The following is a 56,982-nucleotide window of genomic DNA, read 5'->3' as shown; positions in this document are numbered from 1 at the left end:
CCCGTCGGCGCAGCCTTCCGACTGGGAGCTTGAAGCCGGCGAAACGGCCCTGTACCAGGCTGAGGTCGCCGTGCAAGGCGCAGGCATACCCGTCGAGGTGGAAGCGGTCCTGCTCTCGGGCGACCCGGCACAGGTACTGATCAACGAGTCGGCGGATGCGGCGCTGGTGTGTGTCGGTACCGACCAGCGCCGATGGGCGGCCGACAAGGTGCTGGGCGCAACCGAGGCCGCCTTGGCGACGCACGCGCACTGCCCGGTGGCGATCATCCGAACCAATCCGGACGGAACGGCGGCGCATCCGGGCGTGATCGCTGTCGTACTCAACGACGAGCCCGACAACGACGAAGTTGTCCACCAGGCCATGGAGGAAGGACGGCGACGGCACGCCACTGTGCGGCAGATCGACCGGCGCCTGAACAGTTGGGTGCGGCGCTATCCGGACGTTCCCGTTCAGGTCGTCGCCGCCGGCACGGGCCTGAGGAACTCTGAGAGCCGCAGTAGCGCAATTGAACTCGCCGTCGTGGGTGGCGCCGATGCCGATCAGATCGCAGAGCTCGCCACACCCAATTCTCACCCGATACTGGGCTATCCGAGCTGCTCGGTGCTGATTGTCCGTGACTAGATCCGAAACCCTCGCCGTCAACGATTTACGTATGCTGCCCCCGATGATCCTCGGTGGGAGGCGGAGCTTCGCACGGCCACACGGAAGGACTCGCAATGGTTAAAGTCTTCTTGGTCGATGATCATGAAGTCGTCCGTCGCGGTCTCACCGATCTGCTCGCATCGGACCCCGAGCTGGATGTCGTCGGTGACGCGGGCTCGGTCTCCGAAGCGATGGTGCGAATACCCGTAACGAAGCCCGACGTCGCCGTGCTCGATGTGCGACTTCCGGACGGTAACGGGATCGAACTGTGCCGCGACCTGCTGTCGGAGCTCCCGGAGTTGCGGTGTCTGATGCTGACGTCATTCACGTCCGACGAGGCAATGCTCGAGGCGATCCTGGCGGGGGCCAGTGGCTATGTCGTCAAGGACATCAGGGGGATGGAACTCGCGCAGGCGATCAAGGACGTCGGTGCCGGCAAATCGCTGCTGGATAACCGCGCGGCTTCCGCGCTGATGGCCAAACTCCGCGGTGCCACCGGGCGCAAAGATCCACTGTCCGGATTGACCGAGCGCGAGCGAACATTGCTCGGGCTCCTGGGCGAGGGCTTGACCAACCGACAGATCGCCACGCGGATGTTTCTGGCCGAAAAGACGGTGAAGAACTATGTATCGCGGCTGCTGGCCAAACTCGGCATGGAACGGCGCACCCAGGCCGCGGTGTTCGCCTCGAGGTTGGACCAGCACCCTGCCCCGCCGATCACAGGCCGCTGACCTGCGAAGACGGCCGTATCGCCAGCATTGGACTCGAGCTGGAATGGGACTAAGCTGGCGTGAGCACCTTCGCGTTGACGCCTTCGAATATTCACCTTCGTGCGACGCGCAGTTGTTACGGGGGGCTGAAGGGTCGGAGGTAGCAACTCGGAGTGGCCAAAGATGACAGCGGATCGGCTTTCGCCGGACTAGGCCAGCGTGGGTTGGTCAGCCGGATGCACCAGCAACTCGATGAGTTGTTGGCGGCGCGTGATCAGATGGAGCGATTGCTGCATGTGATCGTCGAGATCGGCTCGGATCTCGATCTCGACGCGATGCTGCGCCGGATCGTTCGCGCGGCCAAAGACCTGACCCGCGCTCCCTACGGCGCGCTCGCGGTGCGTGACTCCGACGGTGGGTTGATCTCGTTCATCCATGACGGGATCGACTCCGATGCGACGCGCCTGATCGGACATCTGCCGGTGGGCAAGGGAGTTCTCTCCCTCTCGCTTCTCGACACGCCTGCTTTGCGCCTGGACGACCTCACCAGACATCCGGCTTCGGTCGGGTTCCCCGAGCATCATCCGCCGATGCGGGGCTTTATCGGGGTGCCCATCACCATCCACGGGACGGTTTTCGGCAATCTTTATCTCACCCACGACGAGCCGGGTCGGGTCTTCTCGGAATCCGATGAGGTCGCCGCTCGGGCGCTGGCGATGGCGGCGGCCGTCGCCATCGACAATGCGCAACTTTTCGAACGCGAACGCATGTCGGTGAAATGGATGGAAGCGAGCCGGGAGATCATGACCGCCCTGCTGTCCAATGCCAAATCGGGGTTGACTCCGTTGCAGTTGATCGCCGACCGCGCGTGCGCTCTCACCGAGGCCGAGCAGGCGATCGTGCTGGTCCCGGTCGACGACGATCTCCCCTTCGACGAGATCGACACGCTGGTGATCTCGGCGGCGGTGGGCCTCAACGCCGCCGAGGTTATCGGTCAACGGATTCCGGTGGACGCCTCCACCACCGGCGCCGTGTTCCGCTCCGGTGACCCGCTGATCACCGAGTCGTTGAGCTACCCCATCCACGCTTTCACCGACGTCGGGCAACGCAGCGCGATCTTGATGCCATTGGGGACCGACGACGAAGTCGCGGGAGTGATCGCGATAGCACGCAGCGCGGACCGGGCGCCCTTCGACGACAGTTACCTGGAACTGGTACGCGATTTCGCCACCCACGCGGCCCTGGCCCTGATGGTCGCCTCGGGCCGCGAGCACGCCCGCCAGCTGACCCTGGTGGGCGAGCGTGAGCGCATCGCCCACGACTTGCACGATCACGTCATCCAGAGGTTGTTCGCCGCAGGCATGGACCTGCAAGGCACCGTCGTCCGGGCGCGTTCACCGGAGATCGTGGAGCGACTCAACCGCACGCTGGACGATCTGCAAACCATTATCGAGGAGATCCGCACCACCATCTTCCAGCTGAAGTCGCCGGCGGAGCACGATAGTGGCTTCCGGAATCGCATTCAGCGAGTGGTCGCCGATCTCACCGAAAATCGTGACATCGTCACCACCGTGCGGATGCACGGACCGACGACCACCGTGGGCGGCGAGCTCGCCGAGCACGCCGAAGCGGTCACCGCGGAAGCGGTGAGCAACGCCGTCCGCCATTCCGGCGCCTCGCGGCTGACGGTCGAAGTCGACGTTGCCGACATGCTGACCCTCGACATCACCGACAACGGAAACGGCATCCCGGCGGACAACCATCGCCGCAGCGGCCTGACGAATATGCAGTACCGCGCCCAACAGGTCGGTGGCCGCTGTGAAATCTCCAACCAGGCCGTGGGCGGCACCCGCGTTCACTGGGCCGCCCCGCTCACCGATCACTGATCGGTCGCACCCGTCCGACACCCGTCGGGACCAATGGCACAGACGCGAGGTCCAACGGCCCTGCCCCGATTTCCGCCGTTCCCATAGCGTCATGTCCAGGCTGGCGAGGATGACCATATAGCTGGGCCTGCCGGCGTTCAAGGAGTGGCGATGGGCAGTCAAGCGGTGGGAGACACAGCGACGTGCCAATTGCCGGACGGGCGGCTGATCTCGTTGCGCCGTGTCGTTAGCGCTGATGCCGAATCCGTTGTCGCTCTTCATCAACAGCTCAGCGATCACGATCGGTACTTCCGTTTCTTCACACTGCGTCCGGCCCATCTTGACGAGCTCGTGAACAAGCTCATCGCGCCCGGAGAAGGGCGGTACGCGTTGGGCGCATTCGACGGCGACCGGCTCATCGGCGTAGCGGACTATACGGTCTGCGCCGACCCGACAGTCGCCGACATCGCCATCGTGGTCGCTCACGAGGACCACTCGCTTGGCGTGGGAACCGCCTTGCTCAGACGTCTGGCCCAGATCGCCAGAGCGCACGGGATTCGGCGGTTCGTCGCCGATGTCTTGGCGCAGAATTACCTGATGCTCGCTGTCCTGGCTGATTTCGGGTGGCCCCGCGAGCGAACGAAGTGCGGATCGGTCCTTCATCTGGACATCGCACTGCCCGATCGCAGCGACGTGTCATCACCGGCCGGTCAACAGATTTCGTAAAAGGAGTGTGGAAATGCCGGAGACGAAGAGTCGCGGAATACTGTTCTGTGTCGACGGATCGACGGCATCTGACGCCGCGGTGGCGTGGGCTGCCGGCGAGGCCACCATGCGTGGTTTGCCGATCACGCTGATGCACGCCGTCTCTCCGGTGGTCGTGGGTTGGCCGGTGGGCCAGTTGTACACGGACATGCCCGATTGGCAGCACGAAAGTGCGGAACACGTCATCGAGCAGGCCCGAAAGACGCTCAATGCCAATCTGGGTGGTGCGCCGCCACCCGAAATACACACCGAGATAGCCTATTCCAGCACGGTGCCGGCGCTGATCGATGCATCCAGGGACGCATGGATGATCGTTGCCGGTAGCCAGGGACTCGGGGCGTTGGGCCGTCTGCTGCTGGGCTCGGTGACTGCCGGGCTGCTTCATCATGCGCACTGCCCGGTGGCGGTCATCCACGCCGACGAAGACGCGACTCCGGCCGCCGATGCGCCGGTGCTCGTGGGTACCGACGGATCGCCCGCATCTGAGGCCGCACTCGCTTTGGCATTTGACGAGGCGGATCGCCGGGGCGTCGATTTGGTTGCGCTCCACGCCTGGAGTGACGTGGGCGTTTTTCCCATTTTGGGGATGGACTGGCGCGACTGCGAGGCCGAGGGGAAGGAGATTCTCGCCGAGCGCCTCGCCGGGTGGCACGAACAGTATCCGGATGTGTGTGTCAAGCGAGTGATCGTCTGCGACAAGCCTTCTCGGTGGCTGCTCGAGGAAGCCGAACATGCTCAGCTGGTCGTTGTCGGTAGCCGCGGGCGCGGCGGGTTTCCCGGTATGCTGCTGGGTTCGGTCGGCTCACACGTTGCGCAATCGGCTACGGTTCCGGTGATTGTGGCCCGCGGTGGGTGACGTCCGCCCGCTTGGTCAGCGCACCACCAGCACCGAACACCCGGTGTGCCCGAAACGGGGGTTCAGCGGACCGACGATGCGGGCGACCTTGTCGGAATACGAATCTCCCACCACGGCGAGTTCCACGGGTTCCTGTGTGCCGGCCAGATATTCAGCGGCTCCGTGCCTGGCCGCGGTAGGACGCACATGCACCTCGGGGTGCTGAGTCACCCAGCGGTGGAGTCGACGGTCCAACTTGCGGTACGGAATTTCCCCGAAGCCCCATCGCCACACGCCCATCGCCAGAATGGGCGCGTTGCGAAGCTGCGCTTCCCTGAACCCATGTTCGAGCACGCTGTCGTTGTGGGGCGAGTCATCGACGACCACGGCAATCGATCCGGAACGTGGCACGCCGGTTTCACGGTTGGCGCGGACGATCGCTACGGGGCAATGAGCACCGCGAGCGACAGTGTGGGCAGTCGATCCGATGATCTTATGGGCGATCTGCCCGATCCCCACCGACCCCACGCAAAGCATGGTCCCGTAGCGTGATTCGTCGATCAGCGCGCTTACCGCAGAGCCGTTCACCAGGTCGGTTTCGACTTTGACTTCCGCGGTCGCGGCATGCAACGCCGCGCAGGCCGTGCGCAAGGCGGCTTCGCCGCATTCCACATCGAGGAGGGGATCGTCGGAAGGTGCATCCGTTTTTGCTTCGGGCATCGCGTAGATCAGACGAAGCGGGATGTCGCGACTGGTCGCTTCGGCGACCGCCCATTTGGCCGCGTTGATCGCTGCGTGGGAGCCGTCGATACCCACGACTATCCGCCGTGGTGAGTGCGGATGGTTCATCGCATTTCTCCGATCGAGGCGCTGGACTGGCGGGATAACCCATGTCAATCACAGACGTTATTGGGCATTGCCGGCGAACGGCAGGGCCGTTCGGCCCCTCGGTTCGCGGCGATGGTCACCTGCGTTGGTATTCAGCCGACTTCGATGGTGTGACCGGGGCGGAGAGGTTGCACGCGACCGCGGCATTCCACCTCGATCGGTTGTGCCTTTCCGGCCTCCGCGGTCACCGTCGCGGTTCGTCCGGTGATCCGAAGATGAAGCCGTTGGCCGCGGTACACGACGGCGAACTCCATTGGGCCCAGGGTTTCCGGCCACAAAGGGCTGAGCATCAGCCGGTCGTCGCGCGTCTCCAGACCGGTGAAACACCGTTGCAACAGATCCACACTGCCGGCCATCGCCGCAAGGTGTATTCCCTCCGATGTGGTGCCACCCTGGATGTCGGCGATATCGGACTCGAGCACCCGGTCGAAGTACTCCATGGCCATGTGCCGGTTCGCCCGAGCGAGCACCCACGAATGCACGACGGCGCTCAACGTCGAACCGTGCGACGTCCGCGCAAGGTAGTAGTCGACCGTCTTCGGGATCCGCTCGGGCGAAAAGCTGTAGCCGAGGCGGCCCAACAGCCCCAGCAGTTCCTCGGACGACAACAGGTACAACAGCATCAGCGCGTCGGCCTGCTTGGATGCCTTGTAGTTGTTGACGCTGTCGTCCTCGGCTTCGAGGATGCGGTCGAGGCGCTGAATGTTCCCGTAGCGCCGCTGATAATGCTCCCAATCCAACTCCGCCAAATCCCCGTAGCCCTCGAACTGACTGATCACACCGTCGTGAAACGGGACGAACATCCGGCGTGTCACGTGCTCCCACCGATCGAGCTCCGGTGCCGTCAGATCGATCCTGCCGATGAGGTCGAGCCGATCCCGCAACGGCAGCATGTCCAGCGCGTCCATTGCTCGCAAAATCACCCAGACGGCCATCACGTTGGTGTACGCGTTGTTGTCTATTCCGTCGTACTCCATGCCCGGATAACCGGAATGAAACTCGTCGGGACCGATGATTCCCCGGATCGTGTAACGGTCGCGGCTGTCGTCGAACTTCGCCAACCCGACCCAGAAACGGGCGATCTCGACCAACATCTCGGCTCCGTAATCGACGAGATATTGGCGGTCACCGGTCACCTGGTAGTGCTGCCACGCGTTGTACGCAATCGCGAGACCCACGTGATGTGCCCGCGCACTGGGATCCGGATTCCACCTGCCTGACTGTGGATTGAGGTGCAGTTGCTGGCTCACCTCTCGCCCGTCACTGCCGGATTGCCAGGGATACATTGCCCCGCGATACCCCGCCCTGCGCGCCGCGCGACGGGCCTCGGGAAGCCGTCGATACCGATAAAGCAGCAGGGAGCGAGCCAAATTCGGCATGCGCACACTCAGCACCGGGCAGACGAACAGCGAGTCCCAGAAGACATGTCCGCGGTAGGCTTCGCCATGCAGGCCCCGGGCCGGGACGCCGACGTCGAGTTCGGCGGTGTGCGGAGAGATGGTCTGCAGCACGTGGACCAAATGCAGCCGGAGGATTCGCAACGCTTCGATGTTGTCGTCCAGATTGACGGCGCATTGCTCCCACAGCCGGGCCCACGCCCGGGCATGCTGATGATAAAGATCGGGGTAGCGGCCAGCTTCTTCGAGGTAATTCCGTGCCGCACTTTCCGTTTCCGATATGGCCGCGTCGCGCCCGGTAACGATTGTCGCGACCTTCTCCAGCGTGATCGACTCTCCCGCGGACACGGCGACCCGGATGTCATGACCGCCACGGTTACCTTCCCGCACGGCCTCGTACCGCGCTTCGGCGCGGACATCATCTCGCCAGACGGTACTGCGCGCGGCCACGGCGATCGCGATGCGGGACTGCGATGTCTGAGTTTGCAAAATCACTGAATCGGGCGATATTTCGTCGATCACGGGTGCGGTGAGGTGAGTATCCGACAGTGCGCGATAGCGTTCCACGAGGGTATTGCGCACGCTTCCATCCAACAACGACCTGAACTCGACAGTGCCTGACCAGTTTTCGGCGGAGATGGTCGTCCGCATCGCGAGCACGTGGGGCTGGTGCATCGACGCAAATCGTTGCTGGGTCAGCGTCGTGCTGTGGCCGGCACCGTCAACGAAGCGGAGCGTGCGTGTCAGCGTCGCATGGCGCAAATCGAATACCTGCCGATAGCACAGCAACTCGGCGTCATCAACGCGGAACCACGGCCCATCGTTGATTCGGAAGGTGAGCGAGAGCCAATTGGGTAGGTTGACCAGGCTCTCGTTCTCGATAACACGGCCCGCGACCCGATCGGCCAGTTGGTTGTACACGCCGGCCGCGTAAGTGCCCGGATAATGCACTTCGCCCGCGGATGCCTCCGGCGCGCAACCACGTGTGGCGACGTAGCCGTTGCCCACCGTGCAGAGCGCCTCTCGCAGCCGCTCATGGTCCGGCTGATAGTCGTCGTACACGAGTTCCCACGCATCGGCCGGTGTCGCTGCGATCTCTTCCAGATCGTCGGCAAGTCGTCGGATGAATCCGCAGACCGCGGAGGGGTTCTCCAGGCTGAACAGTGCGGCAGATGGGCGGTTACCGTCCTCGCCGTGACGCACGACTATCCCCACGCCACCGAACTGGACCGCGTCGAAGGCGTCTTCGTCGGTCAGGTCGTCACCGATGTGGATGGGCAACATCGCGGCCGAACCGCCGTCGCGGCCCTCGATGTGTTCGAGGAGCCAATTCAGTGTCGTCCCTTTGTCCCAAATGATGTTCGGGCGGAGTTCGATGACTTTGCGCCCGAGGGAAATTCGGAGACCTTCAGAATGGCCGTACTCGCGGACGGTTGCGATCACGCGGCCGAGGTCGCCCGCATCGGCATTGCGGTAATGGACAGCAACCGCAAACCGCTTGCTCTCTATCTCTATCCCCGAAACATCGTCAAGCATCTCCGCCAGGCGGGTCGCCGCAAGGGATAGGGCATCGAGAACCCCTGTGGCGGAGGTGTTCTCGTGGTGGGTGCCGTCGGGTTCCACCAGTTCAAGCCCGTGGCTGCCCGCGTACCATATCCCGGCGATGCTTACCCGCTCGCGGAGATCCGAGAGATCGCGGCCGCTGATCACCGTGACGGGACAACACGCGGCCAGCGCGCGTAACGCATCGGCAGCACCGTCGACCAGCGTCGCCGATTCGTGATGATCGACGATATCGGACAGCGTGCCGTCGAAGTCGAGAAACACCGTCGGTCGCCTCACGGCCACCAGCTCTTGCAGCTGACTGTAGACCTGGACGGCGTCGGCGATGTCCGACATCGCGGTGCCACCGCTTCGCACCGAGACCTCCGCGAGGTCGGCGATCACCGCGTCGGCACCGCACGCCAGTAGGTCGCCGGCATATCCGTTGCGCCGGAGGCCGATGACCAGGCCGAAGCCGCCCCTCATGGCGGCTTCCACACCGACTTGGTCAGCTTCGATTACCGCGCAACGCTCGGCGCGGACACCTAAGCGCGCCGCCACCTCCGCCAAGGACGCGGAATCGGGCGTTGCGCCGGTTTCTGCGTCCACAAGCACGTCGACGGATCCGTCTATTCCCGCGCTTCGCAAAGCCTGCTTACAGTTCTGGGTGCGCGAGTAGACGGCTGTGGTGACACCGACATCACGCAGCCGCCGCAGCAGCAGGGGGGTGGAATCGCAGGCCTTCAGAGTTCCCGGCGCCGTCTCGGTGACCACGCATGCGAGGTCGAAGATCACCGCGTCGTGGTAGCGCCTGTCGACGGTGGCGGGCCATTCAGTCACCCTTCCGACGATTCCACAGCACGAGCCCCAATCAAGCCCCAGCGCCCAATGAGGGTCTCTCGTCCATGCGGTTGGGGACGAAAGTCTCATGACCGGTCCCCGCTCGATCAATAGCGTTGGAGGCGACTGAGGGAGACAACATGACCGCACCGGGGAAGCACCATGGCATCGTCGTCGGAGTCGACGGATCGCCGGCGTCGAACTTTGCCGTGTGCTGGGCCGCGCGCGACGCGGCGCTGCGCAACGTTCCGCTGACCCTGGTCCACATGGTGAACGCCACGACGACGTGGCCACAGGTGGCGATGGCGGCCGAAGTGTTGGCATGGCGGGAGGATGACGGCCGCCGGGTCCTGCAGGAAGCGGTCAAGATCGCCGAAGACGCCACGAGGACAAGCCGGAAAATCGACATCACGCAAGAACTGTGGCATGCGCCCCCGGTGCCGACGCTGGGCAAGATGTCGGAAGAGGCTGACATGGTCGTCGTCGGATCCTATGGGCGCGGAGCCGTCGGCCGGGCGTTGCTCGGGTCGGTCAGTTCCGGCATCGTGCGACGCGCCAGCTGCCCTGTCGCCGTCATTCACGACGAAGACCCGTTGATGCCGCACCCCCAGCAGGCACCCGTCCTGGTCGGCATCGATGGCTCACCGGCCTCCGAACTCGCGACGGCCATCGCCTTCGATGAGGCGTCACGACGCGGCGTCGAGCTCAACGCAGTCCATGCATGGAGCGACGCCCAAGTTTTCGAGCTGCCCGGGATGGACTGGTCGGTGCTGAGGGCGGAAGCCGAACGCAGCCTGGCCGAACGCCTGGCGGGCTGGCAGGAGCGCTATCCGGACGTCACGGTGCACCGAATGGTCGTATGTGACCGACCGGCTCGGCAGTTGATCGAGCAGTCCGAAACCGCGCAGCTGACGGTCGTGGGTAGCCACGGCCGCGGTGGCCTGACCGGTGCGCTGTTGGGCTCGGTCAGCAACGCCGTCATTCATTCGGTCCGAATGCCGGTGATCGTGGCTCGGCCGTCCTGAGGCCAGGTTCTTTTCGCGGCACCCGATGTCGATTGAGAAAGGGTAGACATGTCAACCAAAACCCTTACCAGCCCGTATGTCTCGAATATCGCGACGTTACGCCTGGGGGACGCGGAGGAGGCCGGCGGCAAAGGTGCCAACATGGGCGAGTTGGTCGCCGCCGGCCTCCCGGTGCCGCCAGGATTCGTGTTGATGCGGAGCAGCTACCGGGCGTCGATGGAGGCGGGCGGCGTGGATACCGAGCTCGCCGCTCTCCATCGCGAAGCGTTGGCACAGGTGGACAGCACCGCCCGCTTGGCCGAGCTTTGCCAACGAATGCGGGCGCTGGTGGCAAAGGCGGGTCTGAGCAAGGACGTCCGTGAGCAGCTGCTCGAGGCCTACCGGGCTTTGGGACCGAATTGCACTGTGGCCGTGCGGTCTTCGGCAACGGGCGAGGACGGCCGCGACGCGTCGTTCGCCGGGATGAATCAGACGGTGACCAACGTGGCCGGCGAGGCGGCCCTTCTCGACGCCGTCATAACATGCTGGGCTTCCCTGTTCAGCCCGCGGGTCATCACTTACCGGGCCAGCCGAGGGTTCGTGACCGATCCCGCGATGGCGGTGGTGGTCCAGCAGATGATCGCCTCCGAGCGGTCCGGCGTCGCGTTCACCACCGATCCCAGCACGGGGGAGGCCGAACACGTTGTCATCGAAGCCGCGCTCGGGCTGGGCGAGGTCGTGGTGTCCGGAAAAGTCCAGCCCGACACCTACGTCGTCGACAAAAAGACCTTGGACGTGGTCGATGTCAAAATCGGATATCAGGCGTTCAAGATCGAGCGCGGTCCCGATGGGAACGACGTCATCGTGGAGTTGGACCGCGCGCAGGCCGAAACGCGCGTTCTCGACGACACATCGTTGCGCCACATCACCGAATTGGCGATTGCCGTTGAAGCGCATCACGGTTGCCCGCAAGACGTTGAATGGGCGATTGCTTCCGGCGAGACCTGGCTGGTCCAGGCCAGGCCGATCACGACGCTGAACACCGACGCACCCGATGGGTCGGGAACAACGGACGTCCTGGTACGTGGGTTGCCGGCGGCACCGGGGTCGGCCTCGGGACGCGTGCGGGTTCTTCACAGCCCCGAAGAGGGCAGCCGGTTGATCGACAATGAGATTCTCGTTGCCCCGATGACCAACCCGGACTGGCTTCCCGCTATCCGGCGCGCGGCGGCAGTGGTGACCGAGACCGGCGGTATGACGTGCCATGCGGCCATCGTGGCGCGCGAACTCAGAGTCCCATGTGTGGTGGGCGCCCGAGATGCGACCACCGTTCTGCGCGACGGTCAGTCCGTCACGGTTGACGGATCGCGCGGGAATGTCTATGCCGGACAACTCAGCCCGCAGGTGCGGGCCCGGGTGGCCGAGCCGCCGGCGCTCACGACAAGTGTCACCGAGACAACTGGCACCAGAATATATGTCAACCTGGCGATACCGGACACCGCCGAGGCGGTCGCGGCCCAAGATGTCGACGGCGTGGGGTTGTTGCGGGCCGAATTCCTGCTTACTCAAGCGCTTTCCGGCCGGCACCCGCGTGACCTCATCGCTCACGGCGAGCAGTCCACCCTCATCGACGCCTTGGTGGCATCGATCGGGCGCATCGCATCGGCCTTCGGGAACCGCCCGGTCATCTACCGTGCCACGGATTTCCGTAGTAATGAGTTTCGTGGGTTGCGGGGTGGTGAAGCCTACGAACCCGTCGAGCACAACCCGATGATCGGCTACCGCGGATGCTATCGATACATCAAAGAGCGGGATCTGTTCGGTCTGGAGCTTCAGGCATTGGCGCGGGTGCGCGAACAAAGTCCGAACGTGCATCTGATGATTCCGTTCGTTCGGACGCGCTGGGAATTGGAGACGTGTCTTTCTCTGGTCGACATGAGTCCGCTCGGCGCCCAGCGCGGCCTGCATCGGTGGGTGATGGCTGAGGTGCCCTCGGTTGTGTATTGGCTGCCCGAATACATCGGGCTGGGGGTGGACGGGGTATCCATCGGCAGCAATGACTTGACCCAGTTGGTCCTGGGGGTCGACCGCGATTCGGAGATCTGCGCCGAGCTGTTCGACGAATCCGACGGCGCTGTTCTCGATGCCATCGGCCGCATTGTCGCGACCGCGCGTAAACACGGCATCACCTCGTCGTTGTGCGGCCAGGCGCCGTCGACCAACCCGGCTTTCGCGGAGCACCTGGTGAGGATGGGGATCACCTCGGTGTCGGTCAACCCCGACGCGGTAGTCGCCACCCGGCGTGCAGTTGCCGCCGCCGAACGGCGGCTCCTGCTGGAAGCTGCGACCGCTGATCACCGGACCACAAGCCAGGTGTGACCGATGCCGCGGCATTGGCTGGTGATGGACGCCGCGGAACGGAATGCCGCGCCGTTCGTCACCCGATTGGCCGGTGCCGGCCGGCACCTACCCGAGACACACCTCACGACCGACCAGCTGATGGCCACCACGCGCCATCGCACACACATCGACCTGGAGCGCCTGACCGGAATCCACGAACGCCGGATCTCTGTGGGTGAGGAAGATTCGTACAGCCTTGCGACCTCGGCGGCGCTCGACTGTCTCGGCCGGGCAAAACAGGATCCCGGGTCGCTTGACGTGGTGATCAGTTGCAGCATCACGAAATTCCGTGGGGGCCTGACCCAATGGCTCGAACCGACGATGAGCAGCGCCGTGGCCCGCGGGATCGGGGCGCCGCAGGCGATGACCTTCGACGTATCCAATGCATGCGCAGGGATGCTCACCGGAGTCACGATTTTGAACAACTGGATCCGGCAGGGCATCGTCGAGCGCGGACTGGTGGTCAGCGGTGAGTACATCTCGCAGCTGAGCCACAATGCGGCGCGCCACATCCGCAACATCATGAGCAAGGAACTGGCCTGCCTGACCCTTGGCGATGCGGGGGCGGCCCTGCTGCTCGAGCGGGCCCCCGCCGGTTCTGCCGGCATCACCCTGGCGGGATTTACGACTGTCGCCGACTACAGTCGGCTCTGCCTGGCGTATCCGCAGGGACACGATCCGGGTGCGCGGATGTTCACCAATTCCCGTGCAATCCAGCGGGCCGCGATTGCCGACACTCCCTTACTGCTCCAGGAAGTCCTTGATGCCGTGGGTATTTCGATCCACGACATCGACCACGTGATCACTCACCAGACTTCAGCGCGCGCCATCCGCAAGGGCATGGCGCGAATGTCGGAGTCGTTCGGCGACCGCCCCCGGCATGACGCCGTGATCACCGTCGATCGATATGGCAACACGGCGTCGACGACACACACGGTGGCCCTGGTCGAGGAACTCGAAGCGGGACGCATCGCAGCGGGGGAACGAATCGCACTGCTGGCATTGGCGTCGGGGCTGGAGATCGGCGTGGTGTTGGTGACCCTGGACGAGGATTTGGTGAGCCGATATGGGAACGATCATTGAACGGGTCGCCATCGCGCATCCGCGATGGCGTGGCCGGCACAGCGCACTGCACCTGGCCGTTGCCGCCGGCAAGGACTGCCTGCAGCGGGCCGGACGCAACCCCCACGAACTGGATCTCGTTGTCAACGCCGGGATCTACCGCGACCGCAACCTCGGAGAGCCGGCATTGGCGGCGCTGATCCAAGACGACATCGGGGCCAATCCCGAAGACCCACACACCGGTGCCCATGGCACGTTCTCGTTCGATATCGCCAACGGCGCTTGCGGAGTGCTCACCGCGCTGCAAATTGTCGATGGATTCCTGCGGTCAGGTGCCATCCAGCTGGCACTCGTCGTCGCCAGTGATGCCGATCCCGGCCACGGAATGAGCGAGCATTTTCCGTTCTCGGCTGCCGGTGCGGCGTTACTTTGCCGGTGGACCGACGAAGACTGCGGCCTGAGTCCCGTGTCGTGGGTGAATGCCGAGGAATCGACCGGAGTGGACCAGGCCTTCACCGCCACAGTCGGATTCGCCGACTCCCGTAATGTTCTCCGGTTTGATCGATCGGGTGACATGGACGAGCGGTTCGCCGCGGCCGCTGCCGCGGCGGTATGCGCGTGCCTAGCGGCCCAATCGGCGCGGCTCGCCGACGTCGATGTGATTGTCGCGGCACCCGCGGGTCACGGATACCGCACCGCGTTGAGCGCCCGGCTTGGGGTGCCGAGTGACGAGATCGTCGTCGCCGACGATCAGCACATGCACACCGCGGCGCTGGCGGCCGCTTTCGAGCGGCAAGCCGAACCGCAAACCCCCGGCACCCAGGTGCTTTTCGTCGTCGCCGGTGCCGGACCTACCGCGGGGGCGGCTCTCTATCGTCGACCGCCATCCGCATTCGCGGGCTCTGGTCCAGACAGGACGGCGCGGGAGGTGGCCAAGTGGAGCAACTGACCGCCCTGGACGCGGGCTTCCTCGAGGCCGAAGACTCCGACCCGCACGTGAGTCTCGCGGTGGGCGCTGTGTCGATCATGGAAGGCCCGGCCCCAAGCCACGACGACTTCGTATCCGCTCTCGCGGACAGGCTCCCGGCAATCCCGCGATTCAGTCAGGTGCTGCGGACCCACTCGCTCGACATACGCCCGCCCGAATGGGTGGATGACCCCCACTTTGAGATCTCGCGCCATGTCCATCGGCTCGCGCTCCCGCATCCCGGGGGTGACACCGAACTGTTCGAGGTGGTCGCGACGTTGATGGAACGCCGGCTGGATCGTGAACGCCCACTGTGGGACTGCTGGATCATCGAGGGGCTGAGTGACAACCGGTGGGCGGTACTGACCAAGCTTCACCACTGCATCGCCGACGGCATCGCGGCAACGCAGCTGATGGCGAGATTCAGCGATGACATCGGCGAAAGCTTCGCCACAAAGATTCATGCATCTCAAAAATCGGTCCGGCAGGAGTCGCCGCTGCGAACGCCAACCCTGAACCCGTTCCGCTGGGTGAGTGAGATCGGACGAAGCGCCATCGGTGCGGCAACCGCTGCCGAACACGCGGCGTGGGGTGCGGCCGAACTCGCGGCCAGTCTGCTCAGCCCCGCCCCGGAGTCGTCACTCACCGGACCCGTCACCACGATGCGCCGGTACAGCGCGGCCCGGGTTCGGATAGCTGACATGCGTAAGGTTGCCAAGGAATTCGATGTGACATTGAACGACGTTGCGCTGGCGGCGATAACCAGCAGTTACCGCGCGATTCTGCTCGGACGCGGTGAGCAGCCCGGTCGGAATTCACTGCGCACGCTGGTTCCTGTCTCCCTGCGGACGGTCGACCAATTCAACGTTGCCGACAACCGGGTTTCGGCCATGTTGCCGTTACTGCCGGTCGACGAGGAAGATCCGGTGAAGCAGCTGCGGCGGGTGCACGAGCGGCTCAGCCGAGCGAAGGCGAGCGGTCAAAGCGAAGGCGGCGGCGCGGTGGTCTCGGCGGTCAAACGTGTCCCGTTCGCCCTGTCCGCGTGGACGATGCGCCTGGCCATGCGATTGCCGCAACGAGCGGTCGTCGCGTTGGCGACCAACGTTCCCGGGCCCAAAGGTCAGCAGAGGTTGATGGGCCGCCGAGTACTGGAAATTCTGCCGATCCCGCCGATAGCCCTTCAACTGCGCACGGGCATCGCGATGGTCAGTTACGCCGAGCATTTCGTCTTCGGCATCACCGCCGACTACGACACCGCCCCCGATATCGAGGCGCTCGCTGACGGAATCGAGAACGGTGTCGCGCGGTTGGTCACGGCCAGCCGAACGCATCGGCGCAAGCGCGCACCGAGAGCCCGACGGTCGAACGCCAAGCCCGCATCGTGGCCGGCACGGTAGCATTTGTGCAGCTGGAGGCAACGAAAGAGGGTCGGGCCTGATGACATCGCCCAGCGCTGAACGGTACCTGAGCGCTGTACTACTCAATAAGAGCCTGCGCGAACGTCTTTGTGATGTCGACGCCATGGTGGACACGATCCTTGACTACGCGATCATCCAGCTCGATGTGAACGGTGACGTAGTGCGCTGGTGCCCGGGTGCCCAGGTGATGACCGGCTACTCGGCGGCCGAGGTGCTGGACCGACCCGTGTCGACGTTCTACACCGAGGAGGACAGAGAGGCCGGACTGGCTGAACGCGAGCTGGCCGCGGCGCGCGAATCGGGACGCGTCGAATACGAAGGCTGGCGGGTGCGCAAAAACGGCCAGCGGTTTCGTGCCGGCGTGGTACTGGCCCTGCTCAACGATGACGCGGGTGCCGTCGCCGGATTTACCAAAGTGATGCGGGATGTGACAGCCGAGCATCTGCGAGCCGAAACCATGTTCCACGCTCTGCTGGAATCGGCCCCCGACGCGATGGTCATCGTCGGGCCTGACGGGCGCATCGTGCTCGCAAACGCCCAAACCGACAAGCTGTTCGGCTATCAGCGCGAGGATCTGATCGGCAGGGAAGTCGAGACGCTGATCCCGCCCCGGTTTCGCGGTGTCCACGAGGGGCACCGCACCGGTTTCTTCACCCACCCGGACGCACGGCGCATGGGGGCCGGCCTAGACCTCTGGGGGCTGCGCTGCAACGGAACCGTGTTCCCGGTTGACGTGAGCCTGAGCCCACTACGGACCGAGCAGGGTGTGATGGTCTCGGCGGCCATCCGCGACATCACCCAGCAGTTGGCCGTCCAGGCCGAGCTCACCGAGACCCGGGCCGAGGCCGAAGTGCTCGCCGAACGTGACCGCATCGCCGGCGACCTGCAGGACCACGCGATTCAGCGCGTCTTCGCGGTCGGTCTCGCGCTGCAGGGCACCATCCCGCGGGCGCGCTCGCCCGAGGTGCAGCAGCGTCTCAACACGGCGGTCGATGACCTGCACGGCGTGGTGCAGGACTTTCGCACGGCGATCTTCGACCTGCGCCGCAAAGCAACCGACGTGGCAGGGCTGCGCCATCGTTTAGATGAAGTGATCGGCCGGCTGTCGGAAGATTTAGCTACCACCGTGCAGTACAAAGGGCCGCTTTCGGTGGTTGAGGGCGTGTTGGCCGAAGAAGCCGAAGCCGTCGTCACGGAAGCGATCAGCAACGCGGTACAGCACGCCGCGGCCACCAAGCTGACCATCGCTGTCGAGGTCGCCGACGAGTTGTGTATCGACGTCGTCGATAACGGTAGAGGCCTGCCCGACGACATCACCGAAGCCGGCCTGATGAAATTGCGCCGAGGCGCCGAATCGTTCGGGGGCACCCTCGACGTCGGTGGCGCCTCAGGCGGGGGCACCCGGCTGCGGTGGGTGGCTCCGCTGTTCTGACCGCGCAGCACTCGCTGTTCCCTTGGGGGAGTGGACGAACGGCCTTCGCAGTAGAGACTTCGGCCCCTATCGATGGACGTGGCTACGCGATATTTGTTGTAAAGATGGGTTTGAGCAACGGAAATGCCGCCGAGAGGAGCAGCCAGCTATGGCACCCGCAGTTACGGCCAAAGTCATTGTCCTACAGTCGCACCCGGTCTGGGTGGCGGCTCAGAAGGGTCAACGCGAGCGGCGCGAGGCGATGAGCCGTCATCCGTCATCTCATGTCCGACGGGGAATGGTGCGAAATGTTGTCGGACAGCTTGCAAGCCGGCTGACATACGAATGGGGTGTCGAGGACAATTCGCGCCGGCCGACTTTGAGGGTTCTCAGCTGATCCTCGCCGATGTGCGGATGGCCACCGAACACGCGGTCCGCCAAAACGATCGGCAATTATCGCTCATGAGCTCTTCACGGAGCCCTGGTCATACATCATCTGCCATATGTATGGTGCTCCTAAGCGCCGATCGGTGCACGGACACGACAGGAGATGCGTAGTGGCTGAACGGTTGGCGGGAAAGGTTGCCCTCATCAGCGGTGGCGCCCGGGGGATGGGCGCATCACACGTGCGGTCGTTGGTCGGCGAGGGAGCCAAGGTGGTGTTCGGTGACGTCCTCGACGACGAGGGCACGGCGGTGGCGGCGGAGGTCGGTGATGCCGTCCGCTATCTGCACCTCGACGTGACCAAGCCCGAGGATTGGGATGCGGCGGTGGGCGCCGCCCTGGGCGAGTTCGGCCGCATCGACGTGCTGGTCAACAACGCGGGCATCATCAACATCGGCACCCTGGAGGACTACGCGCTCTCGGAGTGGCAGCGAATCCTCGACATCAATCTGACGGGTGTCTTCCTCGGCATCCGCGCGGTGGTCAAACCCATGAAGGAAGCGGGACGGGGATCGATCATCAACATCTCCTCGATCGAGGGGATGGCCGGCACGATCGCATGCCACGGCTACACCGCAACGAAATTCGCGGTGCGGGGGTTGACGAAGTCGGCCGCCCTGGAACTGGGGCCGAGCGGAATCCGGGTGAACTCCATTCACCCCGGGCTGATCAAGACGCCGATGACCGACTGGGTTCCCGACGACATCTTCCAGAGTGCACTGGGCCGCGCCGCCCAGCCCGTGGAGGTCTCTAACCTCGTGGTTTATCTGGCCAGCGACGAGTCCAGCTACTCGACCGGCTCGGAGTTCGTCGTCGACGGCGGCACCACCGCCGGCCTGGGACACAAGGATTTCTCCAACGTCGAGACCGACGCGCAACCGGACTGGGTTACCTAGCTATTCTTCCGCGAGACTGTAACTACCGACGGTGCAACTCGAGAGGCGTGTCGGCAGTTACAGTCTCGCGCGAAATTGTCGGGCCGGCCGGACGGGGTTACCCAGCGGCGGTTACGGATTCGGCTTCTTTAGTCGGTTGGGGCCACGGCGACGGAACCGGGCGTTGCCGGACCCGCTGCGGCCACCAGAACCACTTGCCGAGCAACGCGGCAATCGAGGGCGTCATCAGCGACCGCACGATCAGGGTGTCGAACAACAGACCCAGACCGATGGTGGTGCCCACCTGGCCGATGACCGTCAACTCGCTGACCGCCATCGTCATCATCGTGAACGCGAACACCAGCCCCGCTGAAGTCACGACCGAGCCGGTGCCGCCCATCGACCGGATGATGCCGGTGTTCAAGCCGGCGTGAATCTCCTCCTTGAACCTCGCCACCAGGAGCAGGTTGTAGTCGGCGCCGACGGCCAGCAGAATGATGACCGACATCGCCAGCACCATCCAGTGCAGCTCGATGCCGATGAGGTGCTGCCAGATCAGCACCGAAAGCCCGAAGGATGCGCCCAGCGAGAGCAAGACCGTTCCGACGATGACCGCTGAGGCCACCACACCCCGCGTGATGAGCAGCATGATGATGAAAATCAGGCACAGCGAAGCGATTCCGGCGATCAGCAGGTCGTAGGTGTTACCGTCGCCGAGGTCTTTGTAGATCGACGCGGTGCCCGCGAGATAGATCTTCGAGCCCTCCAACGGCGTGCCCTTGAGTGCCTCGTAGGCGGCCTTCTTGATGGCACCGATGTGCGAAATGCCTTCCTGCGACATCGGATCGCCGTCATGGCTGATGATGAAGCGCACGGCGTGCCCGTCGGGGGAGATGAAGTTCTTCATGCCCTTCTTGAACTCTTTGTTGTTGAAGGTCTCCGGCGGCAGGTAGAACGAGTCGTCGTTCTTGGAGGCGTCGAACGCCTTACCCATGGCGCTGGAGTTCTTCTGCGCCTCTTTCTGCTGATCCTGCAGACCCTTCTGGGTCGAATACATGGTCAGCATCGTCGTTTTCATGGCCTTCATGTTTTCGATCATGGATGGCATCAGCGCCACCATCTGGGGCATCAGGGTGTCGAGATGATCCATGATGGGCAGCAGGCTCTCGATGTCATCGGTCATCGTGTCGATGCCGTCGAGGCCGTCCCAGATCGACCGAATAGACCAGCACACCGGGATGTCGTAGCAGTGCTTCTCCCAGTAGAAGTAGCTGCGGAACGGCCGGAAGAAATCCTCGAAATCGGCCATGTGGTCGCGTAATTCGTTGATGTCGATGGTCATGTCATGCATCTTCTTGACCATGATGTGCATGTCGTTGGACATCTGCACGGTGATGCTGGACATCTTTTCCATGCTGTCGATGGTCGTCTGCATCATGTCGGCCTGCTTGAGCATGTCGGCCATCTGATCTTCTTGGTACTTCTGATTCATCTGCTGGCTGACGCCCTGCATGCTGATCTGGAACGGGATCGACGTGTGCTCGATCGGCGTGCCCTGCGGTCGGGTGATAGCCTGCACACGGCCGATGCCCGGAACCCGGAAGATCGTCTTGGCGATTTTGTCGATCACCAAGAAGTCCGCCGAGTTACGCAGATCATGGTCGCTTTCGATCATCAGCACCTCGGGGTTCATCCGCGCCTGCGAGAAGTGCCGATCCGCGGCGGCGTAACCCTCGTTGGCGGGCAGGTCCGTGGGTAGGTAGTTGCGGTCGTTGTAGTTGGTGCGGTATCCGGGCAGGGTCAACAAGCCCACCAGGGCCACCCCGATGGTGACGACCAGGATCGGGCCGGGCCACCGGACGACGAGGGCGCCGACCTTGCGCCACCCGCGAATTCGTTGCGTCCGTTTGGGTTCGAGCGTCTTGCGGAAGCGCGTTGCCACCGAGATGACCGCGGGACCCAGCGTCAACGCCGCCGCCACGACCACCACCATGCCGATCGCCAAGGGGATACCCAGCGTCTGGAAGTAGGGCAGGTTGGTGAAGTGCAGGCAGAATGTCGCACCGGCGATGGTCATGCCAGACCCGAGCACCACGTGTGCGGTGCCCGTGTACATGGTGTAGTACGCGTCTTCTCGGGACTCACCGATAGCCCGGGCTTCCTGATATCGGCCTATCAAAAAGATCGCGTAGTCAGTGGCGGCCGCGATCCCCAACGTGACCAACAAGTTCGTGGCGAATGTCGAGAGCCCGATGAGGTTGAAGTAGCCCAGGAACGCGACCATTCCCCGCGCGGCCGACAACTCGAGCACCACCATCACCAGGGTGAGCAACACAGTGACGACGGACCGATAGACCAACAGCAGCATCGCGATGATCACGGTGAACGTGGCCGCTGTGATGAGCTGCAGGCTGCGGTCGCCGGCCATGTGCTGATCCGCGGCCAACGCTGCGGGCCCGGTGACGTAGGCCTTCACCCCCTTGGGCGGAGGCATGCTCTTGACGATGCTCTGCACGGCCTCGACGGATTCATTGGCCAGCGCTTCGCCCTGGTTGCCGGCGAGGTAGACCTGGACATAGGTGGCTTTGCCGTCGTTGCTCTGCGCACCCGCCCCGGTGAGCGGGTCGCTCCACATGTCTTGAACGTGCTCAACGTGTTTGGTGTCGGCGTTGAGCTTTTTGACGATCTCGTCGTAGTAGGCGTGGGCGTCGGCGCCCAGGGGATTCTGGCCCTCGAGCACGATCATCACCGAGCTGTTGGACTTGTACTCGTTGAACACCGCGCCCATGCGCTTGGTCGCGACCACGGATTGCGCATCGTCGGGCGCCATCGACACCGAGCGCATCTTGCCGACCTCGTCCAGCTGGGGGACGGCGACGTTGAGCACCCCGATGAGCGCGATCCAGCCCAGGATGAGCGGTACGGCGAACGTTCTGATGAACCGGGGGATCTTGTCCCGCGCGGGTTCGTTGACGACGGGGATGGTGTCGGTACGGGTGTCGCTGAACGTCGTGCTCATGCGGATTTCACCATGCAGAAGGTCAGGGCGTGTACGCCGTGGGTGATGTTTTCGTCCTTGACTTCGTCATCGATGGTGATGCGGCAACCGAGGGAATTGCCGTCGCTTTGTGCCGAGAGGTTCGGGAAGACCGAAGGCGCGGTGGTGCTGAGCACCAACGTCCACGGCAGCGGTGCGCCGTCGACCCGCTTCGGGTCGGCGGACAGATCCATGTAGTTCACGTTGGCGTGACTGGCCGAGCCGAAGACTTCGTATTTGACGACCTTGGGCTTGAACGGCTTGGAATCATCGAGTCGCGGACTCGTCATGACGCCGGAGTCACCGGTGCCGAAGAACGACTTGACCCGAACCACAGCAAATCCGCCGACCAGCACAACCGCCGCGATCAACAGCGGCAGCCAGGCGTTGCGCACAAGTTTCGATATCTGCACCTAGGTGATCCCTTCCCCATCACGCGGTCGTGACGCGGATGAGCGTTTGCGCGACTGGAGGTCGTGGACAGGTGAGGGTCCACAAGTCGCACCGATCAACAACGAATTACGTCGATTGCCATGGTTCGTGTGCGCTCGACCGTCAAACGCGGCGAAACTTGGCCATCTCCACCGGCTGACGTCCCCGGCGTCGACGCCCGGCTCACCTTGTCGCTCAAGCCTCCCCGGGTGCCGCCACCAGCGCATAGTACATGATGTGCATATCTTGCAGTGTATGCAACATTTGCTGGTGGTGTTTCAGCTCACTTCGTGAAGATGCTGTTCACCAGCGCCGCGGCACGCTCAACATAGGGCATCGGCGTGTCGGCGGTTTCACTCGCCTCGCCGCTTGCCCACCGTTCGAGGCCGGACCGCACCGCCGTCAGCGCCAGCGCCGAGATCAGCGCGGCCATCTCGTCACCGGGCTGCATCGCCTGGCGGCGGACGATGATGTCGGTCAACTGATTCTGGAATCGCTCCAGATCGGCGAGGAACGCCGCCAAGACTGCGGGGGATGTTTTGGCGAGTTCCAGCATGTGGGCCGCGTGTTCGCGCCGGGGGGGCACGTCGCGCAGGTGGTGCGCCGCCAGGGTGATCAGCTCTGCCAGGACGGCCGAGTAGGGGGCGGGCCCGGCGGCGACGAAATCCTCTGCCAGCTCGGCGGGTATGTCTGAGGGGCCGTAGGCGAGCGCGGACTCTTTGTTGGGGAAGTAGTTGAAGAACGTGCGCGTCGAGACTCCGGCTTCGGCGCAGATCTCGTCGACTGTGACCTTGTCGAATCCCCGTTCCAGCGTGAGGCGCACGGCGGCATCGCGGATGTCGGCGCTCGTCTGGCGTCGACGGCGCTCGCGTAGCCCCACGGGATTGGACATACCCATATAGTTGCACGTTGTGCACAGTTTGCAGTCATAAGGTGCCGGATGAGCGGTGGGGAACCGATGACGGCCGGGCCCGCACAGGGCGGTGGGGTCCCATGCCGGGCTTTAGACATATCGCACCATAACCGTTGTTGCGCAGCATTATTCGATCAGATACCGCGGTCAAAGCGCTGGGTGCGGGCGGTCATCCGCTGGGGGTGAGTGCACCGCGCAGATAGTCGCATTGGCTTTCGAAGAACTTCGCCGATATCGGCGCCTTGTCCGCGATCTGGTCGAAAGCGTGGAACGCGCCCGGAACGATCTCCTCCTGCACCGCAACGCCGGCCTCACGCAATCGTCGTGCGTACTCCAGACTCTCAGAATAAAAGAGGTCCAACGTTCCGACGCCGATCCAGGCGGGCGGCAAACCCGACAAATCCTTCCGGCGGGCCGGCGCCGCCTCCTCGGGATCGGCCCCGTTGAGGTACCACTGCCAGGCCAATTGATTGTCGGATTCGGTCCACATGATGCGCCGGGGGCCGTCGCGCCGGGCGCCGGTGCGATCGTCGAGCATCGGATACACCAGCATTTGGAAGGCGATTTTGACATCGTCGCGGTCGTGCGCCCGCTGCGTCACCGCGGCCGCGAAATGCCCACCGGCGCTGGCCCCGCCGATGGCGACTCGATCCGGGTCCACCCATGGCCGGCGCGCCAGCCAGAGCAGGGCCGCATAACAGTCCTCGACCGGTATCGGGTAGGGATGTTCGGGTGCCAACCGGTGTTCCACCGCCGCAATCGCGACACCGGTGCGCTGAGACAGCTGGCGGAGATACTTATCGTCCTGGGCGGCGTGGCCCATGATGGTTCCGCCGCCGTGGATCCACAGCAGCGCGGGTGTGCGGTCCGGAAGGCCGGCCGGACGATGCAGACGGACGGTGACGTGCTCGTTGACGGCGGCCACCGGCACGGTGCGGATGCGGCCGGCATTGCCCATCAGGTTCATGAGGGCGCGCTGCAGCTTCAGACCCCGGTGCAAAGCGTAGCCCCGAGGCACGAATCGAGCCACCTTGCGAAGATCGGGATCCAGGACGTGAGGCGACGTGAAGGCGTTGTCGGGGAGCCTGTTTGCCATCGAATGCCCTCTGTTCCCTTGCGCCGGCAGACATGCTGACCATACAGGACAGACGTAGTGTCCATGCGCAGAATGTGAACAGGTTGAGCGGTACGCGCGTTCGTCAGTGCATTGTGCTAGCGGCACAGTCCGTTTCAGCGCGTCTCGTCTCCGCCGTCGGTTAGTGCGGACGTCCGGGTCCTCGCCGTGCACTCGACCATGTCCGCTGAACGACCTCGAACGAGTCGGACGCAACGCCGGACGAATATCAATCAATAATCCGCTGTGCCACAATATAATCCGTTACCACGAGCAATGTGGACGATGGTTGGCCGTGGGTGCACAAGGGGCCATGCGGACCGAAGGCCGGGGCCAGACCATCAGTGTTGCGCGGGTTAACATCGGATGTTCAGATGTCGACATGGAGGGGTAAGGCTTTGGCTGCGATACCCGTCATCGCGCTCACCGGCCATCTGGGCGCCGGCAAGACGACGCTGCTCAACCACCTGTTACGGCAACCTGGCACACGAATCGGTGTGGTGGTCAATGATTTCGGAGACATCAACATCGACGCCGGTCTGGTGGCCGGCCAGGTCGACGAGCCGGCCTCGATCGCCGGAGGATGCATCTGCTGCCTGCCCGACGGCGGTGGGCTCGATGATGCGCTCATCAAGCTCGCCGACCCGGCCCGACGCCTCGACGCCATCGTCGTGGAGGCCAGTGGCCTGGCCGACCCTGTGGCGATCACGCGGATCATTGGTTTTAGTGAGATACGCGGCGTGCGGGTGGGTGGGCTTGTCGATGTCGTCGATGCCGTGAACCACTTCGACACCGTCGACCGAGGCACACTACCGCCGGCGCGCTATGGCGCGGCGTCGCTCATTGTTGTCAACAAGCTCGACCAGGTGTCCGAGAAGGAGCGGCCGGCTGTGGTGCAACGTGTCACACAGCGGGCGGCGCAACGTAACCCGCGCGTACATGTCGTGGGCACAACGGGTGGCCGGATAGACCCAGAGCTGCTCTTCGACGCGTCTGCCACGTCCGGGCAGGATGGGCAGCTCTCCTTTCTGGATTTGGTGTCCGAGCGCAACCATGACCACGTCCATGCCGATGCCGTCACCGTCAGGAGTGCTGGTTGCGTCGACCCCGATACCCTGTTCGACCTCCTCGAACAGCCGCCACAGCAGGTGTTCAGGCTGAAAGGCATCGTTGCGGTGCGGCAGCGCGCGAATGTCCAGGACTACGTCGTCAACCTGGTGGGTAGCGCAATCCACATCGGGAAGGCGCCGCCGGGGGCCGACGCCAACTGTCTGGTGGCGATCGGGATGCATCTCGACGTCCCGGCCGTACGCGCGCGACTCGACAACGCGCTGCTGCCCACGTCGGGGCCGGCGTCGGCGCAGGCATTGCGGCGGCTTCAGCGGTACCGGCGACTCAGCGCGTGAGCAATGATCCGGCAAGATGCGTCTTGATGTCATCTTCGCTGGGCGACGTACTCGCCACCTTGGAGCTCGAGAGGGTCGACCAGTGGGTCTTCGTCGGGCAGCAGCTGCCCGCGCCCGCCAACCACATTCTCGGCGGACATATTTCGGCTCAGGCTTTGTTGGCGGCAAGCCACACCGCGCCCGGTCGCGCACCGCACAGCGTCCACACCTATTTCCTGCGGCCGGGCGATTCGCGTCGGCCGGTTGACTTCGAGGTTATCGATCTCCAAGAAGGCCGGACGTTTTCGGCACGACGAGTCACTGCCCGCCAAGACGGCAAGATTCTGATGGAAGCGATGTCTTCGTTCAAAGTCGCCGATTCCGCACCCGCTCAGGTCGTCTACCAACCACCCATGCCGGAGGCTTCCAGTCCAGAATCGCTGCCGTGGGTTGCGCCGCACCTGGCGGAGTCCGACGCCAGCACCCAAGGGCGGTGGTCGAGCCTGCGCTGGTTCGAGCGCCGGATCATCGACACCGAGGGCGCTCCACCCGCGCGGGCGCTGATGTGGTGGCGACCCGATGGGGAGGTTCCCGATGATCCGGCGCTGACCGCCAGCCTGGTGGCTTACCTGTCGGCGGTGACGTTGACCGAACCGGCATATGCGGCACGCGGTGGCGTCGGGGAGTCAGCTCAGCGTGACCATTCGGTGTGGTTCCACGCTCCGGCGGCGTTGTCGGATTGGCTTCTCTACGACTGTTCATCCCCGAGTAGCGCCGGTTCGCTGGCGTTGGCGAGTGGGACGATGTTCAACCGCAACGGCGAACTGGTGTGCACGGTCAAACAAGAGATGTACTTCCCGCCGCGTACACCCTGAAACCGCAACCGCTTCCGCCGCGGTGCCAACGGAGGATCCTGGCCAAGGGGATCGGATCGACCTCGGAGTGGCCGCCATTGTTGGTCGCCTTCCGGCCGTGGCGGAGTCCCTTGGCGCGTTGAACTCGGACTGCACTGCGCCATTGCATTGGGCTAGCGGACAATCATCGACCCGTCGACATATCATTAATGACCGTGCACTGCAACGATATTCATCACAGTGACGTATTGTCGGCGATAGGGCGGGGGGAGGGAAGGGAGGGTCCGCGGGCCGGTTCAGGCATGTGGCAGCCCGGCGACCCGCGTCGTCGTCTTGCCTGTCACCCCGCAGTCGTTGGATTGTCAGTACTGCGTGTGCCGGCGCCAAGTGTGATGAACGTCAACCGACGGTAGTGACATAGGTCATAGCCTGATCAACGCAATCGGGTCAAGCTGACTGTTCGTTTGCGTATCTAATGGTTGGGAGCGCGATGGCCGACCTCGACTTTGCCTATGACGTGACCCTCGACGAGGCGCGTCGACGCAGCGCTGTGCTCGAAGCGATAGGTGACGACTGGGACCCCGTCGCCGTGCTGGGCGAGGAGCAGAAGGCCTACGACATGCTGTACTCGAATCTCGATGACGAGCAGCAGCGGGTCTACGACGAGTTGGTCCGCGCCGGCGTTCTGCCCGAACGGACGAGTGCTCGTGTTACCGATTGATCCGACCGCCGACCGCGGCCGCCGCGCATGGTTGCCCTGCCCGTCCTGCGATCAGGGCACCAAATGTGGTGATTGCCGAAGCAGCCGAAACTGCAGCACGCATTGGCAGTATCTGCTGAGCAACAAGGGGACGTTGGTTCACCTGCAGTGCTCCGGTTGCGGTCATCTCTGGTCGACCGACACACATCGCCGCACGCGCCGCTAGACAGCTGGCATCGGCCGCGGCCATTACGGGCGTGGCAACACTTCGGGCTCGGGGCGTAAGCCGATCCGAAACCTGTTAACACCGCATTTCAATAGACCTGCACCCCAAGATAATTCGTTGCGGTAATGCATCGCGGCGGTGTGCGGGGAAGGGGGAGATGTGGTTATGTCGAGTGCCGAGCTAGCGTCGACGTTGCGGGTGTAGAAGCTCGATCGGATCGGCGTTGTTGACAAGGATGTTGAGCCCTCCGTATTCGCTATAGCAAGCTGCGACAAGGGGGTTCACGTCATCCTCGTTGGTGACGTCGGGTCGCTGAAACGCCAGCTCGTTTTCGGCGGCGACAGCGCGACCCGCTTCGTCGCCGCGTCCGCATCCGACTGCGCGGGCTCCGCGCGAGACGAACAATCGGGCGATGGCCAGCCCGATTCCTTTGGTGCCACCGGTAATGAGGGCTACTTGCCATCAAGCCGAAACGTATCCGTCATCTCACTCCTTGCATTACCGGATACGGTGGATACTGCGTGTCCTCGAGATCGCATCAGCGTGGGCGCCCTGCGGTCACCGATTGTGGGTGACAGTCGATGTAGTTCCGACCGAACTCGAGGACGCCGTGCGCGGGGCCGTCAGGGACTGTCCCGCCGAATCAGTGCACATCCAGTGAGCCCGTCGTCCGGCGTATGAGCCGGGCGCGGCAAAGGCGCAGCGAGCCTGAGGTCTGTTGCGAGAAGTGGATCATCACGCCCCGTCGAGTCGCGGGAACCGCTGTGTAGGAGCATGATTCGGTCGGCGATAGCCCTGCTCGTCGCACCCGCCGGTCGAGCTTACCGCGTCAGTGTGACGTAAGTGTGGGGGGATCTAGGCGCGGGCGTCAACGGCCGGATGGCACTCTCAAGGAGTCGAGCCGGTTAACGGTCGTTTCTACGGGCGCCGTCGGAGTGTCCCGCTCGGTTCCCGATATGACCGTATTTGCCATTATCTGCACGGTGTGTGGCTTTTACGCTCTCCGTATGCAGGAGCAAACGGGCACGCTTACACCCCAACCCCCACTCGATATGGTCGTCGACAAGACCGCCGAGCAGGGCATCACCGCTGTCCTGGCCGTCATCGTGGCACTTTCCGCCATCTGGGCGGTCGTTGATTGGCGTCGCAGCGGTCGACCGCTTGGAGTGGTACTGATGCTTGCCGGCGGCGCCATGATGATCTTCGAACCGATGGTCGACACCGTCGGCGCCTGTTGGTTCCCCTCGAACTCCTGGACCGCTTTTAGCGCCTGGGGTAGGCCACTGCCGGTCTGGTTGTGCCTGGCTTATTTCGTCTTCTTCGGTATCGAAACCACCGTGATCTGGAAGGCCTTACGCCGGGGCTTGACCCACCGCCAGGTCTGGCTGGTGTTTTGCGCCGCGATGCTGGGGGACCTGGTCTTCGAATCGGTTTTGCTGATCTGGAACCCATACGTCTACTACGGATATCAGCCGCTGATGCTCGGTAAGTTTTCGTTGTGGTGGATGGCGGTCAATGCGGCGACCCCGCTTGTCTTGGCGACGGTGATCTTCCGGTTCGATGCGTATTTCCGTGGCAGGCGAGTCTTGGCGATCATTCCGCTGGCATTGACGACCAGCGCTGTGGTGAACGCCGCGGTGGGATGGCCGTCGTGGTTGGTCATCAACACCAAGGTGGGCTGGCTATTGACCCAGTTGGGCGGTCTGGTCACCTTTGCCGCTGCATTCGTCTTGGTGAATCTGGTGGCCGCGCTGGTTGCCAAACCGCGGGCAGTCTCGGCACCGGCACCTCAGGAAGTTGGACACGCGCGAGCGTAAGCGCCGGCAGTTCCGGGAATATACGCGGACTATTCGCCCAACGCCTCCGCCCGGAACTGTTGTAATGTCTTTCCGGTTTGTGATCTGAAGAATCGTCGGAGACTGCGGACATCGGAGAATCCAACGCGATCAGCGATCTGGCTGCACTTTAGATTCGTTGTCGCAAGCAGATTCTCGACTGCCTCGAGCCGGGCGGCGGCATGGAGCTGGCTGAAGTTGAAGGACTCTTTCTCGAGTCTGCGGTTCAAAGTACGTGATGTGCAGTGCAATTGGCGAGCTACATCATCGACGGTCAGATGAAGATGTAGGTTCTCGTGAAGAATCACCTTCACGGTGTGTGAGACGGTTGAACGCGCGTTGATGGTGTTGTACACGTCGGCCAGCAGTTTCACACAGTGCCGATGCGTCTCGGGGTCGCTGCCCGGTAATGGGATGCGTAACGCGTTGCTGGAGAGCAACATCGTGTTGCGCGGAGCGGAGAACTCGATCGGGCACTTGATCAATGCGCGGTAGAGGTCGACGTGGTCGGGTTCGGGATAGGTGAGCGTCAACCGTTCGATGGGATATTCCGGCATGCCGATCAACCGCTGCAGCGCAATCTCGTAACAGATCTTCTCTTCGATCAGAAACTGCAGCAGCTCGCCACGGATGTCGGTATAGGGGAGATACGTGAGCAAAAGCTGATCGCCCACCGCATCGGAGGTGAACTCGATGAGGTTGCCGAAGAACACGGGGACGTACTGCAGCCACAGCCGTGTCGCTTCATCGGATGTCTCGCAAGTCATCACGCTGTAGCCGAGTATGCCCAGGTCGCCAAGCGTCAAGTGCTGACCGAACGTGAATGCCAGCGACGGTGAGTCCGAGAGTCGACGCATATTGGTGACGACGCGAATGTACTTTGCGACGTCGATCAGGTACATCGGGTCGGCGAGATCCTGTTGCGTGAAGCCCGTGCCGGCGAGCAGTTGGTCGGCACCGAACCCGAGTCGACGCGCGACCTTGAGATAGAAGTTGACCCGCGTCGGCCGTAGCCGGACGAGCGGGCCTTGGTGGTGAGCGAACGTCTTGAAACGTGGGTCGCCTTGCGTGCGGTAGGTCGGCCGGGATATCACGGTGGTGTCTTGCTCGGTCCTCAATCCGACCGCTTTGGCCATTTCTCCCCGCTTGCCAGGCTTTTAAGCTTCGATCTGTCGGGTAGCGGCCCCACAGTGGCGATGATTGTCGCGCGCCGTTAAGTCCGCGTTAACTCCGGAGGATACATGGACGCTCTGTCCCAATATGCGGTGTTGGCCCGCAGAATGCTCAAAAGATGAGGACAGCGCTGTGACGGCCCACCCTCAGCGTCTGGCATCGACGGGATTGCCAGTCGATCCGGAAACCTCGTCGAAGAAGGTCCGCCTGGTCGTGATATTCGCGGTCGTCGGGGCTGTGTTGATCACCTTCGAAATCTTCGTTCTGGCCCGATGGATCTTCGGACCGAACTTCAAGCCCACACCGCCCGGTCCCGACGAGCTGACCGGGGGACAGCACGCGCTCGCCATGGCGCTCCAGATCGGGGTTCCCATCGCGTTTGCGATCCTCATGTACGTCTGGGTGGTTCGGCCGTGGCGGCACGAAGGGCACTTGACCACCGATGGCATGTTGGCGCTGTCGGGCGCGATGCTCTTCTTCTGGGACATGTCGATGAACTACACATCAGTGTCACTGCTGTATAACTCGCACCTCGTGAATCGCGGATCCTGGGCGAACGGCTCGTGGCCGACATGGATCAGCCCGGGCGCGAGCAACCTGCCGGAGCCGATCTTTGTCGCAATACCCGGCTACGGTGCGATGGTCTACTCCCAGGCGGTGTTCGTGCTGTGGCTGCTACGCAAGGCGAAGAAGCGCTGGCCGGATCTCGGCGTGATGGGGACCATCGCCACGATGATCGTTGGGCTGACGATCGTGGACACGATCATCGAGATACTACTGATGAGCACCGGGCTCTACGCCTATCCCGGTGGGATCCGGGTCATCACGCTGTTCGCCGGCGAGACATACCAGCTGCCACTCTCGGAGACCTTCCTGTTTGGTGGTCTGGGTCTCAGCGCCATCGCGGCGCTCAGTTACTTCCGGGATGACCGGGGACGCACCATCGTCGAACGAGGAGTCGATACGCTCAAGGTCAGCACCAAAGGCAGAACGCTAGTCAGGTTCTGCGCCGTATTCGGTGCCGTTCACCTCTCCTTCATTCTGCTGTACTCGGTTCCGCAACAGTGGTTTGCGGTGCATTCCGACCAATTCCCGGAGGGCTACAAGTCCTACATGATCAACGACATGTGCAAGTCAGGGGTCGACGGCAACACCTGCCCCGGTCCCGGCGTGCCGATGGTGCGGCCGTAAGGAGATTGATATGACGGCATTGGAAAACGATCTGGTTCCTGATTCGGTTGCAGCACAACGGAATCGGGCCACGTTATGGGTGATTCACGGAGGTCTGTGGATTGCTCTGATCGCCTACTGTTGGACCACGTGGGTGGTCGGCGGTGATTTCAAGACCAACACCCTTGGCAGGGGTCAGGAACCCGGTTGGTACGTGACTGCGATGCGGGGATGGGAGATCTTCGCCCTGGTCTGCACACTGGCGATCCTGTGGGTATATGTCGTTAGGCCGAAGCTGAAGACTGGGCGATTCTCCTTCGACGGTTTGTTTGTGATCGGCTGCGGGCTGATGTTCTTCCAGGAGCCGTGGATCAATTGGACCAGCCCGCAATTCCTTTACAGCACTACGTCAATCAACTTCGGCAGCTGGCTCAGTCACATCCCAGGCTGGAGCTATCCGCACGCTGAGGTGACTCCGGTGTCGGCGTGGTGCGGTACTGCGTACTTCTGGCTGGTTGCCATCCCGGCGCTGGCCGGGTCGAAGTTCATGGGCTGGGTGACTCGTCGTCAGCCGGGGATCAGCAAGCTGAAGCTGATCGCGTTGACGTACTTGGCATTCTGTGTGTTCGATCTCGTTCTGGAGGCGTTCATCACCAGGACGAACCTGTTCAGCTACGGTAGCGTGATTCCGAGCCTGAGCCTGTTCGTGGGTACGGATCATCAGTTCCCGATCTACGAGACCATTAGCTGGGCTGGCACGTATGTGTTCCTATCGTGCCTACATTTCTTCCGAGACGACCGGGGCCGCTCGTTGCCCGAACGTGGGATCGAAATGATCCGAGTCGGTGGTGGCGGGACTAAGACCTTCTTTCGCTTCCTGGCGATCGCCGGTATGTGTCAACTGTCAATCCTGTTGACCTACAACATCCCGTACCAGATCTATGCCCAGCACTCGGAGATGTCGCCGGTGTATCTCAAGCAACCGTGGCGATTGGGTGGCGTGTGTGGTCCGAACACCAACTACGATTGCCCCGGCAAGGGTGTCCCGATTCCGCGCTTCGACAGCCTGACCAATCGGGTCACGCCAAGCCGGTAGGTGCGGGTTGCGTATTCGCGGTGACCGCATTGGTTGGTGGCCGGTGCCAATCAGTCTCAGATAACAGCACACCGAGCGGAAATTCGCCGGAACCCGGTTCAGCAGGTCGGTGGCGCAGGGAAGCCGGATGGTTGAGCTGCTCTCAACCATGGAGCGGATCGGACATCGGCTCAACGTAGCCGCCCAGGGTGGCATGAACTCGGCGGTTAGCAACTGGTAGCCGTGCGTCTTCAAGAGGTGCGAGTTCACCGCCTAGGGGAAGCGGCAGTTCCGGTCTCCTTCGGCCTCTAGTCGATCCACCCCGCACGCAACTACCGATCGGTGCCGACTGATGCGGCGGCCGAGCCGTTATCGGCCGGTGCGAGCAAACACGCCGGCGAGTGCATCCAGGGTGGCCGGCACTAGCCGGTAGTAGGCCCATTTGCCGCGTTGGGTTCGTTCTAGTAGGCCGGCCTCGACCAGGATCTTGAGGTGGTGTGACACCGTCGGTTGGGACAACCCGACCGGGCTGGTCAGGTCACAGACGCATGCTTCAGCGCCATCATGGCCGGCTATCAGCGACACCAGCCGCAGCCGGGTCGGCTCACCCAGCGCCTTGAGGATGGCGGCCAGCCGCTCAGCGGCCGCTGAATCCAGCGGCGTATCGGTGATGGGACGACAGCACGCCTCGAGATCGGCCACAAGTAGCGATCCATCGGATTGCGCTGAGGTCGGGATCGTCGTGGGCATGAAACCCAGTATGGCACACATTGACAGTCATCAATGGATAGTGCATTCTATGTCCCATAGACATCTGTCGATGAGAGGAGTATCGGAATGGCCGAGACTGGGGATGGCCAGCTGCGCGATCAGGTTCGTGCCAGCTACGGGGCGGCTGCCACCGCGATCAGCAGCGGCGCCACCAACAGCGATGTGCTCACCGCGGCGAGCTGCTGCGGGTCGAGCGATTCGGTCGACGTCGGCACCATCTTCGGCGCCGGTCTCTACGGGGACGACGAGCACTCCGAGCTGCCCGCCGAAGCCGTTGCGGCCAGCCTGGGGTGCGGCAACCCGACCGCGGTCGCCGACCTGCACCCCGGCGAACGCGTCCTGGACCTGGGCTCCGGCGGGGGCATCGACGTGCTGCTCTCGGCCCGCCGGGTCGGACCGACCGGATTCGCTTACGGCGTTGACATGACCGATGAGATGCTTGCCCTGGCCGAGGCGAACAAGGCCAAAGCCGGTGTCACCAATGTCGAATTCCGCAAGGGCACCATCGAGGACATCCCGCTGCCCGACGCAGTTGTCGACGTGGTGATCTCCAACTGCGTGATCAACCTGTCGTCCGACAAGTCTGCCGTGCTCGCCGAGATGTTTCGGGTTTTGGTGCCGGGCGGGCGGATTGGCATTTCCGACGTCGTCGCCGAGGATCACCTTACCCCCGTGCAACGGGCCGAACGCGGGTCTCACGTCGGCTGCATCGCCGGAGCCCTGTCCAACCAGGAATACCTCGACGGCCTGGCCGCCGCCGGATTCGTCGATGTCTCCGTGGCCTTCACGCACGAGGTTGCCGACGGCATGCACGGCGCGATCATCCGCGCCACCAAACCCGCAACATCGGTCAGCGGCTAAACCGCCACGGAGCCGAATGCGAGCGGCTCCAGACCTATTGACCGATTCGCGGCGCGGCAGAAGCGGTGCCCAATAGCCCTTGCGGGCCAGAGCAATTCGTCACAGTGACGCATTATCGGCGGTGCGGCCAGGCGCGGGGAGGGGTGGCCGATCGGCGGGTCGACGGATTATGTGCAGTTGGGATCGGCTCGGCACCGACGTGCGGGACGTGAGGAATGAAGCGCGGAAGCTTCCTCGGCAGCCATCTGAGTCTTCGCCAAACGTCCGACGTGACCATGTGGAAGCCACTCGCAGCGTCGATAGCGAAGCCGCACCTCGAGGCGTCAATGGCCCGGCGGCACATATTAATTCGTCACAGTGACGTTTATGCATGCGACCGGCGGGCAGGGGCAGGTCGGCATGAAGTAAACCTGCGGGCCAGCGCTGAGCGCTATTTCCATCGCGTCACCTAACAGATCGTTCACTAAGTGATTGAAACTCACTTTCAAGCTGCAGAGACGCTCAATAGAGAACACGACGGCTGCTGGCTTATGCCGCGGGAGGTGGGATGCTTGTCAGCTGCGCCAACGCCGCAATCGCACCGGGGCCTGATGCAGCTCGCATTGGGTTTTGCCGATAAGCGACATTATGTCAAGTGAACGACGGCATATCGTGTTGTTGCCCAACGCTTTTCATCGCTAGCTGTCAGTTCCCTGCTGGTGGTACGGGTGGGTGACCGATCGTTCAGTTCCCTGCTGGTGGTACGGGTGGGTGACCGATCGGAGTTCCAGCCGCGGGATTCCTGCGAAGTCGGCGGGATTGCATGTGTATAGCGGCACCGCATGTGCGATCGCGCTGGCTGCGATGAGTGCGTCGTATGCTCGCGCAGCCGGCTTGCGCCCCGACGCGCGCAGTGCCGCCGCTACGCTGCCAAATGCTCGGGCGCAGTCTCCATCGAACGGAAGTACGTCAAAGTCCGCCTCGGCCTGCTGGAGGTGTTGTTGGCGGGCACTGCGCTCGGCATCGTCGCGCGCGACGTGCGGACCTACGGAAAGCTCGGCCAGCGTTATCGCGCTAATCACCGATTCGTCGGGAAGCTCGGTCGGGTCGGGTATCTGGCCTAGCAGGATCACTGTGGAGGTATCCAGCATCCCCCGGTCCTGGGCTTCCGTCACAGCGACGGGTCGATCAGGTTGTCGATGTCGCGCCGGAGGGCGTCCGGGTTTACCTGTGGAAGATTCTTACGGCGACGAATCAGTTCCGCTGGGCCGGCGCTGGAACGAGGCAGAGGGCGAAGCTCCGCTACCGGCGTGCCGTCCCGGGTAATGACGATGCGCTCTCCGTGCTCCACACGGCGCAGAACTTCCCCTCCGCTGTTCCGGAGTTCGCGCACCGTCACTGTATCCATATGCGCCAGTGTATCACCGGTGAGACGGTGGCGCGGAAGGTGCATCCTGCGCTTCCTCGTGCGGGCGAATATGCAGCAATCGAATATGCAGGGTTACCAGTAATCCACTGCATATCGCATCAGATGAATCAATCACTCCTCCGTTCCTCCGCGCGGCCGACATCGTCGAGCGGCGGTGCACGAGAATAGTTCCCTGGCTGCAGCTTTGGGTGTGGGTGGAGCTGGCGACGTTGCACCGGTGTGTCACGTCGCGAGGTTCACCCTCGGTGCAGGAAGGTCAAGCGGCAGGCTTTTCCGCGACGATCGCGATCGCCGACATGTTCTTGTGGTATTTGCGGAACGTCGAACGCATGTCGAGCACCCGAGCCCGGGCGTCGGAGTCGCGTAGCACGTTGAACACAAAACGCATCGCACCCATCAGGCCTTCGTCGGCGACCAGCCGATGCGGCTCCAGCAACGACGGCGGCGCGAAGGACACCTTCGTCACCTTGAAGCCGGCCTCGGTGAGCAACTGGGTCCACTCGCCGGCGGTCAGCGGGCGGGCGTTGACCTTGATCGAGCGGGCCAGGGCGATGCGAATCTCGTCTTTGACCTGGTCGGTAACGCTGTCGGGCTGCAGCGCCAACTCGTGGATGGCGTAGCGGCCGCCCGGGCGCAACACCCGGAACGCCTCGCGGGCGATCTCAGCCTTGTGCGGGTCGGTTTGCATGGTCAGCATCGCTTCACCGACCACCACGTCGGCGCTGCCGTCGGCCAGTCCGGTCGCGGAAGCTTCGCCCTGCACCACACGGCCCTTGTCGCCGACGACCGAGCGGACCGCACCGGCGGCGTTCTCGTCGGCCTCCACCCCGGTGTAGCTGCCGGGGGTGCGGCCCAGGATCTCCCGGGCGGTCCTGCCCATCCCCGGTGCCAGTTCCACCACCTCGGCCCCGGGCAACTTAGCGTCGGCGAGCATGCGTTCGGTCAGGCCGAGTCCGCCGGGCCGGAGGACCCGTTTGCCCAACCGGGCGAACAGCCAATGGCCGGGGAGGTCAACGGTTTTCCTGTCGGACATAGGTAGTTGCATACAAGTTAGGATAGCCTTGCCCAAATATCACTCGCCGGGGGCCTTCGGCCCCTTCCTGCCGCGGCTGCGGTGCGGCCAGCCCGCAGTGACCGGCATTGCCTGGAAGCGGGCACCACCAGCGATCGCGTTAGCGGGCTCCCCCGCCGTCTCATCGTGGAACTCGCAGACACGAGCCAGCCCAAACCGTGACAGAACTTGCCGCCACGTTAGGAATGTCGAACCAGAACGTAGTCGCCGCGCTCGGGCGCCTGATTCGGCAAGGTTGGGTGAAACGTGGAAAGCCCGACGACGGTGACCAGCGGGACCACCCTCTACTGGATCGCAGATCCAGTGTTGCGCATACATCTTCGCTACCGGGACGACCTGACCGCCATCGAACCGTCCAATGAACGGACTCTGCCCGCTACGCGGACCTAGTTGTCCAGTAAACAGGGCTCGGACATCGTTGTCGGACGAATACAACCCGAATTGATACTGCCGATATCCAATGCGGGTCAAATCGACCGTTGTGCGGAATTTTTCATCAGCCTTGAGTTGTAACCCTCACTGCGAGTTCACCCTCGACCCGGTGGCTGGCCCGGATCATCAGAGTCGACATCGACGCGATCCAGACGAAGAACGAGATCACGACGATCCACCAGGAAATGATGCCGTTCCACGCGATCGGTCCGGTGTGCGCGAACACAATCAATCCGCCGGCCGAGACTCCCAGCGTCACCCACAGACACAGGTAGGCCGCCCAGCGCGGGATCAGCGGCTCCGTGCGCGGGTCGTGGAAGATGCAGATCGCAAGAACAATGAGTTGCACCATGACAGTTCCGACGACGCCGAGATACAGCAACCAGGCTTGGTCGTTGAGCATCTGCACCATTTCCGGTGCGCGTCCAGTCCGAAACAGCGCTGTCTGCCAAACCATTTGGGGGATGAGAAATTCCAGCATCAGCACGGCGGCAGACAACGCCTGCACCCACACCAATGGCGAGTTGCCGACGATCATTCGGCATTGGTGTGTCAGAGCCGCGCCGAAGAACGCGAGCAGTGGCGCGACAAAGGTCAGCAGGTACATCCCGATTCGGATGCGGGTCCGGTCTTCGCCGAAGATCTGGCCGATCTCGGCGGCGCCGAGGTTCGGAGACGGCGGCGGTAGCCATCCCATGAAGATGAACACCGCACCGAATACGGGAACGAAGGCAAGGCCGGCCCACACGCAAAGACGTTGGTGCTTCTCGATCATTGCCGACGTGCCGGCGATTGCCACTGTCGCGTCGGTCATGCGTGGACGTGATCGGGCTGGTCGGCAACCGAGGGCCGCGGTGGGTTGAGCGGCCGTGGCGTTTTGAGGTCGGCCATCTTGGCGGCGGTGAGCACAGTCGCGAAGGTCAAGGCCGCCGTGAGAACCGCCGCGGCATGCACCAATCCCATGTTGGGTCCGTTCTCCCAAGCGCCGTGCCGGATTGACAGGTAGACGAACCCGGTACCAAAGGAGTCCGCCGCGAACGCAATTGGCACAACAAAGAGCAGCCCCAGCTGTGCCCAGCCACGTGTGATGGGTACCAGGCGGGCCAGCGCGATCGCGGCCAGGAACGGCGGTACCCCGTTGACGAACGCGACCCACACCGGATAGGTCCACACGACGAATGCCTGGTGGTCCTGATAGCCGTAGAGGTTGCAGACATTGATGTAGAAGATCTCCGCCGTTGCGGCGAGGGAGACCGACATCAGGAAGAACTTCACGATGTTTTTCTGCGAGATACCCCGCGAGAACAGGCGGGTGAAGAAGATGGTCAGGCCGCCGTAGTACGAGATGTAGATGATCGGCAGCCACACCGGCACGTGGACGCCGTAGGTCTCGAATGCGGTGGTCTGCCCTGCGGTGTAAAACCACAGGCCGTAGAGGTGATCGAACAACGGCTCCTGGAAGGCCGTTATGGTGCCGCCAACGAGGACGAACAACGGCCAGGTGATGCGCTCACGCATGCAGAGTCTGATGACCAGCCCGACGACCACGACGGCGAGGACGCTGGTCGCGACGATTGCCGCCATTTCCGCGGTGCCGTTGACGGCCCGATCGTCACCGAAACTGCTTACCGGAATGGATCCGAGAGGAAGCAAGGTCGTCTCCTGTTTCAGACAGCCGGGCGTGCGGCCGCGCGCAGTTGATGGACGAGAGGGCTGGATTCGACGAGGTCGAAGGCACGGGCCGCGGTGACGTCGACGTCGTCACCCGCCGTGACCGCGACATTCAGGGCCGCCCGCAACGCGGCCGTGACCATGGAAGCCAGCAGCTGGCACTCCAGCCCCTCGCTGGAACCGGGACCCAAGGAACGGCCGAAGTGAACGACCAGCACTGTCTCCCATGACATGACGATCTCCTGATATCGGCGTCGTGGGATCGGGCCGCTGAGCCAGAGTCGGGCGAAGCTTGCCTTCAGGTCGGGGTCGAGTGACCCGATGAAGCCGTGCAGGCCCCGGATGGCACCCGCACGTGCGGCGACCCACGGGTCGTCGCCGTCGGCGACCTGTGCGAGCTCGTGCTCGAATGCCGTCAGGTACTCCTCGGCACCGGGAAAGAGGAGGTCCTCTTTCGTTCCAAAGTGCCGGTGGAAGGTGCTGCGCGAGCAATGCGAGGCCTCGACGATTTCGTCGAGAGACACCGCGTCGTAGCCATGCCGGGCGAAGAGGTCCAGCGCATTTCGCACGATGTTGTCGCGCAGCATCGCTTTCTTCCGATCGCGCCATGCGGACTGTTGTCGCTCGAATTCGTGCTTCACCTGTCGCCTCCTGACGCGTGATGCTAGTCATATTTGACACGTGGTGTCAAACATGACAACGTTCCGAATGGAACGGGGTGCTATTGCGGAATGGGAGGGTTCGATGCTGTATTCACCCATGTCCGAGACACGGGCGTTCCAACCGCTACCGATATCCCGCTGAGGAGCCTGATGACAGACACACAGCCGCGCGCAGCCGTGGTCGGCGGTGGAATCGCCGGACTCACCGCGGCCCTTCGGCTCAAGCAAGCGGGCTGGCAGGTCGTCGTGCTAGAGGCCGAGGATCACGCCGGCGGACGCGTCGAGACGATCAAGGACCAGGGCTACATCGTCGATACCGGCGCGACCGCGATCGCGGCCCGCTACCCGATCTTCACGGCGCTCGCCGAGGAATTGGGCTGCGAAATCGTTTCCACCGCACCGTATCTCGGGGTTGTCCGCGACGGTCGGATCCACTCTCTTAAGCTCGACGATCTGGTGCGTTCGGGCCTTCGGACCAAACTCCTGTCATGGCCGACGAAGTTGCGGATGACGCGCCTGGTTGCCGAGATCGTGACAGCGAAGGCCCGCGGCCGGCTTGACTACGACAACCTCAGCAAGGCGGCCATTCTCGACGACGAGACCGCCCAGTCATACGTTCGGCGCGTCGCCGGCGCGGAGGCGGACCAGTTCTTCGCCGAGCCGGTGACCCGGGCGCTCCTGCTGGCCAACTCCGACCAGGTCAGCCGGGTCGAGCTGATGTCGGGCCTCATCAACGCGGTCGCCGGCACGCTCGGAACGATCATCGGCGGCCAGGCCGACATCATCAACCGCATGGTCGACAGGATCGGCGACGTACGCACCTCGTCGCTCGTCGATCAGGTCGTCAGGACGGCGGCCGGCGTGCGGATCAGCTACCGCGACGCCACCGGCGCACCCCGGGTCGAGGAATTCGATGCCGCGGTCGTGGCCACCCCGCTGCCCGTGGCAGCGCGGATCTGCCCCGATCATCGGGCGCGACTGGACGTTTTCGCCGGAAAGCTGACCTTCACGCAAGGTATCAACGTCGCGATCGGGTCGACCCGGGCGCCCTCGGACCCCTCATTTCTGGTGCAGCTACCGCGTAGCGAGGACCGGAACATCGCCATGATCATCGTCGAGAACCGAAAGGCCCCGGATCGCGCGCCGGCGGGCCACGGGTTGTTCACGATCTCGTGGGAGATGACTGCCGCCGCCGCATGGTTCAACGCAACGGACGACGCCATCACCGAACGCTCGGTCCAGACACTGCGTCGCGTATTTCCCGACCTGGGCGAGATCGACTACACATATGTTCGCCGCTGGCCGATCGCCCTGCCCCACACTCAGCAGGGCGTTTATCGCGCGATCGGCGATTTCGTGGCCGGCATCGACGAATCCGATCGCATCCAGTTCGCGGGTGACTACCTGTCCCAGACCGGGCAGAATACCGCGGTCGCCTGGGGCGAGCGCGCAGCCGCGAATTTAGCGATGTGTCGAAGCCATTGGATGGAACCGAAGACTGCCTTCCGATCCTAGGCGACGACGCACCGCCGGATTCGATGCGACTCGGGCATCGCCCGATGCCGGGTGATCCAGGTGATAGGGACCGGGACTGCGCAGTAGCTGCTATCCCCTACCACCGTCGAGCGCCGGTTCGACCGAGCTGAATCGAAGCGCCGCTCGACCGACGCGGCCGAAAGCCGGCATCTGACAGTCCGCACCGCGTGCTCGCCGCTGGACGCGACCGACTCGACCAGCTCGTGTCGTCCCTAAATGCCTGTATAGCAACGGTTTTCACGATATCGCTTATGACGAAGTGTACCGTGCGATTTCTCTACGGTTCACATCAACGGATTTCGGTGCCACCGGGCCTGCTCAGTTTCGAGTTCGATGTTTCATCGTGTTCATCGAACTGGTCGACACCCAAGAGCGGCTTGGGGGTTGGTGGGTCTCGGAGCGGTCGAGCGCTCAGTGCGCAGTCGCCTTTAGGTGCATGGATATTGCCCGTTGAGCACACAATTCGACGGAGGTGAGTAGGAACCGGTCAGCACGCCTCTTAGACCCCCTGTGGCTGAACCACCGGGTGCAATGCTGCGATTCCAATTCGCGGGGGTGAGAACATAGTGCGTGCCGGATTGGGTAATGGTGCTATTCCACGTGTGCGAGACGGATTGTCCCGCCGGCATGTCGAATTCAAGCTTCCAATCGGTGAGCGGCACCGTGCTCGCATTGGTGATGGCGAAGCGGGCGATGAAACCGGTCTGCCACGTATGTTCCACCGACAACGTCGCCGTGGCCGCAGCCGCATGAGCTACGGGGGTGATGGCGAGTCCGAGGGTGGCAACTATCAATGCCGACACGCTTATCTGAAGCGCTGTGCGCCAGCGCTTCACATAATTGCCCAGTCCGGCCATAGCAGCCAACACTAAAGCCATACAGGCGATATCGGCCCGCGCGTCGCGGGTGAGCTGCAGGACCTTTGCTCAACTGAAACCGTCATGAAATGTTCGCCTCGATCCACCCTGAATGATGGGCTCTGCCCTGCCCGATCCGCTGCACACCCACCTCGATCAGATTTAATGCGGCGGCCTACCGGGTTTGGGGAGCTTGCCTACCGATCCGACCCCGCGTGTATGGGCGCTACCAGCGAGCTCACAGGACGGATCAACGTCCCGTTGAGGATGGACGAGTGGACAGCTGAGCATCACAGATCGAGGACACGGCGAAGCGCTTGGTCAATGGCGCGTATCCGGTCTGGCCCCGATCATGCTCTGGCGAGATGACAGTCGTTCGAGGGAGACCGGTCCGTTGTTGAGAATGTCGACCGACACCACGACCGCGGGGCGCCGAAAGGCCGGCTCGTGGCCGACCGGCTGGCCGAGGTCGACGTAATAGACCTCCCGTCGCCAGATCAAGCCTGGGCGTCCCACTCGTTGCGCTCGGCCAGGTACTGCTCTCACAGTTCGGGGTCGTTGCGCAGGCGCTGGTAATCCCCGTTGAGTTCGCGGAGGAACTCCTGCTGTTCCAAGGCATCGATGGCTGCATGAACGACGTCGACAACGGTGGTTTGACGCGCCCTGGCCAGAGATTGGAGCCGCTCAGAGTCGGGTCGGCGGACTCGGACGGTGGTGGTTTCCGCTGCCGTGTACTCGGTGTAGACGAAATGTAGACAATCGGCCGATTGTGGACCGTCTCTTGTGTCCAGCAAAGGGTGCGTTGTCATTATTTCGCGGACCCGGATGTGGCAGGTAGTCCTTTGGAGAATCGGCCACCACCGCCGCTGCGTGCGTCGACCCCCGGTGTGTAGGCAGGTTGAACAAGGGCCGCTGTCGCAACGCCATTTTTCCCTCTGCTTGTTGACAACGCGACGCAGCTCACATACATTTTGAGACCGTAATACTCTAAGTAGTGATGCCTCTTATTACCGGGGGTATCACTACTGACTAATGGTGAATGAATGTGTGCCTCAGCTATTTTGCCGTTAGCGCGAGTAGTGCACGACGCGAACTGTGTCTCGCTGCGTAACTTGTTGCGGGACGTACACGAGAGCCGGCGCCGGCAACGACAAGTCGGGCCATAGCAATTCCATACATCGAGGAGACGCCGTGACCGTCATTCCACGCCATATGTCGAGTGCTGCAACAGGTTCGCCTCCGCCGGAGGCAAGCGTGATGGAGATGAAGGTGCAGCGAGTCCTGCTTTACGGCGGGCTCGGCATGATTGTTGTGTGGTTGGGCGCGTTCGTCCTCGTTGCTGGCTTCATCCCCCCGTCGGCACCGTCCGCCAGTCCCGAAGCCCTCGTGCGGCTGTATGAGGACCACGCCATTGCCATCAAGGTCGGGTTGGTGTTGGCGATGTTTGGTTCTGCCCTGCTGGTGCCGTTCGCATGTGCGGTCTCTGGGCAGCTGAGGCGCATCGACGGCGCCCGAATGCTGGCCGATGTCCAGATGGTGTCCTGTGCGTTGTTGTCCCTCGAGTTCATCAGTCCGATTGCAATGTGGCTGGGGGTCAGCTTCCGTGTCGACGAACGACCGGCACCGATCACCGAGACGATCCACGACGTCAGCTGGATCGTGTTCATGACGGTGATCTGGTCGCTGTTTGTACAACTTATCGCCATCGCGGTCGCGATCTTCATCGACCGGAACAGCGAACCGGTCCTTCCACGTTGGTTGGGCTACCTCAACCTCTGGGTCGCCATGCTCATCCTGCCCGCCGGGACAGTCACGTTTTTCAAGAGCGGTCCCTTCGCCTGGAATGGCGTGATGGGCATCTATGTGCCGATCGGGGCATTCGCCGTCTGGTTCAGCGCTATGACGTACGTGATCCACAAGAATTTGAACCGGCAAATTGCGGCGCTCACACCGGATTCGGCGACCGGGTAAGCAGCCGGCCCCAACCTTCAACGACTCATACCAGTCGAGCAACAAGAAAGACGACTCGGTCGTGGCTGACGGAATCAGTCGGGTCTCAGAACGAAGCCAACGTGGGAGATCGCGCTGGGTTCGTTGTGGATCACGATCATGTTCGAGGCGGGTGCATTCGCGTTCCCCCCGGCGCAGCGGCCCGCTCGCATCCAATGCTGGTTGGTGTGCTCACTGCCCAAGAGGCCGCGACCATCCTCTGACCGATAACCCCGTGTCAGCGGCGAACATGTGGAAATGCCAACGATATTGGTGTTGCACCAGGTCTTAAAGATGGCTGTTACCCAAGTGGAGCGCCGAACAGCGGTTAGATTGAGTCGTTGGCAGGGAGGGAACGATCACGACGGAGGCGATCGCAGTGACCACGAACGACGAGGTGACGAGGCGCCGGCGCGCCGGTCGCAGACCACCCGACGAGGTTCGGTCCCTGATACTGCAAGCCGCGCATCATCTTTTCTCCACGAATGGTTACCACGGGACAGCCACTCGTCAGATCGCCGACGCGGCCGGAGTAAGCGAGTCAGTCCTCTACAGGCACTTCGCGACAAAGGCTGAACTCTTCAAAACCACTGTTCTGCAGCCATTCACCGAGTTCGTCGACAGCTGGACCAAAGAGTGGGATGCGCGACTCACCTCCGACCTGGACATACTGGAGATCGGCCGAGCGTTTGCGAAGGGCTTCCATGATGTCGCCTACGAACACCAAGAACTGATGCGAACGTTGATTGCCGCACGCGTCAAAGGTGGCGAACCCGCACTCGCCGAAGTGGCAGCGACCGTCAGCGCCCAGATCGCCGACAGTCTCGCTGGCATTCAGCGGAATCTCCAAGAGCACGGTGCCGCCCGGCATTTGCGGGCGATGGACGAACCCGTTGCCGTCGCCTTCGCCGTCGGGTCAATCCTCTCGATGGTTCTGCTCGACGACTGGCTTTTCTCGTCCGGCGCACGCCGACCGGGAAAGAAACGACAAATCGAGGAAGCGGCCCGCATGCTCATCTACGGCGTGACCAAAGAGCCAGACTGACCGAGCCTCCCGTAGGGCGTGGCGAATCCGATGCTCGTTCCGTTGGCGGATCGGCGCCTACGACACCGGTGACGGCCGGATCGCCCAGGACGCGACTTCCGATAGGTGCCGCACACCTACGACGCACGTCCACTCGATGCCATGGATGTGATGTCGCGCTCGTCAGAGCGATGCAGATGTGCCCTCGAGGCCGCACGGCACAGCCGGTCCCAAAGCCAGCGGCACCTGCCATACAGGAGATGGTTTCGACTAGCTGACGGCTGGGCATTCGCAGGCGATGAGCGTGCGAAGATTTGCCCGTTTTTTCGCAACTGCCGCGGTGGCAGCTGGGGCGTCGATGGTGGGCCTGGCCGCCCCGGCCGCGTCCGCCGAGCCGTGCCCCGACGTCGAAGTGGTGTTTGCCCGAGGTACGGGCGAGCCGCCCGGGGTCGGCGGAGTCGGGCAGGCGTTCGTCGATGCGCTCGGGGCACGGGTCGGCGGCAAGTCGGTGGGCGTCTATCCGGTCAACTATGAGGCGAGCGGTGACTTCAACGGAGGTATCGATTTCGCGAGAACCTTCGTGGACGGGATTAGGGACGCCGGCGCTCACGTTGAATCCACGGCGTCGAATTGTCCGAATACCAGAGTGGTGCTCGGTGGGTATTCCCAAGGCGCCGCCGTGTCCGGCTTCGTCACGTCGGCGGCCGTACCGAAGGAAGTGCCACAGGAGTTCGTGTCCTACGTACCTCAGCCGTTGCCACCGGCGGTGGCCAATCATGTGGCCGCGGTGGTCCTGTTCGGAACTCCCTCCAACGAGTTCTTGCGCGGTGCCGGCGCACCGCCCATCACGATCGGCCCGCTGTACGCGGCCAAGACCATCCAGTTGTGCGCGGCCGATGACACGATTTGTAATGGCGCTCCTCCGGGGCCGCCCGGCATCGTTCACACGCTGTATGCGGCGAACGGCATGGTCGACCAGGGTGCGGATTTTGCTGTGAGTCACCTTTAGTCCTCTGCGCCATAGGGTTTCGCGTGGCCGAATGCGGCTGACCTTCGTCCGTCGAGTCAATCAGCCTCTGTCAGCGCGAGACTCAGGCAACGGGGTCAACGCGACGTGTATGGTGCGGCCGTACTTGGGCCGCATGACCCGGTGTACCAACGGCACCAACACACCGTGCAGGAACGGATACTTCTGCCGCAGCAGACATCCCACCTTTGAATATTCAGCCCCATCTAGCAGACGCACGGCGCCGGACAGGGTTGATCCTGTCGGTTTGCCCAACGCCGTCGCCGCCCCGAATTCGACGTTCGGATTACGCCGAATCCGGCGCACTTTGATCGCCCGTTCGAAACTCCGAAAGTAGGCGCGATCTCCGTCCACCACGATGCTGACCGGGCTGGAGCCTGGGGCGCCGTTCTTACGAAAGGTGGTGAGCGAGATCGTCTTCTGCCGCACGAACGGCGCCAACGTCGAATCGGTTGCCGTGCCAACGGCGCCCAGCACATAGCCGAGTTGGCGGAGCCGCAGCACGAACGCCAGGACCAGCGCTACCGACACCGCACCGAGGATCCACGCTTGCGCGGGTGAACCACCCACGTCGAGATCGACAAAGTGGTTCACTGTGTGCACGGTGTTCGCCACGATGAATCCGGCGAGCGCGGTAGCCAACGCGTCGGCCCAGATCAGTGCAAGAAGCAGCGTGATGCCCAGACCGAGCTGGAACGCACCGACGTCATGCACGAAGTGCCGATGCGCCTGAAACCCGACGGAATCGGCGAATGAATTCGGATCGATCAAGCACCAGATCCCAATCCCAGCGGTAACGATCCCCATAACCGCTGTCACGGCGACCAGGTAGATCCGCGCCGGCGTACTCAAGCGATTCATCATGCTGCCCTTCCGACAAAACTTTCTTCTCGTCCTTGATCGCTAGACGGAATTGGGCACCGATATGTGACGGCGGCGCGACAGTAACGGCACGTGCGTGCGGCAGACATTTATCAAAGCCCCGTGCCGGACCGCGGGCCGCCGCGTCGCCTACCTCATGACAGATGAACGCGACGCGCCGGAGCTTGTGTTGCTCGGTTGCTTGCGTTCAAGGATCGCTATCGCCTATTAAGCGACCCGCCGCAAGCCATGTGTTGCTACTGGCCGGCCGGCGGACGGCATACGTTGGCGCCCGGATCCCACCACCAGCCGTCGTCGCATGCGAGCGGTTGTGGTCCGACACCGAGTGGCCGGCATACATTGGCCGTCGGGTCCCACCACTGACCGGGGTCGCACGCCAGGGGTTGTGGCCCGACCCCGAGCGGCCGGCAGACCTTCCCGGTGGGGTCCCACCACTCGCCGTCGGCGCAGTCGGCCTTGCTGACCGCCGGCGTCGCGATCGTCACGGCTGCCATCGACGCGAACGCCATCATGACGGCGGGAACAAGACGGCGAACGAATACCTTCATTTGCGGACCTTTCCCTCGTGGTCTATGCATTATCGAACCGAGCCGGGGCATCGAGGTCAAGACCATCGCGGCAAATTGCGAACAGTTAGCTCCCCAGCGAGTTTCGGTCGCCGAGTAGGGGCGCGAGAGACCCGAAACGGGTTCCCGGTTACGTCCTCGCTGCGAGCTCCAGTGCGGCCGCGACGACGGGCCTGGCCCAGGCCGGTGTGGAGATCAAATCGGAGGGCCCGACGATGCGGCCGCGGTCCATGTGCAACACCAAGACGGGCCTCGGCGCCTGCCCGGCCGCGGGATCGGCGGTCGCCGAGTTGTCATACACCCGCAGCTCGGTGAGCAGCGGTAGCAATTTCACGAGGTTGATCAGGCTGTGGCGGTAGCGACGGCGGATGTCGGCTTCCGAAATGTCATGCCCGCCGGCGTGGACCCGTTGTCGCACCCGTTCGATGCAGGTATCGGCGCTGTCCAGCCCGACATAGAAGACGCAGACCTCGATGCCACGCCGGGCGGCCTCGGCTAGCAGCCCCGGCATCGTGTTGCCGCCGAGTGTGGTCTCAAAGGTGAAATCGAGGCCCTGGTCAATCGCCCGTTGCAGCAGCGTCCGGCCCCGGTCCCACGCCGCCGCGTTGGCCTCGGTCTGGCCCAGTCCGGGGTTGGCCGCCATGATCGCCCGTGCGGCCTCGTCGGGGTTGTAGTACTCGCCGCCCTTATCGCGGATCGTCGCGCCGACGACGCTGCTCTTGCCGACGCCGTTCACGCCTGCCAACACGTGTATCTGTGCCGGCATCGTTGTCGTGCGACCCATGGGCGCGCAGGGTCAGCGCAGCCGCGCGGTGCGCGCCGCCTTCACCGCGGCGGCGCCCAGCTCCTCGGGTGCGGCGTCGAACGCCGCCGCGACTCCGGCCTTGGCTTTTGGTGTCTGCATGGTGGCCAGCAGCTCGTCGAATCGCTCACTGAGGTCCTCGAGCGCGGGTGTGGCCGAGGCGGTCAGAGCCTCGAATTCGGCGTACGACAGCAACACCGCCCTGGGGGTGTTGTGCTTGGTGATCACCACCGCGCCGCTGACCGCGGCCTCATCGAAGACGGTGCCGAACTCGTTTTTGAGGCGGCTGGCGGTCACCGACGGGACATCGACCAGCTTGCCGTCACGGTTGCGGAACGAGACGGTGGACATGGCGCTCCCCTCCTTGGTCTGCACACCCGCCATTTTAGCCGTTTTGTCTATTTTGTGTGAATAGGCCATTTTGTGCCGCCGGTCGGGGCGCCCCGGCGCTCGTCTCAGCCATCCAGGGAACGCGATCAGTGTCGGGAGTCTCGCCGCGCGCCTTCGTTATAGGTAGAGACCCACGCTTTGCACCAGACGACCAGCGCCGTCAGCACGGTTCGCGGCCGATCCGGCGGCCGACGCATTGAGCGCCGCCGCTCGGCGCCGCCGGTTGGGTACCACGGTGGCGCCGTGTGCCGCGACGCGAAGGCACGTGGTCTTAAGTGCCCGGATGTATCGCTCGACTGAATCACGGGCGACCGGATTCTGCGGAAATGCGACCGTCAACGTGGTCTCGTCCTCGAACCGGTTTACCCACATACGCACGCCATCCGACGATCTGCCGTCGCCGTAGATACCGGCATTCAAGTCGTCCCATTGAGAACTGAGCGGAATCGCCCGTGCGTCGGCATACGACAGCATATGGACATTGCCTGCGGGCTTTCTGATCCGCCCTCCGAAAGACGCCAGCTCGAGGACTCGCTCAAAGGGAACATCCGCCAAGTCAATTCCCGAATCAAATGAAGCCTGCGCGGCGGCGACCGCGTCGCCAAAAGATGCTCCTGCGACTGGGACGGTAACCGGGATGAAGCTGGCGAACCAGCCCGGCGTTACGAATTCGGCTGGTGTGCTGCGGGTGTCGTATGGCGTGATTCCGTAGTACGTCTCCGTCCCGATCAGCTCGTATTCGGCGAACGCGGCACCTGCAAACACACCACCACTGAAGCGGGCACCCAGATTCGTGCAAACGGTCTCGAACCGCTCTGCCTGATCCTCGTCCATGAGCGGTATGACGGCCACGCCGCTCCCGCACGGCACCGACGGAACACCAAGTGGCAACGGGAAACTCGGTAGAGTTCCCCCGTTATTTTCGGCGAACCGAATCCACTTGCGCACTTGCGGGGACTGCAGAGTCAGGGCTGCGGTGTGCTGGTGCTGCCGGCCGCAGTAATCGTGATAGCTGGCCGGCTCGGGCAGCTCCACTGGAACTCCGCCGCCCACCAACGCGGAGTACATGGAATGGATTTCGAGGAAGATCACGCCGACCGACATCCCATCGATGACCAGATCGTCGGCGCTCATGTAGAACGTGAAGTGATCCGCGTGCTGGACAACTCCGAAGGTAAAGCAGTCCCACCGCAGCGGACTCGGTGTGGCCAATATGTGGGCCCGCAGTTCGGTTGGCGTCATTTCGCCCCGCTCCAGCGGCGAAAATTCGATGTCAGCTGGATCGCTGAAGGTGTGCCGGATGATGCGCCCGCGCGCTCGATACTCGAACCAGCTGTGGTAGGTGTCGTGCCGACGAAGGTGTGCGTTGATCGCCTCGGTCATGGTGGGGACATCGCAGATGCCGGGCATATCCCAGGCGCCGACGTTCAGACGCGTCATATCCAGTCCGCGGGTTGCCTGTTCGCTGAATCGCCGAAGGTGCTGAACCTGCTGATAACTTGCCGGAACGTCACTTAATGGTGCCAGTCGCGCTTTGTGGTGCGCTGCCGGTGTCGCATGCCAAGAAATGACCGACCCGGTTCCCGGGTCCCAGTTATGGACCGTCCCAAACGTGACCACAAAACCTCCTCGGGGCCGCGGCGGAATTGCCGGGATGGCCGCAACGATTTAGGCGCCATACCCAGGGCGACGTGGCACCGACGGACGACTATTTAACAAATGTCTACTAAGGGCCACTCGGTCATGCCGATGGCGTTATTCCACGAATGTCTACTAATGGCAGCGCATGAGAAGCCGATCATACGCGCACGTCAGAGGGGCTTTCGAGGCTCGCGTTAGCGTACATTTGGTAATGTGAGCAATACTAGAGTCGAATCGAAAATGTTAGTTACATCACACCAGCGGGAATGGTGTGGGAGCCGCCCTCTCCGCCGTCGCAAGTTTTCATACCGATCGTAACGAAGGGCACGCATTGGCGTTATTGCACATTTGTCTTATTGTGAATTGCCAGGTCCCATATAATTTGTCCAGACATCGCATCCGATAAATACAGTCGCTCCGGTGCAATCCGGTAACGCAAAAACTTCCCCGGTCAACCGGTGAGCACGAAGATCGATCCAGCAACAGCAGCCGCAGCGACGACGCAACCCTTGATGATGGGCGGTCCAACACGGGCTACCGGTCGGGGACGCGACACCTCGCTGTAGCGTGACGCCCGTGACCTCCTTCCGGATGTATTCGTCTATGGCGCTCGCGGCCAGTGCCGCGGCAACCGTTCTGCTGCTCGCTGGACCGGGTACGGCAAACGCGGCCGGCTCGTGCCCGACCGCAGCGCCCCAAAACGGTGGGGCGCCTGACTGGACCCTGGCGGGGACCACCGGCAGCGTCGCGGTCACCGGGTCTACGGATACGACGGCTCCGCGCGTTAGCGTGACGACACCGTTCAGCGTGACCCAGACCCAGGTGCAGACGCTGCACGCCGGAGATGGACCGGTGGTCTCGAGCGCCGCCAAGGTCTCCGTCTGCTACATGGGTGTCAACGGACGTGACGGGTCGGTGTTCGACAGCAGCTACGCACGTGGCGCCCCCGTTGACTTCCCCCTCACCGGAGTCGTACCGGGCTTCCAGAAGGCCATCGCGGGACAAAAGGTCGGGTCCACGGTCGCCGTCGCGATGGTCCCCGCGGATGGCTATCCCCAAGGTCAGCCCAGCGCCGGAATCCGGCCGGGCGACACGCTTGTTTTCGCGATCAAGATCCTCAGCGCCTCGGGCTAGGTCCGTCCACCAAATCCCCTGCGGCGTCGATTAATCAGTCAACGGTGCGAACATCAACGCGGGATCGATGCCGAGTTGCTGCGCGACGTGGACGGTGTCCCAATACTCTCGCCAATGAGTGATCGCACCGTCGCGGACCTCGAAAATCGCTGTGACGTAAAACGTGACCGCCACGCCATTCATCGAGTTCACGTCGACTCGTTCGACGATGACGGTATCGCCGTCGGACACGATCGTGCGGATTTCGCTCCCCTCGATCATGCCGGTTGACAGTGTGTTGTGTTTCTCGAGTTCCGCGCGCGCCGCGTCACGTCCCCGCACGATCGGAGACAGGGGCACGTGGAGTTGCCACACGAAGTCGTCGGCCATGAGCGCGGTCATCGCGTCGGTGTTCGCGCTTCGCGCGATTAGCGCAGGTATACAAAGCGCTTGACGCAACGGCTCGGCGCCAAGGGGCGGACCGTAGCAGCCTTCAGACTTGATTGAATCCGCCGTCGGCGGTCACCGTGGACCCGGTGACGAAGCTGGACAGATCGCTCGCCAAAAACACTGCGGCATTGGCGATCTCGATGGGATCGGCGAAGCGACCCAACGGGATGGTCGCGATGCGACCGGCGCGGAACTCTTCGATCGAGGCATCGGGGTCGGTTTGGGCGGCCAGCGCATTGCTTCCCGGCGTGGCGGTGGAGCCGGCGACGATGACGTTGACCCGGATGTTGCGGCCGGCGAGCTCGTTAGCCCAGGCGCGGGCCAGTGACCGGACGGCGGCTTTGGTCGCCGCGTAGATACTCAGTCCGGCGCGGCCACGGTCGGCGGTGGTGGAGCCCGTCAAGATGATGGAGGCACCGTCGTTGAGCAGCGGCAGCGCCTTCTGCACGGTGTACACGACTCCCTTGACGTTGGTGGTCAACAGCGTGTCGAGGTCATCGTCGGTGATCTCCCCCAGGCACGCCACCCTGGTCGAGCCGGCGTTGGCCATGACGATGTCGACGCCCTTACCGGCGGACGTGACCTCGGCGTAGAGCCGATCCAGGTCCTTCGGTATCCCGACGTCGCCGCGCACGGCAGTTGCGCGAGGCCCCAGTTTGCTTGCCGCGTGGTCGAGTTCGGGCTGACGCCGGCCGGTGATAAACACCCGCTCGGCGCCTTCGGCAAGGAATCGCTCCGCGGTGGCCAGCCCGATCCCGGAATTGGCGCCGGTGACGACGGCAGTCTTGCGGTCGAGCAGTCCCATCCAGTCCTCCTGACGTCGGCGAGGTGGTTTCGGTGACTTTCGCCCGAGTTCCATTGGGAATCAGGTCATTCGGCGGGATTGGCCCGCCGCCAGTGTAAACGGCCGTGGCGTGGCTTCCCCTTGATGACTACGGGCTCGGCGGGGCGCAGTTCCAGGCGGTCGTCGCCGGCCTGGGCGGCGCGGTATTGCGTTCCGCCGATCCAGTTCGGTAGCAGGCTGACGTCGACGTGGTGGGCGATCACGCCGTTGTCGAGAACGCTGTAAGGACCGGTGTACGCAAGGTATCCCTTGGCCGCCGCGGCCAATTCGTCGGTATCGGCTACCTGCAGGTCACCACGGGCAAACGGCGCGCGGTCCGCGCGCATGATCTGGGCAGACATGTATCCGTCGGCGGTGTACATGATGATGCCGCGCGCGTCGGGCCCCAGCGGGTAACGCATGTTCGAGCCGTCCACATCGGAGCTTTGATAGGACTCCAACGTCCAAGCCCCGATGAGGTATTCGCGAAGATTCTCAGGTGTAAGGGTGGTCATCGTTGGTGCCTCTCCGGATCGATGTGCTGCCGCGACGTGGATGCATCAGCAGGGTCGCCGACGCCTCGATAATGCCGTGGATCGCCCGCGCCGACACCAGCACCCCTGCGTGATCATCGGTCAGCACGCACAATGGGCGGGCCTCCGCCGACCTCGCTCCCGCCTGACTCGTATTGTCTGCAGCATGATCGCCGCTTTGATCTTGTCGCCGTGGTCAGTGTCCAACCGCTTTCGGGCGGCCCGCGGGTCCGCACGCTAGGCCCGGTACAGGCGCGTGGCGGCTCTGATACTTGCCCTTGCGGGACTGGCGTTTCTCGACTCGCTCAATGTCCTCAACGTGGGGGTCGTCTCGGCGGTCATCTTCGATAGTCGGCTCAGCCGACGCTCCCCCATCCCGGGCGCCTTGAGCTTCGTCGCGGGCGTGTTTGCCGTGACGACCACCTTCGGCCTGTGCACGGTGCTGGGGATCAGCTTCCTCACCGAGGCACTCGATTTTCACGTCACGCCGGCCATCCGATTTCGGAGCGAACTGCTGTTGGGAATCGTATTGGTCGGCTTGGCGTACTTCCCGTTGACCGCGCAATCGTCGGCTCCGGGCTGGGCGATGGCCGCCATGCGCAAACGTCCGTGGCTGCTCGGATTCCTCGGCGTGGCGGTGGGAAGCGGACAAGCGCCGACCGCGGTGCCGTATCTCACGGGCTTGGCGATGCTGGCCGCCCTGCATCCACGGCCGCCGCTCTGGCCGCTGGTCATCATCGCTTACTGCGCAATCGCGATAACGCCGCCGCTGGCGATCCTCGCTCTTTCGATGAGACGAACGGTGCGGGCCATGCGTATTCAGCGGGGACTGGTGCGCATGCTCACCCGCTACGGCCCGATATCGGTGCGGCTATTGTTTCTCGTTTTCGGAGTCGGACTCATCGCCGACGCCCTCGTCAATCACAGTGCGCTCTGGTGACGCAGAATCGGATCAATCGCCGAGGGCCATAACGGACTTCGGCGTGCCGAGCGGATGGCCCTCCGCTCTTAGGCCTGGGGCCCCTCTGACGGTGGCCAGGGCGTCCCGGGCGATGCGTCGCCCGGGCTTTCGTAATCGCCCCGAGACAGCGGCACCCACCGCTCGCTGGGAGCGGGCTGCTTCGACGACGGAAAGTCGCGCAGGCTGCCCGTCGGCTTGGCGTCCCAGTGGGCGAACGTCAACGGCGTCTGCAGCCACGCGTGCACCAAGTTGTAGGCGGCCTCCAGCGAATCGATGTGGGTGCGCTCCCAGCCGTGGCTGCCGTCGAGCCCGAAGCCCACCAATGCGGCGCGGGTGTTCGCCCCCGCCTCGATCGCCGCGGCCGCATCGGATCGGTAATAGCGAAAGATATCGCGGGCGAACGGGATTCCCCGCTCCTTGGCGAGCCGGCAGAGTTTGCGGGTCAGGTGGTAGTCGAACGGCCCGTGCATATCGGCCATCGGGATCGTCACGCCGTCCTCGAGAGAGTGCTGGCCGGGCGCGCACACCGCGTTGTCCACCGACACCAATTCGGCGACGTCCGCGGGCAGCCCATGGCTGGCCCCGTGGCCGACCTCCTCGGTGATGGTGACCATGATCGTGGCGCGGTGCGGCAACACCACCTTGTTCTCGGAGAAGTTCTTGGCCAGCGCGAGCGCGATCGCGACACCCGCTTTCCCGTCCAGATGGCGGGAAACGATGAACCCGTCGGCGGTGAGCTCGGGGCTGGTGATCAAGGCGACGAAGTCACCGATCTGCAGGCCCAGACGAACCAAGTCCTCCCGCGAGGACACCTTGCGGTCGATGCGAACCTCGACGTGCTCCCAGTCCGTGGGCTGGGTGTCGATCTCATCGCCGAACGCGTGGCCACTCGACTTGAGCGGCATGACGGTGCCGGTGATGAATTCGTCGGGGTCGTCGATGAAGATGCGCACCCGCGCTCCCGCGGCGAACCGGGCCGAGAACGTGCCCACCGGAACCAGCTCCAGACGGCCGTTGTCCTTGAGGTCGCGGACCATGCAGCCGATGGTGTCCGAGTGAACCACCAGCGCCCGGTCGGTGGTCGCCGACTCACCCGGGAGTTCCGCGGTCAGCGCCCCGCGCCGCGTCAGCGTAAACGGCACGCCGAAGTCGTCGAGGATGTCGCCGATCACCTGCATCACCGCGTCCGTGCGCCCCGACGGGCTGGGGGTCTGCAGCAGTGCGAGCAGTGTGTCGACCATCCATGCCCGGTCGGCCTCGCCCATGGCCGCGGTCTGGCCCACCTTGTCTCCTCTCGGGTCGTGGGAATCGCGTTCAACCTACCGTGTGGTCGACCCTGATCGCCCGGCCCGGGCTAATCAACTCTTAGGAAGCGGATTCCATCTCCGCGATCAAATCGGCGAGGGCGAGAATTCGCTGAGCGTCGCGCACGTGCAGGCTCTCGATCATGCGGCCATCGACCGTGATGACGCTGGTGCCCGCCGCCCGCGCCTCCTCGTAGGCCGACACGACCTTGCGGGCGTCGACCAGCTCCTTTCGCGAGGGGCCGAACAGCTCGTTGGCAGGGGCGATCTGCGACGGGTGGATCAGCGTCTTCCCGTCGAATCCCATTTCGCGGCCGTGCCGCGCCTCGGCCCGGAATCCGCCCTCATCGGTGATGTCGTTGAACACGCCATCCAAGATGACTTTTCCGGCCGCCCTCGCCCCCAACAGGGCCATGCCCAGCGCGGGCACGACGGGCGCACGGCCGGGGACGTGCAGGCCGTGCAGCTCGTTGACGAGATCGTTGGTGCCGACCACGAGCCCGGCCAGTCGGTCGTTGGCCGACGCGACCTCCTCGGCCCTCAGAAACGCCCGGGGCGTTTCGATCATCACCCACAGCTGTAACGACTTCGGCGCGCGCAGTGCGTCCAGCGCGTCGGCCAGCGCCTGAACCTGTTGGCCCGTCTCGACTTTCGGCACCAGTACCCCGTCGGCGGCCGATCCGGCCACCGCGGCCAGGTCGTCGTTGTGCCAGTCGGTGTCCAAGCCGTTGATGCGCACCACGATCTCACGCGGGCGGTAGCTCTCGGACGAGATCGCCTCGCACACCGTCGCCCTCGATTCGGCTTTCGCATCCGGTCCTACGGCATCCTCGAGGTCGAATATCAGCACGTCCGCCGGCAGCGATTTGCCCTTCTCCAGCGCCCGGGGCTTGTTGCCGGGCAGGTATAGGGCAGATCGGCGCGGGCGCAGGGTCGGTGCCATAACCTGATTCACTTCCTGTCGTCGAGTTTTGCGGGGACGGGAGTTCTCTCCCCCCGCCCGCCCGGGCATAGGCAGAAAGTACCTTTCGGTACCGGTGGTGTAGTCGCGGGTGGCGGCCGGGTCCGTGGTCGAATGGGCAGACGCGACGGTTGGATCCCGGAAGGGGAATACGGATGTCATCAACTGATTCGGCACGTACCGAGGGCGATAGTTGGGACCTGTCCTCCAGCGTGGGTGCGACCGCGACGATGGTGGCGGCCTCCCGTGCGCTGGCTTCTCGCGAG

At 63.5% G+C, this 56,982-nt stretch carries 53 protein-coding genes and 1 pseudogene (2 of these 54 only partly in view); 27 read left to right on the top strand and 27 right to left on the bottom strand.

Features of this window, described 5'->3' with window-relative positions:
- The 5 genes from EPN51_RS14475 to EPN51_RS14455 form a co-directional block, all read left to right on the top strand.
- A protein-coding gene (locus EPN51_RS14475) for a universal stress protein (RefSeq protein WP_293043705.1) crosses the window boundary here: on the top strand, positions 1-622 show its 3' portion. The gene continues 149 nt to the left of window position 1, outside the view; only the last 622 of its 771 coding nucleotides appear in the window; the start codon falls outside the window, past its left edge; its stop codon occupies positions 620-622.
- A 95-nt stretch (positions 623-717) separates the two neighbouring features.
- Complete coding sequence (locus tag EPN51_RS14470) at positions 718-1,374, top strand: response regulator transcription factor (RefSeq protein ID WP_293043703.1); 657 nt, start codon at positions 718-720, stop codon at positions 1,372-1,374.
- A gap of 215 nt (positions 1,375-1,589) precedes the next feature.
- A complete protein-coding gene (locus tag EPN51_RS14465; protein WP_293044065.1) occupies positions 1,590-3,239 on the top strand; it encodes a GAF domain-containing sensor histidine kinase in 1,650 nt (549 codons plus the stop codon).
- 150 nt (positions 3,240-3,389) lie between these two features.
- Positions 3,390-3,944 (top strand): GNAT family N-acetyltransferase, encoded by a 555-nt coding sequence (locus EPN51_RS14460; RefSeq protein WP_293043701.1) that lies wholly within the window; start codon positions 3,390-3,392, stop codon positions 3,942-3,944.
- A gap of 13 nt (positions 3,945-3,957) precedes the next feature.
- Positions 3,958-4,839, top strand: a complete 882-nt coding sequence (locus EPN51_RS14455; protein WP_293043699.1) for a universal stress protein — start codon at positions 3,958-3,960, stop codon at positions 4,837-4,839.
- A 15-nt stretch (positions 4,840-4,854) separates the two neighbouring features.
- On the opposite strand, the gene EPN51_RS14450 is transcribed toward EPN51_RS14455, so the two are convergent.
- Positions 4,855-5,634 carry a universal stress protein gene (locus tag EPN51_RS14450; protein WP_293043697.1) on the bottom strand — a complete coding sequence of 260 codons (780 nt, stop codon included), beginning with the start codon at positions 5,632-5,634 and terminating at the stop codon, positions 4,855-4,857.
- A gap of 164 nt (positions 5,635-5,798) precedes the next feature.
- A complete protein-coding gene (gene otsB / locus EPN51_RS14445; RefSeq protein ID WP_293044063.1) occupies positions 5,799-9,419 on the bottom strand; it encodes a trehalose-phosphatase in 3,621 nt (1,206 codons plus the stop codon).
- A gap of 206 nt (positions 9,420-9,625) precedes the next feature.
- On the opposite strand from otsB, the gene EPN51_RS14440 reads away from it, so the two are divergent.
- The 7 genes from EPN51_RS14440 to EPN51_RS14410 all read left to right on the top strand — a co-directional run bounded on the left by EPN51_RS14440 (position 9,626) and on the right by EPN51_RS14410 (position 19,087).
- Positions 9,626-10,510, top strand: a complete 885-nt coding sequence (locus tag EPN51_RS14440; protein ID WP_293043695.1) for a universal stress protein — start codon at positions 9,626-9,628, stop codon at positions 10,508-10,510.
- Between the two features lie 48 nt (positions 10,511-10,558).
- Positions 10,559-12,868 (top strand): phosphoenolpyruvate synthase, encoded by a 2,310-nt coding sequence (ppsA, locus tag EPN51_RS14435; RefSeq protein WP_293043693.1) that lies wholly within the window; start codon positions 10,559-10,561, stop codon positions 12,866-12,868.
- 3 nt (positions 12,869-12,871) lie between these two features.
- The gene (locus EPN51_RS14430; protein ID WP_293043691.1) at positions 12,872-13,972 is read left to right on the top strand and encodes a 3-oxoacyl-[acyl-carrier-protein] synthase III C-terminal domain-containing protein; all 1,101 of its coding nucleotides are present in this window, start codon (positions 12,872-12,874) and stop codon (positions 13,970-13,972) included.
- Positions 13,956-14,900 (top strand): 3-oxoacyl-ACP synthase, encoded by a 945-nt coding sequence (locus tag EPN51_RS14425; RefSeq protein WP_293043689.1) that lies wholly within the window; start codon positions 13,956-13,958, stop codon positions 14,898-14,900. Before EPN51_RS14430 ends, EPN51_RS14425 begins: the two co-directional genes overlap by 17 nt.
- A complete protein-coding gene (locus tag EPN51_RS14420) occupies positions 14,888-16,315 on the top strand; it encodes a wax ester/triacylglycerol synthase family O-acyltransferase (RefSeq protein ID WP_293043687.1) in 1,428 nt (475 codons plus the stop codon). The genes EPN51_RS14425 and EPN51_RS14420 overlap by 13 nt, the downstream gene beginning before the upstream one ends.
- A 40-nt stretch (positions 16,316-16,355) precedes the next feature.
- Positions 16,356-17,768 carry a PAS domain S-box protein gene (locus tag EPN51_RS14415; protein ID WP_293043685.1) on the top strand — a complete coding sequence of 471 codons (1,413 nt, stop codon included), beginning with the start codon at positions 16,356-16,358 and terminating at the stop codon, positions 17,766-17,768.
- Between the two features lie 536 nt (positions 17,769-18,304).
- On the top strand, positions 18,305-19,087 hold the full coding sequence (locus EPN51_RS14410; RefSeq protein ID WP_293043683.1) for an SDR family oxidoreductase: 783 nt from the start codon (positions 18,305-18,307) through the stop codon (positions 19,085-19,087).
- Between the two features lie 97 nt (positions 19,088-19,184).
- Here the strand turns inward: EPN51_RS14410 and EPN51_RS14405 are convergent, their stop codons facing one another.
- The 4 genes from EPN51_RS14405 to EPN51_RS14390 all read right to left on the bottom strand — a co-directional run bounded on the left by EPN51_RS14405 (position 19,185) and on the right by EPN51_RS14390 (position 24,544).
- Complete coding sequence (locus tag EPN51_RS14405) at positions 19,185-22,085, bottom strand: MMPL family transporter (protein WP_293043681.1); 2,901 nt, start codon at positions 22,083-22,085, stop codon at positions 19,185-19,187.
- Entirely contained in the window at positions 22,082-22,516 is a 435-nt protein-coding gene (locus tag EPN51_RS14400; RefSeq protein WP_293043679.1) for an MmpS family transport accessory protein, read from the bottom strand. Before EPN51_RS14400 ends, EPN51_RS14405 begins: the two co-directional genes overlap by 4 nt.
- A 302-nt stretch (positions 22,517-22,818) precedes the next feature.
- Positions 22,819-23,427: a TetR family transcriptional regulator gene (locus EPN51_RS14395; RefSeq protein WP_293043677.1), complete on the bottom strand. Its 609-nt coding sequence runs from the start codon at positions 23,425-23,427 to the stop codon at positions 22,819-22,821.
- A gap of 190 nt (positions 23,428-23,617) precedes the next feature.
- On the bottom strand, positions 23,618-24,544 hold the full coding sequence (locus EPN51_RS14390; protein ID WP_293043675.1) for an alpha/beta hydrolase: 927 nt from the start codon (positions 24,542-24,544) through the stop codon (positions 23,618-23,620).
- A 416-nt stretch (positions 24,545-24,960) separates the two neighbouring features.
- On the opposite strand from EPN51_RS14390, the gene EPN51_RS14385 reads away from it, so the two are divergent.
- From EPN51_RS14385 to EPN51_RS14375, 3 genes are all read left to right on the top strand, one after another.
- Entirely contained in the window at positions 24,961-25,968 is a 1,008-nt protein-coding gene (locus EPN51_RS14385) for a GTP-binding protein (protein WP_293044061.1), read from the top strand.
- Positions 25,969-25,994: 26 nt separating this feature from the next.
- On the top strand, positions 25,995-26,822 hold the full coding sequence (locus EPN51_RS14380) for an acyl-CoA thioesterase domain-containing protein (RefSeq protein WP_293043673.1): 828 nt from the start codon (positions 25,995-25,997) through the stop codon (positions 26,820-26,822).
- Between the two features lie 469 nt (positions 26,823-27,291).
- Positions 27,292-27,522, top strand: a complete 231-nt coding sequence (locus tag EPN51_RS14375) for a DUF6400 family protein (RefSeq protein ID WP_293043671.1) — start codon at positions 27,292-27,294, stop codon at positions 27,520-27,522.
- A 385-nt stretch (positions 27,523-27,907) separates the two neighbouring features.
- Here EPN51_RS14375 and EPN51_RS29030 read toward each other — a convergent pair whose 3' ends face one another.
- The gene (locus EPN51_RS29030) at positions 27,908-28,174 is read right to left on the bottom strand and encodes an SDR family oxidoreductase (protein ID WP_366509445.1); all 267 of its coding nucleotides are present in this window, start codon (positions 28,172-28,174) and stop codon (positions 27,908-27,910) included.
- A 560-nt stretch (positions 28,175-28,734) separates the two neighbouring features.
- Between EPN51_RS29030 and EPN51_RS14370 the strand changes: the two genes are divergently transcribed.
- Complete coding sequence (locus EPN51_RS14370; RefSeq protein WP_293043669.1) at positions 28,735-29,544, top strand: hypothetical protein; 810 nt, start codon at positions 28,735-28,737, stop codon at positions 29,542-29,544.
- Positions 29,545-29,573: 29 nt separating this feature from the next.
- Here the strand turns inward: EPN51_RS14370 and EPN51_RS14365 are convergent, their stop codons facing one another.
- Positions 29,574-30,698 (bottom strand): AraC family transcriptional regulator, encoded by a 1,125-nt coding sequence (locus tag EPN51_RS14365; RefSeq protein WP_293043667.1) that lies wholly within the window; start codon positions 30,696-30,698, stop codon positions 29,574-29,576.
- Positions 30,699-30,867: 169 nt separating this feature from the next.
- Here EPN51_RS14365 and EPN51_RS14360 point away from each other — a divergent pair, with 169 nt between their 5' ends.
- Together EPN51_RS14360 and EPN51_RS14355 are read left to right on the top strand one after the other, a co-directional pair.
- Entirely contained in the window at positions 30,868-31,926 is a 1,059-nt protein-coding gene (locus tag EPN51_RS14360) for a spirocyclase AveC family protein (protein ID WP_293043665.1), read from the top strand.
- 10 nt (positions 31,927-31,936) lie between these two features.
- Positions 31,937-33,001, top strand: coding sequence for a spirocyclase AveC family protein (locus EPN51_RS14355; RefSeq protein ID WP_293043663.1), 1,065 nt, complete (start codon positions 31,937-31,939; stop codon positions 32,999-33,001).
- A gap of 348 nt (positions 33,002-33,349) precedes the next feature.
- Here the strand turns inward: EPN51_RS14355 and EPN51_RS14350 are convergent, their stop codons facing one another.
- Positions 33,350-33,730 carry a metalloregulator ArsR/SmtB family transcription factor gene (locus EPN51_RS14350; RefSeq protein WP_293043661.1) on the bottom strand — a complete coding sequence of 127 codons (381 nt, stop codon included), beginning with the start codon at positions 33,728-33,730 and terminating at the stop codon, positions 33,350-33,352.
- Positions 33,731-33,817: 87 nt separating this feature from the next.
- Here EPN51_RS14350 and arsM point away from each other — a divergent pair, with 87 nt between their 5' ends.
- The gene (gene arsM, locus EPN51_RS14345; RefSeq protein ID WP_293043659.1) at positions 33,818-34,612 is read left to right on the top strand and encodes an arsenite methyltransferase; all 795 of its coding nucleotides are present in this window, start codon (positions 33,818-33,820) and stop codon (positions 34,610-34,612) included.
- A 677-nt stretch (positions 34,613-35,289) separates the two neighbouring features.
- Here the strand turns inward: arsM and EPN51_RS14340 are convergent.
- The 3 genes from EPN51_RS14340 to EPN51_RS14330 all read right to left on the bottom strand — a co-directional run bounded on the left by EPN51_RS14340 (position 35,290) and on the right by EPN51_RS14330 (position 37,065).
- Positions 35,290-35,742 carry a type II toxin-antitoxin system VapC family toxin gene (locus tag EPN51_RS14340; RefSeq protein ID WP_293043657.1) on the bottom strand — a complete coding sequence of 151 codons (453 nt, stop codon included), beginning with the start codon at positions 35,740-35,742 and terminating at the stop codon, positions 35,290-35,292.
- Between the two features lie 20 nt (positions 35,743-35,762).
- Positions 35,763-35,999: a type II toxin-antitoxin system prevent-host-death family antitoxin gene (locus tag EPN51_RS14335; protein WP_293043655.1), complete on the bottom strand. Its 237-nt coding sequence runs from the start codon at positions 35,997-35,999 to the stop codon at positions 35,763-35,765.
- A 277-nt stretch (positions 36,000-36,276) separates the two neighbouring features.
- Positions 36,277-37,065 (bottom strand): class I SAM-dependent methyltransferase, encoded by a 789-nt coding sequence (locus EPN51_RS14330; RefSeq protein WP_293043653.1) that lies wholly within the window; start codon positions 37,063-37,065, stop codon positions 36,277-36,279.
- Between the two features lie 176 nt (positions 37,066-37,241).
- On the opposite strand from EPN51_RS14330, the pseudogene EPN51_RS29025 reads away from it, so the two are divergent.
- A pseudogene (locus tag EPN51_RS29025) lies at positions 37,242-37,454 on the top strand (MarR family transcriptional regulator); the annotation flags it as partial.
- Between the two features lie 134 nt (positions 37,455-37,588).
- Here EPN51_RS29025 and EPN51_RS14325 read toward each other — a convergent pair.
- The 3 genes from EPN51_RS14325 to EPN51_RS14315 are packed head-to-tail and all read right to left on the bottom strand — an operon-like array spanning position 37,589 to position 39,836.
- On the bottom strand, positions 37,589-38,338 hold the full coding sequence (locus tag EPN51_RS14325) for a hypothetical protein (RefSeq protein ID WP_293043651.1): 750 nt from the start codon (positions 38,336-38,338) through the stop codon (positions 37,589-37,591).
- The gene (locus EPN51_RS14320) at positions 38,335-39,177 is read right to left on the bottom strand and encodes a hypothetical protein (RefSeq protein WP_293043649.1); all 843 of its coding nucleotides are present in this window, start codon (positions 39,175-39,177) and stop codon (positions 38,335-38,337) included. Before EPN51_RS14320 ends, EPN51_RS14325 begins: the two co-directional genes overlap by 4 nt.
- A gap of 14 nt (positions 39,178-39,191) precedes the next feature.
- Entirely contained in the window at positions 39,192-39,836 is a 645-nt protein-coding gene (locus tag EPN51_RS14315) for a TetR/AcrR family transcriptional regulator (protein WP_293043647.1), read from the bottom strand.
- Between the two features lie 171 nt (positions 39,837-40,007).
- Between EPN51_RS14315 and EPN51_RS14310 the strand changes: the two genes are divergently transcribed.
- Positions 40,008-41,372, top strand: a complete 1,365-nt coding sequence (locus tag EPN51_RS14310) for an NAD(P)/FAD-dependent oxidoreductase (protein ID WP_293043645.1) — start codon at positions 40,008-40,010, stop codon at positions 41,370-41,372.
- Between the two features lie 449 nt (positions 41,373-41,821).
- On the opposite strand, the gene EPN51_RS14305 is transcribed toward EPN51_RS14310, so the two are convergent.
- The gene (locus EPN51_RS14305; protein WP_293043643.1) at positions 41,822-42,250 is read right to left on the bottom strand and encodes a cellulose-binding domain-containing protein; all 429 of its coding nucleotides are present in this window, start codon (positions 42,248-42,250) and stop codon (positions 41,822-41,824) included.
- Between the two features lie 321 nt (positions 42,251-42,571).
- Positions 42,572-42,766 (bottom strand): type II toxin-antitoxin system PemK/MazF family toxin, encoded by a 195-nt coding sequence (locus EPN51_RS14300; RefSeq protein WP_293043641.1) that lies wholly within the window; start codon positions 42,764-42,766, stop codon positions 42,572-42,574.
- Positions 42,767-43,441: 675 nt separating this feature from the next.
- Between EPN51_RS14300 and EPN51_RS14295 the strand changes: the two genes are divergently transcribed.
- The 3 genes from EPN51_RS14295 (at position 43,442) to EPN51_RS14285 (ending at position 46,272) form a co-directional block, all read left to right on the top strand.
- Positions 43,442-44,221 (top strand): hypothetical protein, encoded by a 780-nt coding sequence (locus EPN51_RS14295; protein WP_293043639.1) that lies wholly within the window; start codon positions 43,442-43,444, stop codon positions 44,219-44,221.
- 397 nt (positions 44,222-44,618) lie between these two features.
- Complete coding sequence (locus EPN51_RS14290) at positions 44,619-45,284, top strand: TetR/AcrR family transcriptional regulator (RefSeq protein WP_293043637.1); 666 nt, start codon at positions 44,619-44,621, stop codon at positions 45,282-45,284.
- 337 nt (positions 45,285-45,621) lie between these two features.
- The gene (locus EPN51_RS14285) at positions 45,622-46,272 is read left to right on the top strand and encodes a cutinase family protein (protein ID WP_293044059.1); all 651 of its coding nucleotides are present in this window, start codon (positions 45,622-45,624) and stop codon (positions 46,270-46,272) included.
- A 60-nt stretch (positions 46,273-46,332) separates the two neighbouring features.
- Here the strand turns inward: EPN51_RS14285 and EPN51_RS14280 are convergent, their stop codons facing one another.
- The 5 genes from EPN51_RS14280 to EPN51_RS14260 all read right to left on the bottom strand — a co-directional run bounded on the left by EPN51_RS14280 (position 46,333) and on the right by EPN51_RS14260 (position 50,550).
- Positions 46,333-47,154 (bottom strand): PPOX class F420-dependent oxidoreductase, encoded by an 822-nt coding sequence (locus EPN51_RS14280; protein ID WP_366509438.1) that lies wholly within the window; start codon positions 47,152-47,154, stop codon positions 46,333-46,335.
- 254 nt (positions 47,155-47,408) lie between these two features.
- On the bottom strand, positions 47,409-47,720 hold the full coding sequence (locus EPN51_RS14275; protein ID WP_293043633.1) for a hypothetical protein: 312 nt from the start codon (positions 47,718-47,720) through the stop codon (positions 47,409-47,411).
- Positions 47,721-47,868: 148 nt separating this feature from the next.
- On the bottom strand, positions 47,869-48,522 hold the full coding sequence (locus EPN51_RS14270) for an AAA family ATPase (RefSeq protein ID WP_293043631.1): 654 nt from the start codon (positions 48,520-48,522) through the stop codon (positions 47,869-47,871).
- A 12-nt stretch (positions 48,523-48,534) separates the two neighbouring features.
- Entirely contained in the window at positions 48,535-48,891 is a 357-nt protein-coding gene (locus EPN51_RS14265; RefSeq protein WP_366509444.1) for a type II toxin-antitoxin system prevent-host-death family antitoxin, read from the bottom strand.
- Between the two features lie 156 nt (positions 48,892-49,047).
- Positions 49,048-50,550 carry a condensation domain-containing protein gene (locus EPN51_RS14260; protein ID WP_293043627.1) on the bottom strand — a complete coding sequence of 501 codons (1,503 nt, stop codon included), beginning with the start codon at positions 50,548-50,550 and terminating at the stop codon, positions 49,048-49,050.
- Positions 50,551-51,147: 597 nt separating this feature from the next.
- Here EPN51_RS14260 and EPN51_RS14255 point away from each other — a divergent pair.
- The gene (locus EPN51_RS14255) at positions 51,148-51,705 is read left to right on the top strand and encodes an FKBP-type peptidyl-prolyl cis-trans isomerase (RefSeq protein ID WP_293043625.1); all 558 of its coding nucleotides are present in this window, start codon (positions 51,148-51,150) and stop codon (positions 51,703-51,705) included.
- 30 nt (positions 51,706-51,735) lie between these two features.
- Here EPN51_RS14255 and EPN51_RS14250 read toward each other — a convergent pair whose 3' ends face one another.
- From EPN51_RS14250 to EPN51_RS14240, 3 genes are all read right to left on the bottom strand, one after another.
- Positions 51,736-52,143 carry a limonene-1,2-epoxide hydrolase family protein gene (locus EPN51_RS14250; protein ID WP_293043623.1) on the bottom strand — a complete coding sequence of 136 codons (408 nt, stop codon included), beginning with the start codon at positions 52,141-52,143 and terminating at the stop codon, positions 51,736-51,738.
- Between the two features lie 34 nt (positions 52,144-52,177).
- Entirely contained in the window at positions 52,178-52,939 is a 762-nt protein-coding gene (locus EPN51_RS14245) for an SDR family oxidoreductase (protein WP_293043621.1), read from the bottom strand.
- Positions 52,940-53,004: 65 nt separating this feature from the next.
- Entirely contained in the window at positions 53,005-53,472 is a 468-nt protein-coding gene (locus tag EPN51_RS14240) for a lipocalin-like domain-containing protein (protein WP_293043619.1), read from the bottom strand.
- Between the two features lie 274 nt (positions 53,473-53,746).
- Here EPN51_RS14240 and EPN51_RS14235 point away from each other — a divergent pair, with 274 nt between their 5' ends.
- Complete coding sequence (locus EPN51_RS14235; protein ID WP_293043617.1) at positions 53,747-54,430, top strand: GAP family protein; 684 nt, start codon at positions 53,747-53,749, stop codon at positions 54,428-54,430.
- Between the two features lie 68 nt (positions 54,431-54,498).
- Here the strand turns inward: EPN51_RS14235 and EPN51_RS14230 are convergent, their stop codons facing one another.
- Together EPN51_RS14230 and EPN51_RS14225 are read right to left on the bottom strand one after the other, a co-directional pair.
- Positions 54,499-55,734 carry an osmoprotectant NAGGN system M42 family peptidase gene (locus EPN51_RS14230; protein WP_293043615.1) on the bottom strand — a complete coding sequence of 412 codons (1,236 nt, stop codon included), beginning with the start codon at positions 55,732-55,734 and terminating at the stop codon, positions 54,499-54,501.
- Between the two features lie 82 nt (positions 55,735-55,816).
- Positions 55,817-56,698 carry a CoA ester lyase gene (locus EPN51_RS14225; protein ID WP_293043613.1) on the bottom strand — a complete coding sequence of 294 codons (882 nt, stop codon included), beginning with the start codon at positions 56,696-56,698 and terminating at the stop codon, positions 55,817-55,819.
- Positions 56,699-56,871: 173 nt separating this feature from the next.
- On the opposite strand from EPN51_RS14225, the gene EPN51_RS14220 reads away from it, so the two are divergent.
- Positions 56,872-56,982, top strand: partial view of a class I SAM-dependent methyltransferase gene (locus tag EPN51_RS14220; RefSeq protein ID WP_293043611.1) — the 5' portion only. It continues 813 nt past the right edge of the window; the window shows 111 of its 924 coding nt (coding positions 1-111); it begins with the start codon at positions 56,872-56,874; its stop codon lies off the right edge, out of view.

The sequence above is a fragment of the Mycobacterium sp. genome, from assembly GCF_004298145.1.
GTDB lineage: Bacteria > Actinomycetota > Actinomycetes > Mycobacteriales > Mycobacteriaceae > Mycobacterium.
Note: the sequence above shows the minus strand (reverse complement) of the source record. Positions and strands in the feature narration are given on the sequence as shown.

What these genes read in the sequence shown, in the direction of transcription:
- EPN51_RS14470 (WP_293043703.1), top strand. Translation starts at nt 718, where the DNA reads ATGGTTAAAGTCTTCTTGGTCGATGATCATGAAGTCGTCCGTCGCGGT.
- EPN51_RS14465 (WP_293044065.1), top strand. Translation starts at nt 1,590, where the DNA reads ATGCACCAGCAACTCGATGAGTTGTTGGCGGCGCGTGATCAGATGGAG.
- EPN51_RS14460 (WP_293043701.1), top strand. Translation starts at nt 3,390, where the DNA reads ATGGGCAGTCAAGCGGTGGGAGACACAGCGACGTGCCAATTGCCGGAC.
- EPN51_RS14455 (WP_293043699.1), top strand. Translation starts at nt 3,958, where the DNA reads ATGCCGGAGACGAAGAGTCGCGGAATACTGTTCTGTGTCGACGGATCG.
- EPN51_RS14440 (WP_293043695.1), top strand. Translation starts at nt 9,626, where the DNA reads ATGACCGCACCGGGGAAGCACCATGGCATCGTCGTCGGAGTCGACGGA.
- ppsA (WP_293043693.1), top strand. Translation starts at nt 10,559, where the DNA reads ATGTCAACCAAAACCCTTACCAGCCCGTATGTCTCGAATATCGCGACG.
- EPN51_RS14430 (WP_293043691.1), top strand. Translation starts at nt 12,872, where the DNA reads ATGCCGCGGCATTGGCTGGTGATGGACGCCGCGGAACGGAATGCCGCG.
- EPN51_RS14425 (WP_293043689.1), top strand. Translation starts at nt 13,956, where the DNA reads ATGGGAACGATCATTGAACGGGTCGCCATCGCGCATCCGCGATGGCGT.
- EPN51_RS14415 (WP_293043685.1), top strand. Translation starts at nt 16,356, where the DNA reads ATGACATCGCCCAGCGCTGAACGGTACCTGAGCGCTGTACTACTCAAT.
- EPN51_RS14405 (WP_293043681.1), bottom strand. Translation starts at nt 22,085, where the DNA reads ATGAGCACGACGTTCAGCGACACCCGTACCGACACCATCCCCGTCGTC.
- EPN51_RS14395 (WP_293043677.1), bottom strand. Translation starts at nt 23,427, where the DNA reads ATGTCCAATCCCGTGGGGCTACGCGAGCGCCGTCGACGCCAGACGAGC.
- EPN51_RS14390 (WP_293043675.1), bottom strand. Translation starts at nt 24,544, where the DNA reads ATGGCAAACAGGCTCCCCGACAACGCCTTCACGTCGCCTCACGTCCTG.
- EPN51_RS14380 (WP_293043673.1), top strand. Translation starts at nt 25,995, where the DNA reads ATGTCATCTTCGCTGGGCGACGTACTCGCCACCTTGGAGCTCGAGAGG.
- EPN51_RS14375 (WP_293043671.1), top strand. Translation starts at nt 27,292, where the DNA reads ATGGCCGACCTCGACTTTGCCTATGACGTGACCCTCGACGAGGCGCGT.
- EPN51_RS14370 (WP_293043669.1), top strand. Translation starts at nt 28,735, where the DNA reads ATGCAGGAGCAAACGGGCACGCTTACACCCCAACCCCCACTCGATATG.
- EPN51_RS14365 (WP_293043667.1), bottom strand. Translation starts at nt 30,698, where the DNA reads ATGGCCAAAGCGGTCGGATTGAGGACCGAGCAAGACACCACCGTGATA.
- EPN51_RS14355 (WP_293043663.1), top strand. Translation starts at nt 31,937, where the DNA reads ATGACGGCATTGGAAAACGATCTGGTTCCTGATTCGGTTGCAGCACAA.
- EPN51_RS14350 (WP_293043661.1), bottom strand. Translation starts at nt 33,730, where the DNA reads ATGCCCACGACGATCCCGACCTCAGCGCAATCCGATGGATCGCTACTT.
- arsM (WP_293043659.1), top strand. Translation starts at nt 33,818, where the DNA reads ATGGCCGAGACTGGGGATGGCCAGCTGCGCGATCAGGTTCGTGCCAGC.
- EPN51_RS14340 (WP_293043657.1), bottom strand. Translation starts at nt 35,742, where the DNA reads ATGCTGGATACCTCCACAGTGATCCTGCTAGGCCAGATACCCGACCCG.
- EPN51_RS14335 (WP_293043655.1), bottom strand. Translation starts at nt 35,999, where the DNA reads ATGGATACAGTGACGGTGCGCGAACTCCGGAACAGCGGAGGGGAAGTT.
- EPN51_RS14330 (WP_293043653.1), bottom strand. Translation starts at nt 37,065, where the DNA reads ATGCAACTACCTATGTCCGACAGGAAAACCGTTGACCTCCCCGGCCAT.
- EPN51_RS14325 (WP_293043651.1), bottom strand. Translation starts at nt 38,338, where the DNA reads ATGACCGACGCGACAGTGGCAATCGCCGGCACGTCGGCAATGATCGAG.
- EPN51_RS14310 (WP_293043645.1), top strand. Translation starts at nt 40,008, where the DNA reads ATGACAGACACACAGCCGCGCGCAGCCGTGGTCGGCGGTGGAATCGCC.
- EPN51_RS14305 (WP_293043643.1), bottom strand. Translation starts at nt 42,250, where the DNA reads ATGGCCGGACTGGGCAATTATGTGAAGCGCTGGCGCACAGCGCTTCAG.
- EPN51_RS14285 (WP_293044059.1), top strand. Translation starts at nt 45,622, where the DNA reads ATGGTGGGCCTGGCCGCCCCGGCCGCGTCCGCCGAGCCGTGCCCCGAC.
- EPN51_RS14280 (WP_366509438.1), bottom strand. Translation starts at nt 47,154, where the DNA reads ATGATGAATCGCTTGAGTACGCCGGCGCGGATCTACCTGGTCGCCGTG.
- EPN51_RS14275 (WP_293043633.1), bottom strand. Translation starts at nt 47,720, where the DNA reads ATGAAGGTATTCGTTCGCCGTCTTGTTCCCGCCGTCATGATGGCGTTC.
- EPN51_RS14270 (WP_293043631.1), bottom strand. Translation starts at nt 48,522, where the DNA reads ATGGGTCGCACGACAACGATGCCGGCACAGATACACGTGTTGGCAGGC.
- EPN51_RS14265 (WP_366509444.1), bottom strand. Translation starts at nt 48,891, where the DNA reads ATGTCCACCGTCTCGTTCCGCAACCGTGACGGCAAGCTGGTCGATGTC.
- EPN51_RS14245 (WP_293043621.1), bottom strand. Translation starts at nt 52,939, where the DNA reads ATGGGACTGCTCGACCGCAAGACTGCCGTCGTCACCGGCGCCAATTCC.
- EPN51_RS14240 (WP_293043619.1), bottom strand. Translation starts at nt 53,472, where the DNA reads ATGACCACCCTTACACCTGAGAATCTTCGCGAATACCTCATCGGGGCT.
- EPN51_RS14225 (WP_293043613.1), bottom strand. Translation starts at nt 56,698, where the DNA reads ATGGCACCGACCCTGCGCCCGCGCCGATCTGCCCTATACCTGCCCGGC.